This window comes from Marichromatium sp. PS1 (assembly GCF_041155115.1).
In the GTDB taxonomy this organism is placed as follows: domain Bacteria; phylum Pseudomonadota; class Gammaproteobacteria; order Chromatiales; family Chromatiaceae; genus Marichromatium; species Marichromatium gracile.
In genome coordinates this window covers 226,071-281,941 of the sequence record NZ_BAAFHB010000001.1, presented here as the reverse complement: position 1 = coordinate 281,941, position 55,871 = coordinate 226,071, and the positions used below count along the sequence as shown (strand labels likewise).

Below are 55,871 nucleotides of genomic sequence, written 5' to 3'. Positions count from 1 at the left end.
CGCGCTCAAGGAGGGCGAGCCGCCGCTGCTGCTCGAGACGCCCTCGGCCCCACCCGGAGGTCTGCCCGCATGAAGCTCACCCTGATCACCCCGACCCCGCCCGACATCAGCGCCTTCGACGTGCGCGCGCTCTCGGCCCATGTCCGCGCCTGCGGTCACCAGTGCCGGTTGATCTTCCTGCCCGGCAGCATCGGCCGGTTGCGCGCCGATCGCGAGGTGATCTATCACTATCCGCCCGAGGTGCTCGACGATCTCGCGACGCTGAGCGCCGACGCCGACCTGATCGGGCTGTCGTTCATGACCCAGTACTTCGACCGCGCGCTGCAGGTCACCGAGCACCTGCGCCGGGTCCACGACGCCCCGCTGGTGTGGGGCGGGGTGCACCCCTCGAGTCGCCCCGACGAGGCGCTCGAGCACGCCGACATGGTGGTGATCGGCGAGGGCGAGCACACCCTGGTCGAGCTGCTCGAGTGTCTGGCGCGCGGCGCCGATCACCGCCGGGTGCGCGGGCTCTGGGTGCGCGAGGGCGAGCAGCGTCACCGCAACCCGCAGCGCCCGCTGATCGACGATCTCGACAGTCTGCCGCCGTTCGACTTCTCCAACGACGATCACTATGTGCTCGATCCGCGCGCCGGGCGCCTCCGGCCGCTCACCGACGCGCTGCTGCGCGAGATCCTGCCGCTGTTGCCGGGGCCGGGCGGTACCCTCAGACGCGCCTTTCGCACCATGACCGACCGCGGCTGTCCGCACCGCTGTACCTATTGCAGCGTCTCGGCGATCAAGGCGCGCTGCGCCGAGGACGGGGTGCCCTATCTGCGCTTTCGCGGTGTCGAGCGGGTGATCGCGGAGCTGGTGGCGGTGCGCGAGCGCTTCCCCTTCGTCGAGGCCTTCCAGTTCTTCGACGACACCTTCTTCGCCCGTCCCCGCGCTCAGATCGAGGACTTCGCCGCGCGCTATCGCGAGCGCGTCGGTCTGCCCTTCTACGTCCAGGCCAGCCCCTCGACGCTCAACGAGCGCAAGCTGCTGGCACTGCTCGATGCCGGGCTGGTCTATGTCGAGTTCGGCATCCAGAGCGGCAGCGAGCGGATCAAGCGTCTCTACGACCGCACCGAGTCCAACGAGCGGGTGGTGGCCGCCGCCGAGCTGCTGCACCGTCACCGCGACCGCCTGCTGCCGCCGGACTATCACGTCATCACCGACAACCCCTGGGAGACCGAAGCCGACGCCATGGACACGGTGCGGCTGCTCTACCGGCTGCCCAAGCCGTTCGGGCTGGCGGTCTCGAACCTGGTGTTCTACCCCCACACCCCGCTCTACGACCGCGCCGTCGCCGAGGGGCTGCTCACCGACACCGGCCCGGCACTCTATCGCAAGCCGTTCTTCGCCCCCCGTCGCACCTACCCCAACTTCCTGCTGCACCTGTTCACCTTCCAGCACGTGCCGCGCTGGGTCTATCGGGTGCTGATCAGCGAGCGCGCGGTGCGGCTGTTCTCGCGCCCGGCGCTGCTCGCGCCGCTGGGCCTGGTCACCCGGGTCGGCGAGGGGCTGCGGCTGCTCGCCAAAGGGGGCGGGGCGCTGGCGCGCGGCGACTGGTGGCGCATCGCGCGCTATCTGCAGCGGTTGCGCCCGGTCGACCCCGGGGTGACCGGACGCCGGCACTGAGGCGCGCGCCGGCGGAGCCGGCCGTGCGCCAGGGCCGGACGGCGTCGCGGCCATCGTCGTGACGCATCCCCGGTCGCGCCGCGCCAGGAGGGCGGGGCGTGACCACGACCCGGCAACCGAGGAGGAGCCCGCGGATGCGCATCGCGTTGATCTCGCCCTTCCCTGACATCACCGTGTTCGGTCTGCGCACCATGTCGGCCTATCTGCGCGAGCGCGGCCACTGGACGCGGATGATCTTCCTGCCCGACCCGGCCTGCGACGAGGACTACGGCGAGGAGCGCTATCGCCCCGAGACCCTGCGTCAGCTGGTGGCACTGTGTCGCGACGTCGATCTGGTCGGCATCACCCTGATGACCAACTACTTCGCCGCCGCGCGCCAGATCACCCACGCGATCCATGCCGCGACCTCGGTGCCGGTGGTCTGGGGCGGGGTGCACGCCACCATCTGTCCCGACGAGTGCATCGTCCACGCCGACATCGTCTGTGTCGGCGACGGCGAGGAGGCGCTGCTCGATCTCGCCGACGCGCTCGGTCGCGGCGCGGCCATCGACGCCCTCGCCAACCTCTGGGTGCGGGCGGGGGACGGGGCGATCAGTCGCAACCCGCCGCGACCGCTGCTGCGCGACCTCGATCGCTATCCGGCGCCCGACTACAGCCTCGCCGACCACCACTTCATGGTCGCCGACGGCACCATCACCCCCTTCACCCGCGAGCTCACCGAGCGCCATCTGCGTACCGGCACCGTCTCCAACCTGCTCGGCAAGATGGGCTACCAGACCATGACCGGGCGCGGCTGTCCGCACAAGTGCTCCTACTGCGCCAACGACGCGCTCAAGAACCTCTACGACAAGCGTGGTTATCTGCGCTGGCGCAGCGTCGAGCACGTCATCGACGAGCTCGAGCAGGTCAAGCGCCGCTTCCCGGACATCGGCTTCGTATGGATCTCGGACGATGCCTTCTTCTCGCGCCCGAGCGCCTCGCTGGCGGCCTTCTGCGCCGCCTACAAGGAGCGCATCGGGCTGCCCTTCTCCTGTCTGGCCAGCCCGCTGACGGTGACCGAGGAGAAGATGGCGTTGCTGGTCGACGCCGGTCTGGTCTACGTGCAGATGGGCATCGAGAGCGGCAGCGCGCGGATGCAGGCGCTCTACAACCGCGCCCGCATGGACAACCGCCGGGTGCTGCGCGCGGCGCGGATCATCAACCGCTATCGCGCGCGGATGTTCCCGCCGAGCTACGACTTCCTGCTCGACGTGCCCTACGAGCGCACCGAGGACACCCTCGAGAGCCTGCGTCTGATCGCCCGCCTGCCCAAGCCCTACCGTCTCCAGCCCTTCTCGCTGGTGCTCTATCCGGGCACCGAGCTGCATCGCATGGGGGTGCGCGACGGTCATGTGCGCGATGCCCATCGCGACGTCTATGCCAAGAGCTACAACATGCGCGCCGGCAGCTATCCCAACCTGCTGTTCGCGCTCGCCCAGGGCGGGCGCATGCCGGGGCCGCTGCTGCGACTGCTCGCCAGCCGGCCGCTCGGGCGGGTGCTCGGCGCCGCGCCGCTGCGCCCGGGCTTCGCCTGGCTCTATCGCGCGCTGCGCGCGCTCAAGGCGCGGTTGCGTCCGGCCGGGGGGCGCGCGGCATGAGGGTGTTGCTGATCCAGGCCTTTCTCGGCGGCAACGAGCCGCTGGTCTTCCCCATCGGGCTCGGCAGCCTGGCGGCGAACCTCGTCGGCCACCAGGTGCGGGTGCTCGACACCAACCTGGTCGAGTCGCCGCGCGCCGCGCTCGCCGAGGCGCTGGCCGAGTTCGCGCCCGAGGCGATCGGCATCTCGCTGCGCAACATCGACTCGACCAACAAGCGCGAGGTGGTCTTCTACTACCCGTTGCTCGGCGAGCTGCTGGAGGTGATCGAGCGGCATGCTCGCGCGCCGGTGATCATCGGCGGCTCGGGCTTCTCGATGTTCGCGCGCGAGATCATGGAGGCCGAGCCGCGCCTCGACCTCGGCGTGCACCTCGAGGGCGAGGAGACGTTGCAACTGCTGCTCGAGCGTCTCGATCGTCCCGAGACCGTACCCTCGGTGTTCTATCGGCGCGACGGCGCGCTGCACTTCTCCGGGCCGCTGCAGGGACCGGTCGATCTCGACGCCATCGCGTTGCCCGAGCGCGGCGCGCTGCGGGTCGGCGACTATCGCGCGGGCTTCGTCGACGCCATCGGGGTGGAGACCAAGCGCGGCTGCCCGCTGAGCTGTGTCTACTGCATCTACGGCTATCTCAACGGCAAGCGGATGCGGCTGCGCGACCCGCGGCTGATCGTCGACGAGATCGAGGCCCTGGTGCGCGATCACGGGGTGGAGCGCTTCACCTTCGTCGACTCGGTGTTCAACCTGCCGCGCGCCCATGCCGAGCGCATCTGTCGCGAGCTGATCGCGCGCGGGGTGCGGGCGCGCTGGTCGGCGTGGATCAACGAGCGTCACGCCGATGCCGCGTTCATGGCGCTGGCGGTGCGCGCCGGTTGCGTCCACGCCATCTTCTCGCCCGACGCCATCGCCGATCCGACGCTGCGCCGTCTCGGCAAGGACATGCGTCGCGCCGACATCCTGCGCATCTACCGTCTGCTCTCGCGCCACCCCGGGCTGGAGGTGAGCTACAACTTCTTCCGCAACCCGCCCGGCCAGACCCTCGGCAACCTGCTCTCGATCCTGTTCTTCGTGCTCCGCGCCAGGCTGCGTCTGGGGCGTCGGGTGCACTTCGAGTTCAGCGTGCTGCGCATCGAGCCGCACACCGGGCTGCACCGCATCGCCCTGGAGGAGGGGGTGGTCGATCCCGACGACCCGCTGCTCTATCCGCGCTACTACACCAACCCGCGCACCCGTCATCTCGACCGTGCCTTCGACGCCCTGCTCTGGCTCAAGGGGCGCATCGGTCGGCTGCGCGCGCGTCGCGCCGCCGCGGCCAGCAGTCCCACCGAGGAGGGCGCATGAGCACCGGTCCCTACAAGATCGTCAACGCCCGCAAGCGGCGTCTGACCCGGCTCGCCGACCTGATCGGCGCGACCCTGAGCCTGCCCTGGCGGCAATGGCGCCGGGCGCGCCCGCTCGACCCCGCCGAGGTGCGCGAGATCCTGCTGATCCGCACCCTCTATCTCGGCGACGTGATGATGACGGTGCCGATGCTGCGCCCGCTGCGCGAGCGCTTCCCCGGCGCGCGCATCACCCTGCTCACCGCCGCCGGCGCGGCGCCGTTGCTCGAGGGCAACCCCGACCTCGACGCGCTGATCACCTACGACCCCTTCTGGTTCAGCGATCGCAGCGGTCCGCTCGACTATCTGCGCTGGCGCTGGCGGATGCGCCGCCGGCGCTTCGATCTGGTGATCGAGGCGCGCGCCGACATCCGCGAGATCCTGATGCTGGTGCGCCCGCTGCGGGCGACCCACAAGGTCAGCTACGGCGTCGGTGGCGGCGCCTGGATGCTCACCCGGGTGGTGCCCTATCCGGGGGTGCGACACAAGGTGGAGTATCACCTCGATCTCTGTCGCGCACTCGGCTGTCGGGTCGAGGGCGTGCACTGGGACGTCCACCACAGCGCCGCCGAGCGCGCGGCGCTCGCGCGGCTGCTCGCCGAGCAGGGCCTCGCCGCGCCCTTCGTCGCCGTCCACCCGGGCTCGCGCCTGGCCCTCAAGCGCTGGCCGGCGGCGCGCTATGCCGCGCTGGTCGAGCGCGTCGCACGTCGGCTGGGACTCGCGGTGGTGGTGCTCGGCGCCCCCGGCGAGCGCGCCCTGGTGGCCGAGGTGGTCGGCGCCGGCGGGCCCCGGGTGCACGATCTCAGCGGCCGGCTCGGGCTGCGGGCGATGGCCGCGCTGCTGCGCGAGGCGCGGGTGCTGGTGTGCAACGACAGCGCGCCGATGCACCTGGCTGCGGCCGTCGGCACCCCGGCGCTGGCGCTGTTCGGGCCCTCGTCGAGCGTCGAGACCGGTCCCTACGGCCTCGGACACCGGGTGGTCGAGGTCGCGGGGCTGTGGTGTCGCGCCGAGTGCGACGAGCACGGCTGTCGTCATCCCGAGCGACAGTGGTGCATGCGCCAACTCGGGGTCGATCAGGTGTTCGCGGTGCTCTGCGAGATGCTCGGCGCCGAGGCCGCGGCGGGGGCGAACTGGTCCCAGAACTGCCACAGCCCGGGATCGCTGTCGATCCAGTGACGCAGCCGCGCGACGAAGGCCTGCTGCAATTGCTCCGGGGTCTCGGCCCCGGGCGGCGGCGACTCGATCACCGCGCGGTAGCGACGGGCGCCGTCGCGGGCCAGGAAGAGGAAGCGCATCGGCGCGCCGGCGCTTTGTGCCAGGCGGAAGGGGCCGAGCGGCAGCTCCAGGGTGTGACCGCAGCAGGCGTGGGGCAGGTGATGGCCGTAGCGCTCGGCGGTGCCGGTGCCGTCGCCGGCCATCATCAGCACCCGCCCGGCGGCGAGGCTGCGGTAGAGCTGACGCTGGAAGCGCGTGACATAGATCATCTCGGCCGGGAAGGCCTCCTCGAGGCGCAGCCGGTGGTGGAGCTGGACGCGGCGACCGATGAAGGAGAGCCCCCGCGCCGAGCGCAGCCCGAGCTGGGTCATCGGGTAGCCGAGACGACCGAGCGCGACCAGCGGCAGCTGCGAGGGGCCGAGATGGGCGTGCACCAGCACGCAGCCGCGACCCTCGGCGAGCGCGGCGTCGAGCCGGTCGCGCCCGGCGATCTCGATCACCCGCGACAGCGCCCGCCCGCGCAGCCGGTGGTAGTGGAAGATCGACAGCCGGTCGACATAGTGGTTGATCAGATAGGTGCGGCTCCAGGCGGCGATCCGCGCCGCGTCGGCGGCGGGATAGGCACGACCGAAGAGCGCGCGCAGTTGCGCGCGACGCGTGCCGGAGAGCGCCAGGTGCAAGCGCCCCATGGCGGCGAACAGCCGCAGGTTGAGCGCGATCGGCGCGCGCGCGCAGAACCAGCGCAGCGGGTACCAGATCAGCAGCCGCAGCAGGTCGCGCGCCGGGTGCTCGTGCACGATCATCGCGCGCCCCCCCGGCGCTGGCGGTAGAGCCCGGGGTCGGCGACCGCGGCCATCGCCTCGCGGTCGAGCGGGCGGTCGAGGAAGTCGGCCACGCGCGCCGCCTCGGCGGCGGGCTCGGCGATGGCGCGCGCATAGTCGACGTCGAGCACCTGGATGTGACGCTGCACGGCGAGCCAGCCCTCGAGCGCGGCGAGCTGGCGGCGGTAGAGCGTCTCCAGGGTGGCGTCGTCGATCTTGTCGGGATCGGTGCCGCGACGCACCAGCATGGCGCGCTGCGAGGCCAGCACCTCGCCGAGGTCGCGGCGCATGAACAGCACCCGATAGCGGTGTCCCGGGGGCAGGGCGTCGAGCAGCGGCGCGACCACCTTGATCGCCTTGCCGCGGGCCGCGCGCAGCCAGCCCGGATCCTCCTGGCGCAGCCGTTTCACCCGTTCGTGCTCGAAATAGCCGCGCGGGTTGTCGGCGTCGGCCGCGCGCGCGGCGTCGCTGAACACCTCCACCCCGCCGGCGGCGAGCATGGCGGTCATCATCGAGGTGCCCGAGCGGGGCAGGCCGGAGACGACGATGATCTCCTGGCGGCGGCGCAGACGGTCGAACAGCGGTAGCGGCATCTCGGGGGTCCGTGGCGGTGTGGGTTGAGGTCAGTTGCGCGGCGGGCGCAGCAGGCCCTGGTCGCGATACCAGGCGACGGTGCGGGCGATGCCCGCGGCGAGCGAGTGGGGCGGGCGGTAGCCGAGCTCGGCGCGGGCCTTGCCGATGTCGACATAGAGCCGGCTCTCGGCGGTCCACTCGACGGTCTTGCGCGAGAACGGCGGGCGTCCGGTCTGGGGGATGAGGAAGGGGTAGAAGGGCAGCACCTTGCCCAGCCCCTCGAAGCCGAGCCCGATGGCGCGCGCCAGCGGGATCGGGAGGCGCGGGGTCCACACCCGTACCCCCAGCTCGGCGGCGATGGCGTGGACGATCTCCTCGAGCGAGTAGGAGCGCGCGTCGGAGATGAAATAGACCTCGCCCGGACGGCCGTGCTCGGCGGCCAGGCGCAGCCCGGCGACCTGGTTGCCGACATAGCAGAACTCGGTGAGCACCTCGCGCGGGCCGATCAGCGGGTAGACGCCCTTCTCGATCACCCGGAAGAGCCGCCCGAGCAGGATCGGCTCGCGCTCGCCATAGGTCATCGGCGGGCGCACCACCACGGTCTCCAGAGTGCCGTCGGCGGCGGCCTCGCGCACCAGCCGCTCGGCCTCGAGCTTGCTCCGGCCATAGATGTTGCGCGGGTGCTGGGGGCTGTCCTCGGTGAGCGGGCGCCCGTCGCGCGAGGTGCCCACCGCCTCGATGGTGCCGGTGAACACGAAACGGCGCGCGCCGGCGCGGCGCGCGGCCTCGAGCAGCAGCCGGGTGCCCTCGACGTTGACCGCCCGGTAGCGGGCGTCGGGGACCCGGGCGTCGTGTCTGGAGATGGCGGCGAGGTGATAGACCTGCCCGACCCCGGCGAGCGCCGCCTCCAGGCTCGTCGCGTCGAGGAGGTCGCCGTGACGGATCTCGGCGCCGCAGGCGCTCAACGCCGCGCAGTCCTCGCCGGGACGCACCAGGGCGCGCACCGCGATCCCGTCGGCGCGCAGCGACTCGACCAGATGCCCGCCGATGAAGCCCGCCGCGCCGGTCACCAATGCCACTCGTGTCATCGCGTCAGCCTCCTCGGGTCGTCACCGGCGCCGTGCGCGCATCAGTTACGCGACGAACGTTAATGAGCCGCGCCGGCGGCGTCAACGCTGTGATGACCCCGGCGCCCTGGCTGCGCCCGGACGGCACGGCTGTGGCATGATCGCCCCCCTCGATGGGCGCCCGCCGGTGGTGCGCCCGGTCGCCGACGACACAGGACACCGATACCCATGCACAGCCCCCAGACCCTCGATCCCTCACTGATCCGCGAACAGGCGCGCGCGGCGCTCGCCGAGGACCTCGGCAGTGGCGACGTCACCGCCGCGCTGCTGCCCGCCGATCAGCAGGCGCGCGCCGAGCTGATCACCCGCGAGTCGGCGGTGCTCTGCGGCCGGGACTGGTTCGAGGCGGTGTTCCACGCCCTCGACCCGGCGATCCGCATCGACTGGGAGGCGGCCGACGGCGAGCGCGTCGCGCCGGGGCAGCGGCTGTGCGTGATCACCGGTCCGGTGCGCGCGCTGCTCACCGGCGAGCGCACGGCGATGAACCTGCTGCAGACCCTCTCGGGCACCGCCACCCGCACCCGCCGCTTCGCCGACGCCGTCGCCGGGCTGCCGGTGGCGGTGCTCGACACCCGCAAGACCCTGCCGGGGCTGCGCCTGCAGCAGAAGTACGCGGTGCGCTGCGGTGGCGGCACCAACCACCGCATGGGGCTGCACGACGCCATCCTCCTCAAGGAGAACCACATCCTCGCCGCCGGCTCGATCGCCGCGGCGGTGGCCGCGGCGCGGGCGCTGGAGACCGGGCTGGAGATCATCGTCGAGGTCGAGTCGCTCGCCGAGCTCGAGCAGGCGCTGGCCGCCGGTGCGCCGACGGTGCTGCTCGACAACTTCGGCAACGACCAGCTGCGCGAGGCGGTGGCGCTGAGCGCCGGGCGGGCGCGCCTGGAGGCCTCCGGTGGGGTGAACCTCGAGACCATCCGCGGCATCGCCGAGACCGGGGTCGACCGCATCTCGGTCGGCGCGCTCACCAAGGACGTGACCGCGGTCGATCTGTCGATGCGTCTGGAGGTCGGCTGAGCCTCGCTCAGCGCGGCGTGCCGGGGGCGCCGAGGTGCTGCTCGAGCACCTGCAGCCGCTCGCGCAGGCGCTCGTTCTCCTCGAGCAGGTCGAGCGCCAGCGCGGTACCGGCGAGGTTGAGGTCGAGGTCGTGGCGCAGCCGCACGGCGCGGCGCGCACGGCGCACCGCGACCCCGTCGAAGCGCCACTCGGCGGGGAGGCTGCCGCAGGGGTTGAGCAGCCCCTCGGCGACCATGCACTCGATCAGGTGGTGCTCGGCGTCGCAGAGCACGCACAGCTCGACCAGCGACAGGCTCAGGCCCTCGTCGAGCACGATGCCCTCGAAGATCCGCTCCAGCTGCTGCATCGGCGATGTCCTCCCTCATTGAGCCGCGCGCTATACCCCGAGGTCGGCGCGCGGGTTGAAGTCTAGCTGCTCGGCGAGCTTGCGGTAGGCGCGCCGTGCCGCCTCGGTGGTTGCCGGCGGCGCCTGGATCTCGAGTGTCACCAGGGTGTCGCCGGGCGGATCGCCGGGCAGCCCGCGCCCCTTGAGCCGCAGCCGCTGCCCGGACTGCGAGCCCGGCGGGATCTTCAGGCTGACGGTGCCGCCGAGGGTGGGCACGCTCACCGCGGCGCCGAGCGCCGCCTCCCAGGGCGCCAGGGGCAGGCGCAGGTGGATGTCGCGTCCGTCCGGGGTGAAGTGCGGGTGGGGCTTCAGCTCGACCTCGAGATAGAGGTCGCCGGCCGGGCCGCCGCCGAGCCCGGCGCCGCCCTGGCCGGCGAGCCGGATCTGTCGCCCCTGGGTGACCCCGGCGGGGATGCGGACCTTGAGGGTGCGGGCGTTGCCCGAGGACTCGACCCGTACCTGGCGGGTGACGCCGCGATAGGCCTCGTCGAGATCGAGGGCGATGCGCACCGTCTGGTCCTGGCCGCGGCGTCGCGGCGGCTCGGCGCCGCCGAAGGCGCGCCCGAAGATGCTGGAGAAGAAGTCGCTGAAGTCGCCGACGTCATCGGCGTCGAAGCGATAGTTGCCGCGGCGCCCGCCGCCGGGCGGCGGGCGGAAGTCCTGACCGGCGCGCCAGCCGCTGCCGAGCGCGTCGTAGGCGGCGCGCTTCTCGGGGTCGTGCAGCACCTCGTTGGCCTCGTTGATCTCCTTGAAGCGGGCCTCGGCGTCGGACTCCTTGCTGACGTCCGGGTGGTACTTGCGTGCGAGCTTGCGATAGGCCCGCTTGATCTCGTCCTGGGAGGCGTCGCGCGCCACCCCGAGGGTCTTGTAGTAATCCTTGTATTGCATCGTCTGCTCTCGCGGAATGGACGGGCCCGATCATGCACCGCGCCGTGATGGCGCGTGCATCTGTGGCGGCGGGCCGATCGTCGTCTGATCGCTGGATAGTCGTTGCGGCGGGGCGATTGTCAAGCGTGGCGGTGAGGGTGCGTCTGGCTCAGTCCGTCTCGGCCGGGGTGTGGGCCGGGACGGTGCGCTCGCGTGCCCAGGCGCGCAGTGCCGCGATCCGCTCCTCCATCACCACCGCCAGCGGCTGGGTGGCGGCCAGCTCGGCGAGCAGCGCCTCGGTGTCGGGGCGGCGCTCGGCGCCGTCCTCGGCATAGCAGGCGGCGACCACCGCCTGCTCGATCCCGGCGCCGGTGAAGCCCTCGCTGGCCGCGGCGAGGGTGTCGAGATCGAGTGCGGTCGGGTCGATGCCGCGGCGCGCGAGATGGATGGTGAAGACCTCGCGACGCACCCCGGCATCGGGCAGGTCGACGAAGAACAGCTCGTCGATGCGGCCCTTGCGCAGCAGCTCGGGCGGCAGACGCGAGACGTCGTTGGCGGTGGCCACCAGGAAGACCCGGGCGCGGCGCTCGGCCATCCAGGTGAGCAGGGTGCCGAGCACGCGTCGGCCAACGCCGTCGTCGCCCGAGCCGCTGGCCAGCCCCTTCTCGATCTCGTCGATCCACAGCACGCAGGGCGCCATCACCTCGGCGGTGCGCAGCGCCTGGCGCAGGTTCTTCTCGGTCTCGCCGATGTACTTGTCGTAGAGGGTGGCGAAGTCGAGACGCAGCAGTGCCACCCCGAAGCGCCCAGCGACGGCCTTGGCCGCGAGGCTCTTGCCGCCGCCCTGGACCCCGAGCAGGAGGATGCCGCGCGGGCGGTCGCGACGCTCGTCGGCGTCGAGGAAGGGCGCGCGGCGGCGATCGAGCCAGGCCTTGAGGTTGTCGAGCCCGGCGATGTCGGCGAAGGTGCGGGTGTCGTACTCGAAGGAGACCACGCCGTCGGGGCTGAGCAGGGCGTACTTGGCGCGGCGCAGGGCGGCGACGTCGTCGCGGGTGATGGCGCCGTCGTCGCGCACCGCGTTGCGGATCAGCCGCCGGGCATCGGACTCGGTGAGACCGAGCAGGTTGTTGGCCAGCTGCTCGACGGCCTCGCGGTTGGCGCGCAGCGCGCGCCCGGGCGCGGCCTCCTGCCAGGCGCGGGCCTCCTCGCGGATCAGCTCCATGATGCGCTTGCGCTCGGGCAGGCGCAGCTGGAAGCGCACGCTCAGATGACGCAGCTCGGCGGGCAGTTCGAGCCCGTGGCTGACCAGCACCAGGGTGCGTGCGCAGGTGGCATGGGTCTGGGCGATCTCCTTGAGCAGACGGACGTGGATCGGGTCGTCGAGATAGGGGTGGAAGTCGAGCAGCAGATAGAGCCCGGGCTGGTCGAGCGCGTGGATGTGGCGCAGCGCCTGGCGCGGCTCGGCGAGGTTGCGCTGTGGTTCGGCGTCGAACTCGAGCCGGCGCAGCCCCTCGGTCACCGTCCAGCGGAAGGCGGGCTGGCCGAGACGGATCGCCAGCCCGGCGAACAGCTCGACCACGCGCGGCTCCTCGACCGATTCGATGATCAGGATCGGGGTGTCGGCGCGCAGCAGCAGCTCGAGATCGTGCAGATCCGGCATGGGGAGGTTGGTGGTGTCGGTGACGGGCATGATCGGGGACCGCTCGGTGGCGTCTCGTCGACGTCTCCGGCAAATTTACCAGCATCATCGTCGACAACCCAGTGACAGCGCGGGGCGAGGCTGCGAAGATGCGGAGACGCGCCGCGTCGACCTGTCTCCCCGCCCCCGTCCCAGGTCCGCAGCCCGCTCCGCCCGCTGAGCGGGCCGGGGCGTCGTCCCGTGGTGGACGACGGCGGGGCACGCGGCCCCATCACAGCCATCAGCACCGGCCTGGCAGGGCCTCCAGGCGTAGCGAGAGAAGAGCCATGAGCGACAAAGACCACTTGATCATCTTCGACACCACCCTGCGCGACGGCGAGCAGAGCCCCGGGGCCTCGATGACGCGCGACGAGAAGGTGCGCATCGCCAAGGCCCTGGAACGACTGCGCGTGGACGTCATCGAGGCCGGGTTCCCGATCGCCAGCCCGGGCGACTTCGAGGCGGTCGCGGCGGTCGCCGAGCAGATCAAGGACAGCCGTGTCTGTGGTCTGGCGCGGGCGCTCGACAAGGACATCGATCGCGCCGGTGAGGCGCTGGCCAAGGCCAACGCCGGACGTATCCACACCTTCATCGCCACCTCGCCGATCCACATGGAGAAGAAGCTGCGGATGCAGCCCGAGCAGGTGATCGAGCAGGCGGTGGCGGCGGTGCGGCGGGCGCGGCGCTACACCGACGACGTCGAGTTCTCCGCCGAGGACGCCGGGCGCTCGGAGATCGACTTTCTCTGTCGCATCACCGAGGCGGTGATCGAGGCCGGGGCGACCACGGTGAACATCCCCGACACCGTCGGCTACAACATCCCCGACCAGTTCGGCGCGGTGATCGCGGCGCTGCGCGAGCGCGTGCCCAACGCCGATCGCGCGGTGCTCTCGGTGCACTGTCACAACGACCTCGGGCTGGCGGTGGCCAACTCCCTGGCGGCGGTGCGCAACGGCGCGCGCCAGGTCGAGTGCACCATCAACGGGCTCGGCGAGCGCGCCGGCAACGCCGCGCTCGAGGAGATCGCGATGGCGGTGCGCACCCGTCAGGACCTCTTCGACTGCGACACCCGGCTCGACACCACCCAGATCGTCACCTGCTCGCGCCTGGTCTCGGGCATCACCGGCTTCACCGTCCAGCCCAACAAGGCGGTGGTCGGCGCCAACGCCTTCGCCCACGAGTCGGGCATCCACCAGGACGGCGTGCTGAAGAACCGCGAGACCTACGAGATCATGCGCGCCCAGGACGTCGGCTGGAGCGAGAACCGCATGGTGCTGGGCAAGCACTCGGGGCGCAGCGCCTTCCGCAGCCGGCTCCACGACCTCGGCATCGAGTTCGCCTCCGAGGAGGAACTCAACGCCGCCTTCGCCCGCTTCAAGGACCTCGCCGACAAGAAGCACGAGATCTTCGACGAGGACCTCCAGGCGCTGGTCACCGACGCCAACCTCGATGCCGCCAACGAGCGCGTCAAGCTGGTCTCGCTGCGGGTGTGCTCGGAGACCGGCGAGACCCCGAACGCCGAGTTGGTGCTCGCCATCGACGGTGCCGAGCGCAGCGCGGCGGCGAGCGGCAGCGGTCCGGTCGACGCCGCCTTCCGCGCCATCGAGTCGGTGGTCGAGAGCGGCGCCGAACTCAAGCTCTACTCGGTCAACGCCATCACCAGCGGTACCGACGCCCAGGGCGAGGTGACGGTGCGGCTGGAGAAGGGCGGGCGCGTGGTCAACGGGCAGGGCGCCGACATCGATATCGTCATCGCTTCGGCCAAGGCCTATGTCAACGCCTGCAACAAGGTGCTGCACGGCAGCCACCGCGCCCACCCCCAGGGCGCGGACGTCTGAGTCGGGATGGACGAGCAACGTCGTCTGAGCTATCTGGCGCGGATGGGGGTGCATGCCTGGCAGCCGCGCACGGACGAGCGCGATGGCGCCGCGGCGGCGCCGCTCGAGATGCCGCCGGCGGTCCCGCCGCAGGCGCCGCCCGCGACCCTCGAGCCGGCACGGCCCCGACCCGCGCCGCGTGCCCCCGAGCCGCCGCCGGTACCGATGCCGCCGCCCTGCGCACCGTCCTCGTCCGAGCCGGCGCCCTTCACCGAGCGCACGGTGGCGCCGCGCGCGCCCGCGCCCGAGCCCGAGCCGCCGGCCGATGATCTGTTCGCGCCCGCCGCATCCGCCGCGGTCCCGGCGGTCGCCACGATGGATTGGGAGCAGCTGGCGCGCGCGGTGCACGGCTGTCGTGGCTGTGCGCTGCACGAGACCCGACAGCACAGCGTCTTCGGCAGCGGCGCGCGCAATGCGCGGCTGATGCTGATCGGCGAGGCCCCGGGCGCCGACGAGGATCGTCAGGGCGAGCCGTTCGTCGGACGGGCGGGGCAACTGCTCACGCGCATGCTCGAGGCGATCGGGCTGGCGCGCGAGGAGGTCTTCATCGCCAATGTGCTCAAGTGTCGCCCGCCCGGCAATCGTGACCCGCACCCCGAGGAGATGGCCCGCTGCGAGGGCTATCTGCAACGTCAGATCGCGCTCATCGAGCCGACACTGATCCTCTCGCTGGGGCGGATCTCGGCCCAACACCTGCTCAATACCGATGTCAGCGTGGGTCGGCTGCGGGGGCGCTGGTTCGAGGTCGGCGATGCGCGCATTCCGCTGCGGGTGACTTATCATCCTGCCTATCTGCTGCGCTCGCCGGCGCAGAAGGCCAAGTCCTGGGAAGATCTCAGCGCGGTCGCGCGGCGGTTGCGGGAGACTGAGAGGAAATAATTTCCATATTTAATTATTTTCTAATATAATCCATTCCGTCGTCGCCGCTTGCGGCGACCGGGTTTGCCATCAGATCGAATTCCAACGACCGGAGAGATCAATGAAAAAGCTTGCTACCGCCGCTGCAGTCGCTGCCCTCCTGGGTGCCTCCGCTTCCGCTTCTGCCTGGTGGGGGCCGGGCGGTGGTTACGGCCCGGGCTATGGTTCCGGCTTCGGCGACATGTTCAACGACATGTTCGGTGACGGCTGGGGCGACTTCAACATGAACATGAGCGGCGGTGGTCGCGGTTATGGTCGCGGTCGCGGCTATGGTCGTGGTTACGGCTATGGCTACGACAACCCCTACTACGGCGGCTACCCCTACTACGGTTACGGCGCGCCCTACTACGGCGGCCCCTATGCAGCGCCCTACGGCGCACCTTACGGTGCCCCCTATGGCGCTCCCATGCCGGCTCAGCCCGCGCAGCCGGCTCAGCCCGCCTCGAAGTAAGCAGGGTCAAGCCTGATCGCCCCCTTGGCGGGGCGAACGACAGGACGCCGGGCGCAAGCCCGGCGTCCTGTTTTGCGTTCTGGGGGACGTGAGGCGCTGGCTAGCCGAGCAGCGCCAGGCTGGTGTCGGCGAGCAGCAGGCCGATGCCGGTGGCCACCAGCACGTCGCTCGGGTAGTGCAGCCCGAGGATCACCCGCGAGCCGGCCACCAGCAGGGTGAAGGGCACCAGGATCCAGGCGAGTTGGGGGAAGTAGTGGATCGCCACCATGGTGAAGACCACCGCGTGCAGGGTGTGCCCCGAGGGGAAGCTGTAGCGGTCGAGTGGCGGCACCAGTGCGACGATGTCGCTGGCATGGTTGCAGGGACGCTCGCGGCGGGTGAAACGCTTGAGCGACTTGTAGAGCGCCAGTGCCACCCCGCCGGTGAGCAGCATGTGCAGACTGGTCTGCAGCCCGTAGGCGCCGTGGGTCAGTGGCAGCAGTGCGATCAGGCTGTACCAGAAGATACCGTCGCCGAGCCGGCTGATCAGGGCGAAGCTGCGCTGGATCCACTGCCGCCGGCTCGGGCGGCTGCAGGCTCGGCAGAGCGTCGTCTCCAGGTCGTTCAGGTGTTGTAGCCACATCTGCATGACAAGTCTCCGCTGCGACGCTGTCGATGGATGACTTCGATCAGTCGCTCCTCGAGCCCCTCGAGGACGCGTTCCCAACTCATGCCCTCGGCGTCGTGACGGGCCGCCTCGCCGATCCGGCGCAGTCGCGCGCGATCGCTCGCCGCCTCGCGGGCGGCCCGGAGGTAGTCGTCGCGCTCGCCTAACGGCACTGTAACGCCGTTTCGCCAGGGGTCAATGTATGTGTGTGCGGCGGCATCGTCGTAGGCGATCACCGCCAGGCCGCTGGCCATCGCCTCGGTGACCACGTTGCCGAAGGTCTCGGTCTCGCTGGGGAACAGGAACAGGTCGCCCGAGGCATAGTGCGCCGAGAGCGCCTGGCCGGTCTTTGCCCCGGTGCAGACATAGTCGGGGGCGCTGCGGCGCAGCGGTGCCAGCTCCGGCCCGTCGCCGACGAGCACGAAGCGCGCGCTCGGGTGCTCGGTGCGGATCGCCTCGAAGGCGGCGCAGGCCAGCTCGAGGTTCTTCTCCGCGGCGATCCGTCCGACATAGAGCACCGCCAGGTCGTCCGTCTCGCAGCCCCAGGCGCGGCGCAGCGCCGGGTCGCGCCAGCGCGGCGAGAAGCGCTCGATGTCGACCCCACGCCCGAACACATGGACATTGGTGAAACCGGAGACGGTGAGCGTCTCGCGCAGCGCCTCGGTGGGCACCAGGGTAGCCTGAGAGCGGTTGTGGAAGCGGCGCAGCGTGGCGACGATCGGGCGGGTGAGCATGCCCAGTCCATAGTGCTGGCTGTATTGGTGGAACTGGGTGTGGAAGCCGGTGACCGTCGCCACCCCGAGTGAGCGCGCCGCGGCGAGCGCGGCGTGCCCGAGAGGTCCCTGGGTGGCGATATAGACCAGGTCCGGGCGGGTGCGGCGCCACAATCGGCGCAGCCGCCAGTAGACCGGCAGACCGAAGCGCAGTCCGCGATAGCCGGGGATCGGCAGTCCGGGGACCACGATCTCGATCGGGGTTGCGCCCGACTCGTCGCGTTGGCGCGGACGCACCACCCTGACCCGGTGACCGCGCGCCATCAGCCCCTCGGCGAGGTGACGCATGGTGTGCGCCACGCCGTTGATCTCCGGGGGGTAGGTCTCGGTGACGATGGCGACACTCAACACGGTGGGTCGGGGGGCGGTGGTGTTCATGGCTCAGGCGGCTTCGGGCTGCAGGTCCAGTGATCGGGCAATGGCCGTGCGGGTCTGCTCGGCCAGTTCATGACGTCTTGCGCTCGGCGCCGGCGCCAGTGGCGCCAGACACTCGATCCTGACCTGCAGCGCCGGGTGACGCACGATGCGCAGCAGGCTGAGGACCAGGTTGTCGTCGTCGGTGTAGGCGGCGGCGCGCTCGGGGGCCGGGTGGTCGGCGTGCTGGTAGCGGATGGCCACCGGCTGAACCCGGGTGCCGGGGATCTGGGCGAGCGCGAACAGCCGTGGGTGGAAACGGCGCAGTCCCTGGCCGTCGCTGGTGGTGCCTTCGGGGAAGATCACCACCGCGCGACCGCCGCGCAGGTCATCGGCGATGCCCTGCATCACCTGTTCGGTCTGGTGGGCGCCGCGGACGATGAAATGGGTGCCGGCGAGGCGCGCCAGCCAGCCGATCAGCGGCCAGCGCCGCACCTCGGACTTCGACAGGAAGCCCATCTCGCCCTGGGCGCCGAGCACCGGCACGTCGAGCCAGGAGACGTGATTGGCGACCACCAGCGCGCCCGGTGCGACCCGGCCGCTGACCTCCAGGGTGAGGCCGAGCACCCGGCACAGCCGCCGATTCCACCAGCGCACCGCGCGCGCGGTCCAGGCCGGTGGATGGCCGAGGCGATCGAGTAGATGGATCCAAAGACCGATCATGGTTCCGGTGATCAGGTGCTCGATCAGGCGCAGCAGGCGCCAGCCGGTCGTCAGCACGCCGGCCCGCTCAGGATTGCGCGGCGCGTTCGAGGAAGTGTCTGGAGTAGCTTGGGTTGAGTTCATCGACATTGAGCAGCATCAGTACGTCCGCGACGCCGAAGTCGGGGTCGCGACAGGGTTCGCCGCATGCCTTGGCGCCGAGCCTGACATAGGCGCGCAGCAGCGCCGGCAGCGGGGCGTCGAGGTTGTCGTCCGAGGCGTGTTCGGTGTGCAGCGGCGCGCGCGGGGTGACCCGCAGCGTCTCCGGCGCCAGCGCCTGGCGGCGCAGCCGGTTCATGATCGCCGCCGCCTGCAGATCGTGCTCGCCGAGCGGCACGCTGGCGCAGCCGAACAGATAGTCCACCCCATGGAGATGGATGAAGCCGGCCAGTCCCGACCACAACACCGCGATCGCCGGACCCTGGCGATAGGCCGGGTCGATGCAGGTGCGCCCGATCTCGAGCTTGCGCCCGGGCAGCGCCAACACCGGGTCGAGCCGGAACTCGCCCTCGGAGTAGAAGCGTCCGAGCCGGGCCGCCTGGTTGTCGAGCAACAGTCGGGTGCAGCCGATGATGCGTCCGGTGCGCCCCTCGCGGACCAGCAGATGCTGGCAATAGGCATCGAAGGCATCCTCGTCGAGCCCTGGGGTGAGGCTGTCGAGCGTCGCTCCCATCTCGCCGGCGAACACCCGATGACGCAGGGCCAGGGCCTCGCGGATTTCTGGTGTGGACGAGGCCAGTTCGACGTAGAGACGTTCGGTGCGCTTGACGACCGACGCAGACGCGGATGCGACCATTGCAGACCCTCTGCTGTTTCCCTGATTGACTGAGAGGGTGATGGTAGGTCGCGACTGTTGCGGGGCGGTGTGGGTGAGATGACGCCAGCATGAAGACCGCCGGACGACTTTGGTGGGTCAGTCGCGCAGCGAGATCACCGGCCAGCCGCGGGCCTCGGCGGTGGCGCGCAGTTGCGGGTCGGGATCGACCGCGACCGGGTGCTCGACCTGCTCGAGCAGCGGCAGGTCGTTGTGCGAGTCGCTGTAGAAGTGGCTGCCGGCGAGGTCGCGATCGTGCTCGGCGAGCCAGGCGGTGAGTCGCTCGACCTTGCCCTCGCGGAAGGTCGGGGTGCCCTCGACCTCGCCGGTATAGCGCCCGTCGCGCTCGGCCGGCAGGGTGGCGAGCAGGTGCGGGATGTCGAAGCGCGCGGCGATCGGCGCGGTGATGAAGGCGTTGGTGGCGGTGATGATCATCGGGGTGTCGCCGGCGTTGCGGTGACGCGCGATCAGCGCATGCGCCTGCTCGAGCATGATCGGGGCGATGCAGGTGTCGAGAAAGTCGGCGCGCAGCGCCTCGAGGCGTTCGCGCGGCAGCTCGCTCAGTGGCCGCAGGGTGAAGCGCAGGAAGGCGTCGATGTCGAGCGTGCCGTTGCGGTAGTCGTGGTAGAAACGGGTATTCTCACGGGCGTAATGCTCGCCGTCGACGATGCCCTGGGAGACCAGGTACTCGCCCCAGAGGTGATCGGAGTCCCCGGCGAGCAGGGTGTTGTCGAGATCGAAGATCGCTAGTGGCATCGGGCGGTGAATCCTGATGGCTGTTGGTGTGGATGGGTTGGGCGGGCGGCGGGAGAGGGGACGCCCCTTGGGCGCGAGCCCGCCGCTCGATGGTCCGGGATTCCCCGGATGCTTGCAAGCACGCACCGCGCCAGTGCCGGGAGGCGGTGCGCGGTATACGGGAAAGCCCTTGGTTTGCAGACGCTTACTCGGGTCTTCGCTTGCCGCTATCAACGGGGTATGGAAGAATGCGAAGGCGCGATCCAGTGGGACAGAGTGACGTGATCGATCACGACGGCTTCAGACCGAACGTAGGCATCATCCTGAGCAATCGGGAGCGCCGTCTATTCTGGGGCCGGCGGATCGGACAGAACGCCTGGCAGTTCCCGCAGGGCGGCATCCGCTCCGACGAGACCCCCGAGCAGGCGATGTTCCGCGAACTCCAGGAGGAGGTCGGGCTCGACCACGACCAGGTCACCATCCTCGGCAGCACCCGCGGCTGGCTGCGCTATCACCTCCCCAAGCGCTATATCCGCCGTCATTGCGGCCCGACCTGCATCGGTCAGAAGCAGGTGTGGTTCATGCTCCGCGTCGACTGCGACGAGGGCGCCTTCCGCCTCGATCACTCCGACAAGCCCGAGTTCGACGCCTGGCGCTGGGTCCGTTACTGGCAGCCGCTCACCGAGGTCGTCTACTTCAAGCGCCACGTCTATCTGCAGGCGCTCGAGGAGCTTGCCCCCGCGCTCTACCCCGAGGGCGCGCCGACCCGCGAGCTGCGTCAGCGACCGCGCCAGTCGGCCGGCGGCGCGCTGCTGCGTCAGCGGCGCCGCTGAGTCGGCGCGGCATGGCCGGAGGTCTCTGCAACCCCGGCCGACGGGTCTGCCGACCCGGATTCATCCATCCATCTCTCTAGAGTCCAGCTCCCTCTATGCTCGAAGCCCTGCGCCGTATCGTCCAGGAAGTCAACAACGCCCGGGATCTCGAACAGGCGCTGGGGATCATCGTACAGCGGGTCAAGCTGGCCGTCGGGGCCGACGTCTGCTCGGTCTATCTCAACGATTTCGACAAACGCCACCACGTGCTCCAGGCCAGCGACGGGCTGCGCGCCGCGGCGGTCGGTCGGGTGCGCCTGGAGATGGGCCGCGGGCTGATCGGTCTGGTCAGCGAGCGCGCCGAGCCGATCAACCTCGACGACGCCTTCAACCACCCGCGCTATCAGTGCATCACCGATACCGGCGAGACCAGCTATCACGGCTTCCTCGGCGCCCCGATCATCCAGAACCGCAAGGTGCTCGGGGTGCTGGTGCTGCGCCAGCGCGACAAGCGTCACTTCGACGACGCCGAGGTCACCTTCGTCGTCACCCTGGCCTCGCAGCTCGCCGGCGCCATCACCTTCGCCCGCACCAGCGGCGAACTGGCGCGGTTGCAGGACGACGGCATCCCGCAGCGCTTCCTGCCCGGGCTGGCCGCCTCGCCGGGGGTCGGGCTGGGGCAGGCGGTGGTGGTCTATCCACCGGCCGATCTCGACGCCGTGCCCGATCGCGTCCCCGAGGGCGTCGAGGGTGAGATCGACCACTTCCGCGAGGCGCTCGATCAGGTTGCGGCCGATCTCGACCGCTTCGCCAGCCACACCCACAGTCATCTCGGCGCCGAGGATATGGCGCTGTTCGATGCCTGGCGGCTGATGCTCGAGAGCGACACCCTGGTCGACGGCACCATTGGGCGCATCCGCGCCGGCAACTGGGCGCCGGGCGCGCTGCGCGAGACCATCGCCGAGCACACCCGGGTGTTCGACGCCATGGATGACGCCTATCTGCGCGAGCGCGCCTCGGACATCCGCGATCTCGGGCGCTGTATCCTCATGCACCTGCAGAACCGCACCGTCGACCCCTTGCGTTATGCCGAGCAGACCATCCTCGTCGGCGAGGAGATCAGCGCGCTGCAGATCGCCGAGGTGCCGCGCGAGCGCCTCGCCGGCATCGTCTCGACCAAGGGTTCGGGCTCGTCCCACGTCGGCATCCTCGCCCGCAGCATGGGCATCCCGGCGGCGATGGGGGTCTCCGACCTGCCGGTGAGCCGGGTCGAGGGGCGCGAGATGATCGTCGACGGCTATCGCGGTCGCGTCTATGTCTCGCCGACACCGGCGGTGCGCACCGAATACCTGCGTCTGGCCGAGGACGACGTCGCCCTCACCAATGAACTCAAGGCGCTCTGCCACCTCCCTGCCGAGACCACCGACGGTTATCAGGTGCCGCTCTATCTCAACACCGGTCTGGTCTCCGAGAGCCGTCCGCTGGGCATCGAGGAGTCGGCCGGGGTCGGGCTCTACCGCACCGAGCTGCCCTTCCTGGTGCGCGACAGCTTCCCCGGCGAGGCGGCGCAGATGGCCAACTACCGTCAGGTGCTGGAGCTGTTCGCGCCGCGCCCGGTGACCATCCGCACCCTCGACATCGGCGGCGACAAGCCGCTGCCCTATTTCCCGATGCAGGAGAGCAACCCCTTCCTCGGCTGGCGCGGGGTACGCATCACCCTCGATCACCCCGAGATCTTCCTCGCCCAGGTGCGCGCCATCCTGCGCGCCGCCGTGGGGCTCGACAACCTGCAGCTGCTGCTGCCGATGATCAGCACCATCACCGAGCTGGAGGATGCGCTGCAGCTCATCCATCGCGCCCACGACGAGCTGCGCGAGGAGGGCTACCAGGTGCACATGCCGCCGGTGGGGGTGATGATCGAGGTGCCGGCGGCGGTCTATCTGATCGATTCGCTGGCGCGCCGGGTCGACTTCCTCTCGGTCGGCACCAACGACCTCACCCAGTATCTGCTCGCGGTCGATCGCAACAACCCGCACGTGGCCGAGCTGTATGACGAATTCCACCCGGCGGTGCTGCGCGCGCTGATGCAGATCGTCTCCGGCGCGCGGGTGCACGGGCGCGAGGTCAGCGTCTGTGGCGAGATGGCCGGCGACCCGCTGGCGATCTTCCTGCTGCTCGGCATGGGCGTGCACAGCCTGAGCATGGGCGCGGGCAGCCTGTTGCGGGTCAAGCGGGTGATCCGCAGCATCAGTCGCGCCCGCGCGCGCGAGGTGCTGCAGATGACGCTGCAGTGCGAGGACGGCGCCTCGGTGCGCCGACTGCTGCTCGAAGAACTCGAATCCATGGGGCTCGGCGCACTGGTGCGTCCGGGTCGGTAGCACGCATCCAAGGGGGAGATCAGATCATGGGGCTGTTGAGTGCCATCACCGGCAATGCCGCCAGTCGCGATGCCGAGGCCGTCGGCGAGGAGCTGGCGCCGATCCTCGCCGACGGGGAGCGGGTCGAGCTGGCCTTCCAGCTGGTGCGCGACCAGTTCGTCTTCACCGACGCGCGGTTGATCCTGATCGACAAGCAGGGACTGACCGGGCGCAAGGTCGAGTATCAGTCGATCCCCTATCGCTCGATCACCCGCTTCGCGGTCGAGACCGCCGGCCACTTCGACCTCGACGCCGAGTTCAAGCTGTGGATCGGCAGCGACCCCACGCCGCTGGTGCGCGAGATCCGCGGCGGCGAGAACGTCGCCGCCATTCAGCGCGCGCTGGCGACCATGGTGCTCGGCGGGTGAGCGGCGCGGGCAACCTGCTCGAGGACCTGCGGGTTCCTGCCGAGGGCGAGCGTTTCGAGACCCTGTTCGCCCGTCCCGGGGCGCGTATCGAGCGTATCGTCAGCAGCGCCACCCCGGAGCCGGTCGACTACGATCAGCCGCATGACGAGTGGGTCTGCCTGCTCCAGGGCGAGGCCGTGCTGTGGATCGACGGCGAACGGGTGCGGCTGCGCGCCGGCGACTACCGACTGATCCCCGCCCAGACCCCGCACCGGGTCGAGTCCACCTCGACCGAGCCGGCCTGTGTGTGGTTGGCGGTTCACGTCGGGACATCCTGAAAAGTCTGCCCCGGCCTGGTGCCGGGGCAGCGCTGGCTCGGTCTGTCTCGACGAGCCTGTCACCAGGCTTACGGGGAGGCCGGGCAGCCCTTGGTGGCGAACTTCTTGTCGCCGCTGAACGCGCAGGTCCAGTCCCCGGCGGCGTCACGACTCCAGACGATGGTCTTGCCGATGATCTTGGGGTTGCCGGTCAGGGTGCAGGTGATGTTGCCGACCCCTGTGTCGGCGATGGCCGCCGTGACCGTGCAGCTCGAGGTGGTGGCCTTGAGACCGAGGTCGGTGACATCGCCAAAGTCAGGGGTGCGCCCCTCGTTGACCATCAGCTCCATCTCGGTCTTGCCGGGGGTGATCTCCGCAAGCCCGGCTGCGACCTGGGACTTGGCGACATAGTCCTGATAGGCGGGCATGGCAATCGCTGCCAAGACGCCGATGATCGCCACGACGATCATCAGTTCGATGAGCGTGAATCCCGACTGCTGTCTTTTCATTCTTGCTCTCCATTCTGTGGGTTGAGTTCGCTCTGCGATGCGTGCTCGACAAGCCTTGGCATCTGCTCCATGCAAGACAACTTTCGGGCCAGTTCCAATGATGCCTTAAGCGATTGATTGCGTGTATTCGCTGCTCGGCCTGTCGTCGCCGTTGGGTGAGACGATGTCACGATGTCCGGGTGCGGGGTGAGACAGTCGATCGAGCGTCACCGTTCGCGAGCGGGAAGCGCGAATGGCTTGGTCGGCGGGGTTTTTAAGCCTTGTGGTCGCTGTGAATTTTCATTCGAATGATTGGATTTTGTTTCTATGGTTGTCTAGAGGGCTGTTCCTGGTTGTTGTGATTTTTCATGAGGAGTCGTTTGAATTGCTCTTCATCTGTTATTTGGCGCTATGTATTGATGGCTTTTTTGCTGGTTGTCTGCCATTGTCGCTGGCGGATTTTGAGGTTTTTCGGGATCGTGCCTGTCACTGCTCAAAGGTGTGACATCTGGTGATGTCGCTATTGCGAAGTGTGACTCTGATGGTGAGTTGGCGCCCCTCTGTGTCGGCGATTTAAACTGGTCGTCTTGTTTATTGAATTGAGGTTTTGGAGGGGCTGTGCCGTCGGTATGTCTGGATACCGCGAGCGCCATTACCGGACTGACCAAGCGCACCCTGTGGCGCTATATCCAGGACGGACGCTTGCATGCGATTCGCGGTAGTGCCCTGACTGATAGGGTTTTGAGTCGCTCGATGTTTTTGGTTCGCCCGCAATAAATCACACGCACATCGTGGCGTTGTAGTGATGAATGAAGTTCCAGAGTGCGCCCAGATGGTTTTCCTGGTTCTTCGAGAACGCGAGCGACTTTCTCACCAAGCGGGAGATACGCTGCCGGAGTGTACCGTTGAACCGTTCGATGTGGTTGGTTTCCCCTTGTGACTTCGCACTGGGATAATGTCGGTGTGCCGGGATGATCCGCGCATAGGCGCTCCAGAAATCTGTGTAGACGGGAGCGGAAGTCTGATATTGCGCTGGGATGGAATCCCACAGAGCCTGTGCGGAGCGCTCCGTACGATCGCCAACATGGACTCCGACGATACGCCGGGTCAGGCGATCCATGGCGACCCAGATCCATTGTTTGTTCAGGCGTTTTCCGACAAAGGACCACAGCTCGTCGCACTCCAGGATCACTCCGTAGGGTGTGGTGTTTTTTTTAGCGCGACCTGACGAGGGACCTTCTTGTACTTCTCGTTCACGTAGTTCTGCAGCCAAGCCTCGGAGACCTTCACCGCACGGGCAATTCCGGCCAGGGAGATTTTTTCCAGCAGCAACCGATCGATCAGTTCTCGGGTTTCCTGAGAAACCGGTCCCTTGGCAGGATGGAGAACGAACTGACGACCGCAATCTTGACACTTGTACAACTGCTTGTTCAGCCGGTTGAATCCATTTTTGGTCACATGGTTGGAGTGACACTGCGGGCATGTCAGATACATCTTCTTCACCCTTAAAGCAAGAGATTTTGATCTTATCGAAACCTATCGGTCAGGGCACTACCCGATTCGCGAGGGCCGGGGTCGACGCACCTCGGTGCCGCTGGCCGAGGTGGTGGCCCTGACCGACCGCGTGCTCGATGCCGAGGCCCAGGCGCTGGTGCTGGCCGCCGATCGCGGGGATGCCGAGGCGCAGTGCGACCTGGCGCTGCGGCTGCTCGAACTCGAGCGTCTGGGGAGCGCGCGCGACTGGTTCGCCCGCTCGGCGCGTGCCGGATATGCCGATGCGATGTGCTGGCTGGCGCGGGATCTGCTGGTCGGGCGTTGCGGCGAGCGCGATGACGCCGGCGGGGTGCTGTGGCTGAGTCAGGCCGCAGCCTGTGGTTCGCCGCTGGCCGAGGCACTGTTGATCGAGCTGCACGGTGCGGTCTGTCGCAAGGCGCGCGCCGCGGCCGATCTCGAGACCCTGGAGACGCGTCTCGATGCCGTCGAGCGCGAGGTGCTGTTGCGGGTCTTGAACGAGACCGGCGGCGCGGCGGCCGCAGACGCGGACGGCGAGGGCGACATCGACCGTGTCGCGACCGCACCGATCGAGGAGGTCTGAGCGGTCTCGCTCAGTCGACGGGCGGCAGCCCTTTGTCGGGGTTGAGGATGCCGGCGGGGTCGAAGACCTGCTTGATCTCGCGCATCAGCGCGAGCGCCACCGGGTCGAGCTCGCGGTCGACGAAATCGCGCTTCTCCAGCCCCACCCCGTGCTCGCCCGAGAGGGTGCCGTCGAGCCCGATGACCAGCGCGAAGACCGCGTCCAGACAGGTTGCGGCGCGGGCGACCTCGTCGGGGTCGTCGGGATCGATCAGCAGGTTGACGTGGATGTTGCCGTTGCCGGCATGACCGAAGTTGACGATGGTGATGGCGTGCTCGCGCCCGAGCCGGTCGAGCCCGTCGATGAACGCGCCCATGCGCGAGACCGGCACCACCACGTCCTCGTTGATCTTCTTCGGCGCGACATGACGCAGCGCCGGCGACAGCGCCTTGCGGGTCTTCCACAGCGCGGCGACCTCGGCGGCGCCGTTGGCCCGGCGCAGCTCGATCGGCCCGCCCGCGCGCGCCGCCTCGGCCACCGCCGCGAGCGCGGCCTCGATCCCGGCCTCGGGGCCGTCGACCTCGATCATCAGCAGCGCGCCGGCGCCCGCCGGCAGTTCGAGTCCGGCGTAGCGGCTGACCATCTCCAGGGCGCGCGCGTCCATGAACTCCAGCGCGCAGGGCGTGATCGGCTGCGCCATGATCGCCGAGACCGCCGCCGCGGCGCCGTGGATGTCGCCGTAGGTGACGCGCAGGGTGCGCTTGGTTTCGGGCAGCGGGGTGAGACGCAGCGTCGCCTCGGTGATCAGCCCCAGGGTGCCCTCGGAGCCGATCAGCAGCCGGGTGAGGTCGTAGCCGACCACGCCCTTGGTGGTCTTGACCCCGGTGCGCAGCACCCGACCGCGACCGTCGACGGCGCGCAGTCCCAGGGTGTTGTCGCGCGGGGTGCCGTACTTGACCGCGCGCGGTCCGGCGGAGTTGTAGGCGAGGTTGCCGCCGATGGTGCAGGTGGCGGCGCTGGAGGGGTCCGGCGGCCAGAAGAAGCCGGACGCGGCGAGCGCCTGCTGCAGCGCGCCGTTGGTCACCCCGGGCTGGACCACCGCGAGGCGGTTGTCGGGGTCGATCTGCAGGATCTGGTCCATGCGCTCGAACGACAGCACCACGCCGCCGTGATCGGGCACCGTGGCCCCGGAGGTGCCGGTGCCGCGCCCGCGCGCGGTCAGCACCGTGCCGGTGTCGTGACAGAGCCGGGCGAGTGCGGCGACCTGGTCCTCGTCGGTGGCGAACACCACCGCCTGGGGCAGGGCGTGGCGGCGGCTGTTGTCGTAGCCGTAGGGCCAGCAGTCGGCCGGGGCGGTGAGCAGGTTGCCGGGACCGGCGATCGCGGCGAGCCGTTCGCGCAGCGCGCGCGGCAGTTCAGTTGCCGGTGGGACGGTATTCAAAGAGCTTCACCACGCGCTTGACCCCGCGCACATAGCGCGCCTTCTCGGTCGCGGCATCGGCCTCGGCGGGGCTGACCAGCCCCATCAGATAGACCACGCCGTCCTCGCTGATCACCTTTACCCGGGTGGCGTCGAAGTCCTTGAGGTCGACCTTGGTCAGCGCCAGCTTGACCCGCGAGGTCAGGTAGGCGTCCTCGGACTTGCGCGCCAGGCTCACCCGCGGGCCGATGGTGATCTCGTCGACCACCCGCTGCACCTTGGCCAGACGACGGACCTTGTCGGCCGCGCGCTGGGCGAGTTCGGCGCGCTCGGCCTGACCGGTGAGCAGCACCGTGTAGTTGTAGCTGGTGACCGAGATGCGGGCGTGGTCCTGCAGCTCCCGGTCCTGCTGGATGGCGCTGATCGCGTTCATCTCGATCTGCTGGTCGTCGATGACCACGTAATAGGGCCGGCGGTCGTAGAGCGCGGCGGCGCCGACGGTGATGCCGCCGACCACCAGGGCGCCGCAGCCGCCGATCAGGCTGCTGGCGAGAACGAGCGCTAGGGTTGCCGCGCGCCTCGTGCGCGCGCGCTCAGGCGTCGAGCGAGAAGGCATGTTTCACCCACTGGATCTGGTCCTGGCCGCTGATGGCGACCACATCGAAGCGGCAGCATAGCATGGTCGGATGACGCTGCAGGTAGTGCGCGGCCGCCGCCGCCAGACGGCGTTGCTTGCGCGCGTCGACGGTCGCCGCCGGGCTGCCGTAGCGCTCGCTGCGGCGATAGCGCACCTCGACGAAGACCAGGGTGTCGCCGTCGCGCATCACCAGGTCGATCTCACCGTAGCGGCAGCGATGGTTGCGCGCCTCGGTGGTGAGTCCGCGAGCGCGCAGATAGCGCTCGGCGAGCCGCTCCTTGGCCGCGCCGAGTCTGCCCGGGAGCAGCGCCATCGGGGACTCAGCGCGCCGCGCGCAGGGCCTCGACCTCGACCGGGCGCGGCCCGTCGACGGTGAAGCGCGCGAGGCTGAGACGACGGCGGATCTGTCCCGAGGCGTCGACCGAGAGCCCGCCGGTCTGGCCGGGATAGAGGCTGCCGGGATGACGGGCGAGGTCCTCCATGCGCGGTGCCAGGCGGTAGGCGTCGATGCCCATGGCATAGAGCCTGGCGAGCGGGTCCGGGGTGTTGTCGAGCCCGGCCATCATCCGGTAGCGCGACAGCGGTCCCTGGCCGCCGACGCCGAGCATCCAGGGGATGTCGACGAAATAGAGCCCGACCAGGTCGCGGTCGCGCACCCGCTCGAAGCCGCCGGAGTAGACGTGCGAGGTGGCGATCACCGGCAACCGTCCGGCGCTGGCCTTGGTGATGAGCGGGTTGACCAGCCGCGCCAGATCCGGGGTGGCGATCAGGAACACCAGATCGGCGGCGGTGTTTTGGGTCAGCTCGGTGACCTGTCGGGCATAGCCGGCGTCGCTGGCGTCGACGGTGCGCTCGGCGACGAGGATGCCGCCGAGTCCCTGCCACTGATGGCTGAAGGCGCGCGCCAGACGCTCGCCCCAGCGTCCCTCGGGGCGTAGCACCAGGGCGCGTCTGAGACCGGCACCGCGCGCCTTGTGCGCGACCTCGGCGGCCTCGTCGTCGGGCGAGAGCGAGAACTGGTAGAGGCCGCTGGCATGGCCCTCGCGATGGGTGGTCTCGTTGAGCGCGAGGGTCGGCACGCTCAGCCGACCGCCGCGCGAGAGCGCGTCGACGCTCGCCTTCTGCAGCGGACCGATGACATAGTCGGCGCCGCCCTTGGCGGCGCGGGCATGGAGCCTGCGCACCGCGCCGGGATCTGTGCTGTTGACGAAGCGCAGCGCCGGTCGGCGTCCGCTGGCATCGGCCGCGCGCGCCGCCTCGATGCCGTCGCGCACCGCCGTGGCCGCCCCGGCGAAGCGACCGCCGCGCGGCAGCAGCACGGTCAGCACGTCGTCCTTGGCATAGCCGCTGGCGAGCTGGCTGACGTAGGCGGTGGCCAGCTCGGGCAGTGCCGGGTGCTTGGGGTGCGCGGCGCGCCAGGCGCGGTACTCGCGGGCGAGCGCGGAGGCGTCGTTGCCCCAGCGCTCGCTCAGGCGCAGCACCTCGACCCAACCGCGCATCCGGCCCTTGCCCTCGCGGGCGAGGGTGTCGAGCCGATCGGGGGCGGCTTGTGACAGGGTCGAGAGCAGCGAGACCTGGTTGACCAGCCGTGCCTGCGGTCGGTCGAGCAGGGTGTCGATCATGTCGAGCGCCCGTGCCGCGGCGATCGGGTGATCGAGCAGCCGCTCGGCCGAGGCCTGGATGCCGTAGTACTGCAGCTGCAGCGCCTCGGGCAGGGCACGGTGACGGACCCGTTCGAGCCGGGCGACGGCCTCGCGCGGTCGGCCCTCGAGCAGCTCCAGGTCGGCCTCGGTGAGCAGCAACAGCTCGCGCTGGGCGGCGCTCAGCTCGCTCTGGCGGATGGCTGCGAGCGCCTTGCGCGCGGCGCCGGTGTCGCCGGCGGCGAGGAGGATGCGCGCGGCCTTGAGACGCAGCTGGGCGCGGGCCGGCGGCTCGGACTCGGCGGCCAGCGCCAGATAGCGTTCGGCGGCCTGCGCCGAGCGCCCCGAGGCGGCCAGCGCCTTGGCCTGGCCGAGCTCGGTGGCGCTGACCTCGGAGAGCGTCTGCCCCTCTTCCCAGATCGGATCGACTGCACAGGCGGTGAGCAACAGTGGCAAGATCAGGAGGGTCAGGAAGCCAGGGGTGGACAGCAGGGAGGGGTGGGCGCGATTCTTGTTCTTTTGCATGATTCCGTTGCGCTCGGTGGCCGGCGGAGGTGGGGGGATATGGAACGAGGTCGCGGAGTACTATACGTGGTGGCGACGCCGATCGGCAATCTTGCCGACATCTCGAAGCGTGCGCGTAACACCTTGAATGCGGTCGATTTGATCGCCGCTGAGGATACCCGGGAGAGCGGGCGGCTGCTCGCTCATCTGGGGATCTCGGCACGCCTGGTGTCCTGTCACGAGCACAACGCCGAGGGCTGCTGCGCGCGGGTGCTCGAGGCCCTCGGCGAGGGCCGCGACGTCGCACTGGTCTCGGATGCAGGTACCCCATTGGTGAGCGATCCGGGTTACGAGCTGGTGAACGCGGCACGCGCGGCCGACTTCACGGTGGTGCCGGTGCCGGGTCCGAGCGCACTGATCTGCGCGCTCTCGGCTGCCGGGCTGCCGAGCGATCGATTCCTCTTCCTCGGTTTCCCGCCGCGCGGTCAGTCGCAGCGCCTGGAGCTGTTCGAGTCGCTCCTCGCCGAGCCCGGCACCCTGATCCTCTACGAGAGCGGCAAACGCGCGGTGGCGACGCTGCGTGACCTGGCCGCGGTGCTCGGCGAGCGCCGGGCGGTGGTCGCACGCGAGCTGACCAAGCGCTTCGAGACCTTCCTCTCGGCCACCCCGGCGGCCTTGGCCGAGCGCCTGGAGGCCGATGCCGAGCAGCGTCTCGGCGAGCTGGTGATCCTGGTCGAGGGCCAGCGCGGCGAGGCCGCCCCGGATCGCGCCGAGCAGGAGCGGGTACTGCGCATCCTCGCCGAGGCCCTGCCGCTGCGCCGCGCCGCCGCACTCGCCGCGCAGATCACCGGCGCCAAGACCAACGCCCTGTACCGTCTCGGCGTTGAACTGGAGCTGGGCGGGAAGGGGTAGGGGGCGGCTTTCAGCCTCCAGCCTCCAGCCGCCAGCCAACAGCCAACAGCCAACAGCCAACAGCCAACAGCCAACAGCCAACAGCCAACAGCCAACAGCCAACAGCCAACAGCCAACAGCCAACAGCGGATTGTCTTCGGCCCCCGATGGTGAGGGCAGGCGCCCACTGGGGGCTGGTGACTGAGAGCTGGGGGCTGGCGGCTGATCGCTCGATCCCGCGCGACCTAAGGCATGGTTCTCGGGTATACTGCTTGCTTGGGAGTCGGCCAGACAGTCGCTTCCGTCCTGGTGACGGGGGAGGAAAGTCCGGGCTCCATAGGGCAGGGTGCCAGGTAACGCCTGGGGGGCGAGAGTCCACGGAAAGTGCCGCAGAAAAGATACCGCCGATCCCGTCCTCGGACGGGAGGTAAGGGTGAAATGGTGCGGTAAGAGCGCACCGCGCTGGTGGCAACATCAGTGGCAGGGTAAACCCCACCCGGAGCAAGACCAAATAGGGGAACTCGCGGCTTCGACCGCAGCGCGCGGCCCGCGCGTGTTCCCGGGTAGGTCGCTAGAGGCGTGCGGCGACGCGCGTCCCAGATGAATGACTGTCCACGACAGAACCCGGCTTATCGGCCGACTCCCTTCCTTCCATCGATCTACGTCTCCGTCCCCATTCAGTGCTCGCGCTCGACCTGGTCGAAAGGTAAAGCGTGATCTGAAGTTTATTCTCCAGCCTTTTGATATCAAAACCTTTCACCGGGTCTTCGGCGCTGGTCGAGCTTGCCGGCGTAAGTTGCTGACTGTCCAAGAATAAACTCCACCGTTTCCTTGACTGGCCCCAGACCCCTCTCTAACATGGGAGCCAAGTGGGGGGGAGTGGGGAATCAGGGAGCAGGAACCAGGCGGTTCGCCGCGGGGGCGCTCGGTGTTTCGGGGGGTCAGTCTCGTCAATCTCGATGCCAAGGGGCGTCTCGCGGTACCGGCCCGGTACCGTGAACGGCTGCGTGCTGCCTGTGATTCCCATCTGGTCGTGACGGTCGATCGTGACCGCTGTCTGTTGCTCTATCCGGAGCCCGAGTGGGAGACGATCGAGCACAAACTCGCCGCACTCCCCGCCTTCGATGCCACGGCACGCGCCATCCAGCGCCTCTATATCGGGAATGCACAAGACGTGGAAATGGATGCTCAGGGTCGAATCCTGTTGCCCCAGCATTTGCGTGATTTCGCCACGCTCGACAAACGGGTCGCCTTCGTCGGTCAGGGGGCCAAGTTCGAGCTGTGGGACGAGCACGCCTGGAACGCGCGTACCGCTGCGGCACTGAATGACACCGCGATCGACGAGCTGGCCGCCGCGGCCGGACTCGGGTCCTTCACCCTGTGAGCCCTCACATGCCCCTTGCACGCCCTGTCCCCGTGGACTCCCAGACCATTCATCGCTCGGTGCTGCTCGAGGAGGCGGTCAACGCGCTGGTGACCGAACCGGGCGGGCGCTATGTCGACGCCACCTTCGGGCGTGGCGGGCACAGTCGCGCCGTGCTCGCGCGCCTGGCTCCGACGGGTCGGCTGATCGGGCTCGACCGCGATCCCGAGGCGATCGCCGCCGCGCGCGCGCTCGACGACCCACGCTTTCGCATCCTCCACAGCGCCTTTGGCGGGATCGGTGCGGCGCTTGCCGAGGCCGGCGAGAGCGAACCGCTCAACGGCATCCTGCTCGATCTCGGCGTCTCCTCGCCGCAGCTCGATACCGCCGAGCGCGGCTTCAGCTTCAGCGCCGACGGGCCGCTCGACATGCGCATGGACCCGAGCCGGGGCGAGTCGGCCGCGGACTGGCTGATGCGTGCCGAACAGCAGGAGATCGCGCGCGTATTGCGCGAGTTCGGCGAGGAACGCTTCGCCAAGCGGATCGCGCGTGCGATCTGCGAGCGTCGCGCCGAGGCCCCGCTGCGCACCACCGCCGAGCTTGCCGCGCTGGTCGATCGCGCCCAGCCGGGGCGGCGCGAGCCGGGCAAGCACCCGGCCACCCGCACCTTTCAGGCGCTGCGCATCCAGGTCAACGACGAGCTCGGCGAGATCGAGCGCTGTCTCGACCAGGTCTGCGAGCTGCTCGCCCCCGGCGGGCGGCTGGTGGTGATCAGCTTCCACTCGCTGGAGGACCGCATCGTCAAGCACTTCATGCGTCGCGAGTCGCGCGGCGCGGTGTTGCCCAAGGGCGTGCCGGTGACCGGCGCCCCGGCCCCGGGGCGGCTGCGCCTGCTCGGCAAGGCGCAGCGTCCCTCGGCGATCGAGTCCGGGTCCAACCCGCGCGCGCGCAGCGCGATCATGCGGGTGGCCGAGCGGAGCCCAGCCGATGGCGCGAGCTGAGTTCTGGGTCGCCGCGGTGCTGGGGCTCATGGTGGTGGTCTCGGCCATCGCCGTGGTCCATACCAAGTATCTGACCCGGGTGCACTTCGCCCAGCTCCAGGACCTGCGCGCCCAGCGCGACGCCATCGACGTCGAGTGGAACCGGCTGCGACTCGAGGAGGCGGCGCTCTCCACCCATTCGCGGATCGAGCGGATCGTGCGCGAGCAGCTCGGCATGTTCTCGCCGCGCCCCGGCGACGTGCTGTTGCTCGAGGAGACCGGCCATGGCCAACCCTAGCCGTCGCCCCCGCCGCCCGCTCGAACCCGTCAAGCCCCGTCGTCCCGACATCGGGTTGCGCCGTCGGCTGTTGCTGATGGCACTGGTGGGGGCCTTCGTGCTGCTCGGCGCCGGGGTCTTCTATCGTCAGGTGGTCGAGACCGATTTCCTCCAGACCGAGGGCGAGCGGCGCTATCTGCGAGTGGCCGAGATCGCCGCGCGCCGCGGCATGATCAGCGACCGCAACGGCGAGCCGCTGGCCGTCAGCACCCCGGTCGAGACGGTGTGGGCCGATCCGCGCAAGCTCGTCGAGCGGCTCGACGTGCTCCCCGAGCTGGCGGCGTCGCTAGACCTTGATCCGCAGGCATTGCGTGAGCGGGTGCTGGCCAAATCCGATCGCGGTTTCATCTATCTCAAGCGTCGGGTCGACTTCGACGAGGCGCGTGCGGTGCGCGAGCTGATCGCACGCGAGCGTCTCGGCGGTGTCGACTTCGAGACCGAGTACCGGCGTTTCTATCCGGGCGCCGAGGTGTTCGGGCACGTCATCGGCTTCACCGACATCGAGGACCGCGGCCAGGAGGGCATCGAGTTCGCCTATGACGCCCAGCTCCAGTCCGAGCCGGGGCTGCGGCGGGTGATCCGCGACGGGCGCAAGCGCATCGTCCAGGAGGTCGAGCAGCTGCGTCCGCCGCGTCAGGGTACCGATCTGGTGCTGAGTCTCGATCGGCGGCTGCAGTTCCTCGCCTATCGCGAGCTGCTGGCGGCGGTGCGCGAGCACAAGGCCGTCGGCGGCACCCTGGTGGCGCTCGACGTCGACACCGGTGAGGTGCTGGCGATGGTCAATCAGCCCGGCTACAACCCCAATGCGTTGCGCGACGGTGGCAGCGAGCGCCGCCGCAACCGCTGTGTCACCGATGTGATCGAGCCCGGCTCCACGGTCAAGCCGCTGGTGGTGGCCGCGGCGCTCGAGCGCGGGCTGATCACCCCCACCACCGAGATCGACACCGAGCCGGGCTACTTCCGGGTCGGGCGCAACCTGGTGCGCGACGTCCACGACTACGGTCTGCTCGATGTCACCGGGGTGATCGCCAAGTCGAGCAACGTCGGCGTGGTCAAGATCGCGCAGATGATGGAGTACGCCGACCTCTGGAACCTCTACGACCATCTCGGCTTCGGTCGTGTCACTGGGGTCGGCTTCCCCGGCGAGAGCCCCGGCAACCTGCGCCACTACTCCGACTGGCGGGTCTTCGAGCACGCCACGCTCGCCTTCGGCTACGGCCTGTCGGTGACCACGCTGCAGCTGGCCCAGGCCTATGCCGCACTCGCCGCCGACGGCATCAAGCGCCCGGTCACCCTGCTCAGACGCGAGCCCGGGGCGGCGGTGCCGGGGACCCGGGTGCTCAGTGCCGAGACCGCGCGCATGGTGCGCGCGATGATGGAACAGGTGGTGTCCGAGAAGGGGACCGCCCGGCGCGCGGCGATCGCCGGCTATCGCGTGGCGGGCAAGACCGGGACGGCGAAGAAGGCCGGTCCCAACGGCTATGCGGGTCGGCGCTATCAGGCGGTGTTCGCCGGTTTCGCCCCGGTGGACCGACCAAGACTGGTGATGGTGGTGATGATCGATGAACCGGGCGGCAAGTCCTACTACGGTGGGGTCGTCGCCGCCCCGGTGTTCCAGAAGGTGATGGAGGGTGCGCTGCGGCTGTTCAACGTGCCGCCGGATAATCCGCCTCCATCGATGTTGCTGAGTGGACGAGGAGGGCTGGGGCTGTGATCGCGCTCTCCTCGACGGCCTGCGCCTGGCGCCTGGGTGATCTCATCGACGGCTTTGCCGAGGCCGGTGATGCCGCCGATCGCCCGGTGTGCTCGATCGCCCTCGACAGCCGGTTGCTGTCGCAGGGCGGGCTCTTCCTCGCCTGCCAGGGTGGCAGCCTGCACGGGCTGGCCTTCGCCCAGGAGGCCAAGCATCGTGGTGCGACGGCGATCCTCGCCGAGGTCTCGGCCGACTGGCCGGTCGATGCCATCCTCGATCTCGGCGCCTGTCTCGGCTTGCCGGTGATCCCGGTCGAGGGGCTCGCGGCGCGCGCCAGCGCGCTGGCCGCGCGTTTCTACGGTGCGCCCAGCGAGCGTCTCGAACTGTTCGGCGTCACCGGCACCAACGGCAAGACCAGCGTCAGCCACTTCCTCGCCCAGGCGCTCGCTCCGGAGCTCGACTGTGCGGTGATCGGCACCCTCGGCAACGGCTTCCCGGGGGCGCTGCGCTCGCCGACCCACACCACCCCGGATGCGATCTCGCTGCAGGCGCTGCTCGAGTCGCTGCGCGCCCAGGGCGCGCGTGCGGTGGCGATGGAGGTCTCCTCGCACGCGCTCGCTCAGGGGCGCACCAGCGCCGCGCGTTTCAGCCATGCCGTCTTCACCAACCTCAGTCGCGACCATCTCGACTATCACGGCGACATGACCGCCTATGGCGAGGCCAAGCGCCGGCTCTTCCTCAGCCCGGGGCTGCAGTGGGCGGTGCTCAATCTCGACGATCCGTTCAGCGCACGTCTGCTCGAGACCCTGGCCCCGCAGGTCCAGGTCGCCGGTTACGGCACCGACCCCGAGGGTCCGACCCCGTCGCGCTGTGCGCTGCGGCTGCGCGCCCTGGCCATCGAGCCGCGTCCGCACAGCCTCTATCTGCATGTCGAGTCGCGCACCACCCGACGCACCGAGCGCGCCGAGCTCGAGGTTGGGCTGATCGGTCGCTTCAACGCCGCCAACCTCCTTGCGGTGCTGGCGGTGATGTGCTCGCGCGGGCTGCCGCTGGAGCGCGCGGTGCGCGAGCTGGCGCGCATCCGCGGGGTGCCGGGGCGGATGGAGTGCTTCGGCGGCGGGGATGCGCCGCTGGTGGTGGTCGACTACGCCCATACCCCGGACGCGCTCGAGAAGGCGTTGGTCAACGTCCGCGAACACATCAGTGGTCGGCTGATCACGGTGTTCGGTTGCGGCGGCGATCGCGATCGCGGCAAGCGCCCGCTGATGGGGTCGATCGCCGAGAGTCTCAGCGACGGCCTGATCCTCACCGACGACAATCCGCGCACCGAGTCGCCCGAGGCCATCGTCGCCGACATCCTCGAGGGCGTTGGCGAGCGCGAGCGGGTGCGCGTCGAGCACCAGCGAGGGTTGGCGATCCGGCTGGCGATCGCGCTCGCCGGTCGCGGCGACGCGGTGCTGGTCGCGGGCAAGGGACACGAGACCTATCAGGACATGGGTGACTTGAAGAGACGATTCAGCGATCGCGCACAGGCCGTCGAGGCGTTGCGCGAGTGGCGGGAGGGACATCACTGATGTGGACGCTAGGCGAGGCCGTGGCCAAGGCCGGGGGCCGACTCCAGGGCGCTGACTGCCGTTTCGACGGGGTTGGGACCGATAGCCGGGTCGACTGCAGCGGCCAGCTGTTCGTGGCCCTGCGCGGGCCGCGCTTCGACGGTCATGAACACGTCGAGGCGGCGCGTCGCGCCGGCGCGGTGGCGGCGCTGGTCGATCATCCGGTGGCGGTCGATCTGCCGCAGTGGGTGGTCGACGACACCCGCCTCGGGCTGGGCCGGCTGGCGCATGCCTGGCGGGCGCGGTTGCGCGCCCGGGTGGTGGCGATCACCGGCAGCAACGGCAAGACCACCGCCAAGGAGATGGTCGCGGCGATCCTCGGCCAGGCCGGGCGGGTGCACGCCACCCGCGGCAACCTCAACAACGACATCGGCATGCCGCTGACCCTGCTCGGGGCGCGCGACGAGGATTTCCTGGTGCTCGAGATGGGCGCCAATCACCCCGGCGAGATCGGTTACATGACCGATCTCGCTCGCCCCGACGTGGCGCTGATCACCAATGCCGGTCGCGCCCATCTCGAGGGTTTCGGCTCGCTCGAGGGGGTCGCCCGCGCCAAGGGCGAGATCGCCCGCGGGCTGCTCCCGCACGGCATCCTGGTGGTGCCCGAGGACTCGCCCTACACCGGGTTGTGGCGTGAGCTGGCGTTTGCCCAGCGGGTCTCGACCTTCGCCATCGACGACGGACCGCGTACCGCGGCGACGGTGCGCCCGGCGCTTCGCGCCGAGCGTCCCGAGATCACCGCCGAATGGGACGCGCGGGGGTTCCGCACCCGCTTCGTCGCGCACTACGGTGGCGAGAGGCATGCACTCGCGCTGCCGCTCGCCGGCGAGCACAACGTGCGCAATGCCCTGGCGGCGATCGCCGTGGCGCTCGCCCTCGGGGTCGAGGGCGAGGCGATCCGCGACGGGCTGGCCGCGCTGCGCCCGGTCCCCGGCCGACTCTGCCCGCGGCTGTGCGGGGCGGGGCGGTTGCATCTGATCGACGACACCTACAACGCCAACCCCGACTCGATCGCCGCGGCGATCGCGGTGCTGAGGGCCTTTGCCGGACGGCGCTGGCTGGTGCTCGGGGATCTCGGCGAGCTCGGTCCCGAGGCCGAGTCGCTGCACCGCGAGATCGGCGAGCAGGCGCGCGCCGCCGGCATCGAGCGCCTCGCCGCGGTGGGCCCGCTGAGCGCCGCGGCGGTCGACGGCTTCGGCGCCGGGGGCGAGCACTTCGCCGATCAGGCGGCGCTGATCGCCGCGTTGCGCGCCGAGTTGGGGGAGGATGACCGGGTCTTGATCAAGGGTTCGCGCACCGCGCGAATGGAATGCATCGTAGAGGCGCTCTGCGCCGCTGGAGGAGACGAGTTTGCTGCTGTATCTGACTGACTGGCTCGCCGGGCTCGATAGCGGGTTCAGCGTATTCCGCTATCTCACCCTGCGCGCCATCCTCGGGGTGTTGACCGCGCTGGCGATCGCTTTGCTGGTGGGGCGGCCGATGATCCGTCGGCTGCGCGCCTACAAGATCGGCCAGACGGTGCGCGACGACGGCCCGCAGAGCCATCTGTCGAAGTCCGGCACCCCGACCATGGGCGGCGCGCTGATCCTGGTGGCGGTGGCCATCAGCACCCTGCTGTGGGCCGATCTCGGCAACCACTACGTCTGGATCGTGCTGCTCACCACCCTGGCCTTCGGCGCCATCGGCCTGGTCGACGACTACAAGAAGCTGGTGCAGCGCGATCCGCGCGGGCTGCCGGCGCGCTGGAAGTATCTGTGGCAGACGGTGTTCGGCTTCATCGCCGCCGTCGCCCTCTATGTCAGCGCCGCCACCCCGGCCGAGACCGCGTTGCTGATCCCCTATCTCAAGAACGTCTCGATCCAGCTCGGTCCCTGGTTCATCCTGCTGACCTATTTCGTCATCGTCGGCTCGAGCAACGCGGTCAACCTCACCGACGGGCTCGACGGGCTGGCGATCATGCCGACGGTGCTGGTGGCCGGGGCGCTGGGTCTCTTCGTCTACGCCAGTGGTCATGCCGAGATCGCCGACTATCTGCTGATCCCCTATGTCGCCGACGTCGGCGAGCTGGTGATCTTCTGCGCCGCGCTGGTCGGCGCCGGGCTCGGTTTCCTCTGGTTCAACGCCTATCCGGCCCAGGTGTTCATGGGGGATGTCGGCGCGCTCGCGCTCGGCGCCGCGCTCGGCACCGTGGCGGTGGCGGTGCGTCAGGAGCTGGTGCTGTTCGTGATGGGCGGGGTGTTCGTGGTCGAGACCATCTCGGTGATGCTCCAGGTGATGTCGTTCAAGCTCACCGGCAAGCGCATCTTCCGCATGGCGCCGCTGCACCATCACTTCGAGCTGCAGGGCTGGCCCGAGCCGCGGGTGATCGTGCGCTTCTGGATCGTCACCGTGGTGCTGGTGCTGATCGGACTGGCGAGCCTGAAGATCCGTTGACATGACTGAGCGACTCACCCAGCCCCCAGCCCCCAAGACCCTGGTCGTCGGCCTCGGCAAGACCGGGCTGTCCTGCGCGCGCTACCTGCATGCCCAGGGCGTGCCGACGGCGGTGACCGACTCGCGCGCCCAGCCCCCCGGGCTCGATGCGCTGCGCGAGTCGCTGCCGGAGCTGGCGGTGTTCGTCGGCGGTTTCGAGCGCGAGGTGTTCGAGGCCGCCGAGCAGCTGGTGGTCAGCCCCGGGGTGGCGCTCGCCGAGCCGCTGATCGCCGCGGCGATCGCCCGCGGGGTCGAGGTGGTCGGCGACATCGAACTGTTCGCCCGCGCCGCGCGCGCGCCGATCTGCGCCATCACCGGCTCCAACGGCAAGAGCACGGTGACCTCGCTGGTCGGGCTGATGGCGCGGCTGGCCGGGCGGCGCGCGGCGGCCGGCGGCAACCTCGGCGAGCCGGCGCTGGAGCTGCTCGATGCGCGCGCCGAGCTCTATGTGCTCGAACTCTCGAGCTTCCAGCTCGAGACCACCCACAGCCTTGGCGCCGAGGTCGCGGTGGTGCTCAACCTCTCGCCCGATCACATGGACCGCTACCCGGATCTCGCCGGCTATGCCGCGGCCAAGGCGCGGATCTACCGCGGCGCGCGGGTGGCGGTGGTCAACCGCGACGACCCCGAGGTGATGGCGATGGTCGCCGCCGAGCCGGCGCGCGCGCTGATCGGCTTCACCCTCGGCGAGCCCGGTGCGGACGACTACGGGGTGCGCCGTCATCGCGGCGAGGACTGGATCTGTCGCGGCGACACGCCACTGCTCGAGTGCGCGCGCCTCGCCCTGGCCGGACGCCACAACCTCGCCAACGCGCTCGCCGCGCTGGCGCTCGCCGAGGCCTGCGGGCTGCCGCGCGAGGCCTGCTGCAAGGCGCTGACCAACTTCCCCGGGCTGGCGCACCGCTGCGAACTGGTGCGCGAGCGTGACGGGGTGCGCTGGTACGACGATTCCAAGGGCACCAACCCGGGCGCCACCGTGGCCGCGCTCGACGGGCTGGTCGGCGCGGGTGACCCCGCTCGGGTGGTGCTGATCGCCGGCGGCGACGGCAAGGGTGCGGACTTCACGCCGCTGCGCCCGGCGGTGGCGCGCGCCGCGCGCGCGGCGGTGCTGCTCGGGCGCGACGCGCCGCTGATCGAGACGGTGCTCGCCGGTGTGGTGCCGGTGTGCCATGCCGCCGACATGGCCGAGGCGGTGCGACTGGCCGCCGAGCTGGCGCAGCCGGGGGATCGGGTGCTGCTCTCGCCGGCCTGTGCGAGCTTCGACATGTTCGAGGGCTATGCCCATCGTGGCCGGGTCTTCGCCGCGGCGGTGCGGGGGTTGTCGCAATGAGCGTCGCCGCCCGTCCAGTGCGCAACCCGCGTCGTCGCCGCGAGCGGCTGCCCGCATTCGACCACGCGTTGCTGATCTGCGTGCTCGCGCTGCTCGGCTTCGGTCTGGTGATGGTCGCCTCGGCGTCGATGTCGATCGCCGAGAGCTGCTGCGGCACGCCCTTCTATTACGTGATCCGTCACACCATCGCGCTCGTGCTCGGGCTGATCGGCGGGGTCGCCGCCTATCGCCTGCCGCTGCTGTGGTGGGAGCGCTACGGGGTCTGGCTGTTCCTGTTCGGCATGGCCTCGCTGATGTTGGTCCTGTTGCCGGGGATCGGCTACTCGGTCAATGGTGCGACGCGCTGGATCCCGCTCGGTCCCTTCAATCTCCAGCCCTCCGAGTTCATGAAACTGTTCGCGGTGGTCTATGTCGCCGGCTATCTGGTGCGTCACGCCGATGCCGTGGCCAACCGGATCTCGGGCTTCATCCATCCGATGATCCTGGTCGGGGTGGCCGGCGCGATGATCCTGATGCAGCCCGACTTCGGCACCACCGCGGTGATGCTCGCCACGGTGATGGGGATGCTCTTCCTCGGCGGGGTGAGCGTGCTGCCCTTCGTGCTGCTGATCGCGGTGGTCGGTGCCGGGCTGATCACCCTGGTGCTCGTCTCCCCCTATCGGATGCAGCGCGTCACCTCCTTCCTCGATCCTTTCGATGACCCCTTCAACAGCGGCTACCAGCTCAGCCAGGCGTTGATCGCCTTCGGTCGCGGCGAGTGGCTGGGGGTCGGCCTCGGCAACGGCATCCAGAAGCAGTTCTTCCTGCCCGAGGCGCACACCGACTTCCTCGCCTCGGTGATCGGCGAGGAGTTCGGTCTGCTCGGCACCCTGCTGCTGGTGGCCGCCTTTGCCTTCGTCACCTGGCGCGCCTTCGCCATCGGCGCCCGCGCCCAGGCGCTGGGCAAGGCCTTTGCCGCTCATGCCGCGCAGGGCATCGGGTTGTGGATCGGGATGCAGGCATTCGTCAACATCGGGGTCAATGTGGGGCTGCTCCCGACCAAGGGGCTGACCCTGCCGTTTCTCAGTTACGGCAGCAACAGCCTGATCGTCGCCTGTATGGCGGTGGGGCTGCTGCTGCGCATCGATGCCACGGTGCGTCAGACGCAGTCCGAGGCGGGACCAAGACGGGGGTTGAAATGGGTCCGTGCATAGGCGTCATGGCCGGCGGTACCGGTGGGCACGTGTTTCCCGCGCTGGCGGTGGCCGAGCGGCTGCGCGCCGAGGGCGCGCGGGTGTTCTGGATCGGTACCCGGCGCGGCATGGAGTCGCGGCTGGTGCCCGAGCACGGCTTCGAGATCGAGTGGCTCGGCATCGAGGGGGTGCGTGGCAAGGGCTGGCGCTCCCGCGTGCTCGCCCCCTGGCGGCTGGCGCGCGCCTCGTGGCAGGCCGCGCGCATCCTGCGCCGGCGGCGCCCGGCGCTGGTGCTCGGCATGGGCGGCTTCGTCTCGGGTCCCGGCGGGGTGATGGCGCGCGTGCTCGGCATCCCGTTGGTGGTACAGGAGCAGAACCGGGTGCCGGGGCTGACCAACCAGTGGTTGTCGCGGATCGCGCGCCGGGTCTTCGAGGGCTTCCCGGGGAGCTTCGCCCCCGGTCGCGCCGAGGTCAGTGGCAATCCGGTGCGCGCCGAGATCGCCGCGCTGCCGACCCCGGCCGCGCGCTGGCGCGAGCGTGACGGCGCGGCGCGGCTGCTGGTGCTCGGCGGTTCGCTCGGGGCGCTCGCGCTCAATCGCACGCTGGCCCCGGCGCTCGCCCGGCTCGCCCCCGAGACGCGTCCGCTGGTCCGCCATCAGGCCGGCACGCGCACCCTGGAGGAGGCGCGCGCGGCCTATCGCGAGGCCGGTGTCGAGGCCGAGGTGGTGCCCTTCATTGACGACATGGCCGCGGCCTATGCTTGGGCCGACCTGGTGGTCTGTCGCGCCGGCGCGCTGACCGTCTCGGAGCTCGCCGCCGCCGGCGTGGGCGCGGTGCTGGTCCCCTATCCGCACGCCGTCGACGACCACCAGCGGGCCAATGCCGGTTATCTGGTCGAGGCCGGCGCGGCGCGGCTGCTGCCGCAGACCGAGCTCACCGCCGAACGCCTCGGCGAGCTGCTCGCCGAGCTGCTCGGCGATCGCGCCGCGCTGCTGGCGATGGCCGAGGCCGCGCGCGGGCGCGCCCGACCGGAGGCGGCGGCGCGGATCGCCGCCCAGTGTCTCGAGGAGATCGGTCGATGAACGCACATCTGCAACATACCGCCGCTAACATGGGGCGGGTCCGGCGTCTGCACTTCATCGGTATCGGTGGGGCGGGGATGAGCGGGATCGCCGAGCTGATGGCCAACCTCGGCTACGAGGTCAGCGGCTCGGACCTGCGCGAGAGCGAGGTCACCCGCCGGCTCGCCGGGCTCGGCGTCGAGATCCATGTCGGCCATCGCGCCGAGCAGGTCGTCGACGTCGACGCGGTGGTGGTCTCGACGGCGATCGATGAGGACAACCCCGAGATCCGCGCCGCCCGTGCCGCGCGCATCCCGATCGTGCGCCGTGCCGAGATGCTCGCCGAGCTGATGCGCTTCTACTACGGCGTGGCGGTGGCCGGGACCCACGGCAAGACCACCACCACCAGTCTGGTGGCGAGCATCCTCGCCGAGGGCGGGCTCGACCCGACCTTCGTCATCGGCGGGCGGCTCAACAGCGCCGGGGCCAACGCCAAGCTCGGCACCACCAAGTATCTGGTGGCCGAGGCCGACGAGAGTGACGCATCCTTCCTGTATCTGCAGCCGATGGTGTCGATCGTCACCAATATCGACGCCGATCACATGCACACCTACGGTAACGACTTCTCGCGGCTGCGCAGCACCTTCGTCGAGTTCCTCCATCACCTGCCCTTCTACGGGTTGGCGGTGCTCTGTATCGACGACCCGGTGGTACGCGAGCTGGTCTCGACCATCCCCCGGCCGGTGCGGACCTATGGCACCCACCCCGAGGCCGATGTGCGCGCCAGCGCGCTGCGCCAGTGCGGCATGCGCACCAGTTTCCGCGTCGAGAGCGACGCGCTCGACGGACCGCTCGAGCTGACCCTCAACCTGCCGGGTCGACACAATGTGCTCAACGCCCTGGCGGCGATCACCGTGGCGCTCGAGCTCGGCGTCGAGGAGCCGGCGATCGCGCGCGCGCTGTCACGCTTCGAGGGGGTGGGGCGGCGCTTCGTCTCCCACGAGCTGCGCGACGCCTGGGGGCGCGACCTGCTGGTGGTCGACGACTATGGCCATCACCCGCGCGAACTCGCCGCGACCCTGGAGGCGGCGCGTGCGGGCTGGCCGGGGCGGCGGCTGGTGCTGGTGTTCCAGCCGCATCGCTATTCACGGACCCAGGAGCAGTTCGATGATTTCGTTGCGGTGCTCTCGGGGGTCGATGCCCTGGTGCTCTGCGAGGTCTATCCGGCCGGCGAGCAGCCGATCCCCGGTGCCGACGGGCGTGCACTGAGCCGCGCCATCCGTACCCGGGGCGAGTGCGATCCGGTGTTCGTCGAGGGCCCCGAGGCCGTGCCCGAGCTGCTGCCCAACCTGCTCGAGGACGGCGATATCGTGCTGGTGGCCGGGGCCGGCGACATCGGTCGGCTGGCCGCGCGACTGCCGCAGCTGCTGGAGCAGGGCCGATGAGCGAGACGACGACACCCTGGCGCGGCACCCTGCTCGAACACGAGCCGCTGGCCCGCTACACCAGCTGGCGGGTCGGCGGTCCGGCGCGAAGGCTCTACCGTCCCGCCGATCTCGACGACCTCGCCGTCTTCCTCGCCGCGCTCGACCCCGACGAGCCGCTGCTGTGGCTGGGGCTGGGGAGCAACGTGTTGATCGACGATGCCGGGTTCCCCGGCACCGTGATCCACACCCTGGGCTGTCTCGACGGGCTCGAGCGTCACGGCGAGCACGGCCTGCGGGTCGGCGCCGGGGTGGCCTGCGCCAAGCTCGCCCGCGTCGCCGCGCGCGCCGACCTGGTCGGGATCGAGTTCCTCGCCGGTATCCCCGGCACCCTCGGCGGCGCCCTGGCGATGAACGCCGGGGCCTGGGGCGGCGAGACCTGGCCGTGGGTGGCGCGCGTGCGCACCATCGATCGCCGGGGGCGGGTCCGCGAGCGCCCGGCGAGCGACTTCACCCCGGGCTATCGCGAGGTGCGCGGGCCGGCGGGCGAGTGGTTCGTCGGCGCCGATCTGGCGCTCGAACCCGGCGACGGCGCCGCGGCGATGGCGCGGATTCGCGCCCTGCTCGATCGGCGCGCCGCCACCCAGCCGATCGGTCAGCCGAGCTGCGGCTCGGTGTTCCGCAATCCGCCGGGGGACCATGCCGCGCGACTGATCGAGGCCAACGGGCTCAAGGGGCGACGACTCGGCGGGGCCCAGGTCTCGGAGCGTCACGCCAACTTCATCATCAACACGGGCGATGCCACCGCCCGGGACATCGCCGAGCTGATCGCGCTGGTGCAGACCACGGTCGAACGCGCCAGCGGGGTCCGGCTGATGCCCGAGGTGCGGCGGGTCGTCGGGGGGGAGTCATGACCAGGCATCGGGTTCAGGACGCGGCCGAGTTCGGCCGGGTCGCGGTGTTGCTCGGTGGCGAGGCGGCCGAGCGCGAGATCTCGCTGAGGAGCGGGCGTGCGGTGCTCGAGGCGCTGCGCCGTCAGGGCGTCGACGCCGAGCCGCTCGACCCCGGCGCCGACGTGCTCGAGCGCTTGCGGGTCGGGGGCTTCGCGCGCGCCTTCGTGGTGCTCCACGGACGTGGCGGCGAGGACGGCCAGATCCAGGGCGCGCTCGAGCGCATCGGCATGCCCTACACCGGCTCCGGGGTGCTCGGTTCGGCGCTGGGCATGGACAAGCATCGCTGCAAGCTGCTGTGGTCGGGGGGCGGTCTGCCCACCGCAGACGCCGTGCTGCTGCGCGACGAGGACGACCTGCCGGCGGCTGCGGCGCTCGGTTTCCCGTTGATGGTCAAGCCGGTGCACGAGGGCTCGAGCATCGGCATGGCCAAGGTCGAGGACGTCGCCGGGCTCGCCGCCGCCTGGCGTGCGGCGAGTGCCTTCGACGCCCTGGTGCTCGCCGAGCGCTGGATCGCCGGGGCGGAGTACACCTGTGCCATCCTCGGCGAGGAGGCGCTGCCGCTGATCCGGCTGGAGACGCCCAACGTCTTCTACGACTACGAGGCCAAGTACAGCGCCGACACCACCCGCTATTTCTGCCCCTGCGGACTGGAGCCGGCGCGCGAGCACGCGCTGCAGTCGCTCGCGCTCGACGCCTTCGAACAGGCCGGGGCGAGCGGTTGGGGGCGGGTCGACCTGATGCTCGACGCCGCAGGAGACCCCTTCCTGCTGGAGATCAATACGGTGCCGGGGATGACCGATCACAGCCTGGTGCCGATGGCGGCGCGGGCGGCGGGGATGGACTTCGATCGGCTGGTGTGGCGCATCCTGGAGACGAGTTTCGACCGTGGCTGAACGACGCCGTCGCGGGGCTACCAGGAAGCGTCCGCTGTCGCAGCGGCTGGGGCGCTCGCGCTGGCGCACGCTGCTCGGGGTGTTGTTGCTGCTGGCGATGCCGGTCGGCGGCTGGCTGTTCCTGCGCTGGGAGCCCTTTCTGCTGCCGGTGCGGGTGGTCGAGGTCGAGGGCGAGCTGCACCATCACTCCTCGGCGCTGCTCAGCCAGACCCTGACCGAGCGGCTCGACGGCGGCATCCTGACCGCCAACCTGGTCGAGCTCAAGCGCGCGGCCGAGTCGCTGGCCTGGGTCGGTCACGCCAGTCTGCGTCGGGTGTGGCCCGATCGGTTGCTGGTGCTGGTCGAGGAGCATCGACCGATCGCGCGCTGGAACGACGACGGTCTGGTGACCGCCGAGGGGGTGGTGTTCCGGCCGCGTGCCGCGACCCTGCCGGCGGGGTTGCCGGTGCTCGTGGGTGAGGAGGCGCGTGCCGCCGAGCTGGCGAGTCGCTATCAGGATTGGCGCGACCGGCTGATGCTGGTCGGTCATCTGATCCAGACCCTGGCGGTCGATCCGCGCGGCGACTGGCGCGTCGAGCTGGTCATGGGCACCGAGCTGCGGCTCGGTTCCGAGCAGGTCGAGGAGCGGCTCGCCCGTTTCATCGCCAACGCCCCGCAGCTCGAGGCGGTTGGACAACTGTTGGTCGTGGATCTGCGCTACAGCAACGGGTTCGCCGTGCGCTGGGCGGACGAGAGACAGGCGCAGGTCCGCGCGAACTCGGGTCGCCCGGAGTGGCCCGACAATCGAGGATAGAACCGGATGTCGCGACGTAACGACAAGAATCTTTTGGTGGGCCTGGACATCGGGACCTCCAAGGTCGCCGCCCTGATCGGCGAGCTCAAGGATGATGACCAGATCGAGATCATCGGTATCGGCGCCCATCCCTCGCGCGGACTCAAGCGCGGGGTGGTGGTCGATATCGAGTCGACGGTGCAGTCGATCCAGCGTGCGGTGGAGGAGGCCGAGCTGATGGCCGGCTGCGAGATCCACTCGGTGCACGCCGGGATCGCCGGCAGCCATGTGCGCAGCTTCAACTCCGACGGTGTCGCCAAGGTCAACGAGGGCGAGGTCACCCAGGCCGATGTCGATCAGGTGATCGACTCGGCGCGCGCGGTGGCGATCCCGGCCGATCAGAAGACCCTGCACATCCTGCCGCAGGAGTTCATCATCGACGAGCAGGGCGGGGTGCGCGAGCCGATCGGCATGTGCGGGGTGCGGCTCGAGGCCAAGGTGCATATCGTCACCGGCGCGGCGAGCGCGGCGCAGAATCTCACCCGATGCATCCGCCGCTGCGGACTCGATGTCGACGATCTGGTGCTCTCGCAGCTGAGCTCGAGCTACTCGGTGCTCGGCGAGGACGAGAAGGAGCTCGGCGTCTGTCTGGTCGACATCGGTGCCGGCACGACCGATATGGCGGTGTTCACCAATGGCGCCATCCGTCACACCTCGGTGATCCCGATCGCCGGCGACCAGGTCACCAACGACATCGCCGTGGCGCTGCGCACGCCCACCCAGTACGCCGAGCAGATCAAGGTCGAGCATGCCTGCGCGCTTGCCCAGCTCGCCACCGACAGCGAGGCGATCGAGGTGCCGAGCATCGGCGATCGGCCGCCGCGCCGGCTCTCGCGGCAGATGCTCGCCGAGGTCGCCGAGCCGCGTTACGAGGAGCTGCTGACCCTGCTGAAGAACGAGCTGCGGCGCAGCGGGCTGGAAGAGGTGGTCGCCGGCGGCGTGGTGCTCACCGGCGGCGGGGCCAAGATGGAGGGCCTGGTCGAGCTGGCCGAGTCGGTGTTCGACATGCCGGTGCGTCTCGGTGTGCCGCAGCACGTCGTCGGCATGCCCGAGGTGGTCGACAACCCGGCCTATGCGACCGGGGTGGGGCTGCTGATGTATGCGCGCCAGCACCGCTTCGCCCGTGCCCCCGAGATGGCCGAGGGGCCGGGGTTGCAGGGGATGTGGTCGCGCATGCGCGGCTGGTTCCAGGGCACGTTCTAGAGGGACGATGCCGCCGCTTCGGTCGCTCCGGGGCGCTGGTGTCGGCAGGGCGGTGTCGCGAGCGGCACCGTAGTCGGGATGGACCGCGGCCTGCGGTCTCAGGGCCCGGTGTCCGGAGGACGCCGGGGATGTCGGGGGGCGGTGCCGCCTGGAGCGCGGCACCGACGAGGTTTCAGGTTTTTGCGCACTGCAACAAGAGAGGAGATTTCACATGTTCGAACTGATGGACACCCATAGCCAGAACGCGGTCATCAAGGTCATCGGCGTCGGCGGTGGCGGCGGCAACGCGGTCAACCACATGGTCGCCTCGACCATCGAGGGGGTCGACTTCATCTGCGCCAACACCGACGCCCAGGCGCTGAAGAATTCCAACGTCAAGACCATCCTGCAGCTCGGCGCGGGCATCACCAAGGGGCTGGGTGCGGGCGCCGACCCCGAGGTCGGGCGCAACGCCGCGATGGAGGACCGTGATCGCATCCAGGACGCGCTCGAGGGCGCCGACATGGTCTTCATCACCGCCGGCATGGGCGGCGGTACCGGTACCGGCGCCGCGCCGGTGGTCGCCCAGGTGGCCAAGGAGCTGGGCATCCTCACCGTCGCCGTGGTCACCAAGCCCTTCCCCTTCGAGGGCGGCAAGCGCAGTCGCGTGGCCGAGGCGGGCATCGCCGAGCTGGCGACCAATGTCGATTCGCTGATCACCATCCCCAACGAGAAGCTGCTGGCGGTGCTCGGTAAGGAGATGAGCCTGCTCGATGCCTTCCGTGCAGCCAACGACGTGCTGTTCAACGCCACCCAGGGCATCGCCGAGCTGATCACCCGTCCAGGGCTGATCAACGTCGACTTCGCCGACGTCAAGACGGTGATGTCGGAGATGGGCGTGGCGATGATGGGTACCGGCGCGGCCCAGGGCGAGAACCGCGCCCGCGAGGCGGCCGAGGCGGCGATCCGCAGCCCGCTGCTGGAGGACATCGATCTCGCCGGCGCTCGCGGCATCCTGGTCAACATCACCGCCGGGATGAGCCTCACCATCGGCGAGTTCGACGAGGTCGGCAGCACGGTGCGCGAGTTCGCCGACGATGACGCCACCGTGGTGGTCGGGACCGTGGTCGACCCCGAGCTCGAGGACGAGCTGCGGGTGACCGTGGTCGCTACCGGACTCGGCGGCAATCGCGCCAAGGCCCGCCGCCCCGGGCTGCAGGAGCCGGCGATGCGTCTGGTCAGCGGTGACGGCGGTGAGGGTGCGCCCGACTATCGCGAGCTCGATCGCCGTCCGGCGGTTGCGCGCAAGGCGGGTGCCCAGGCGGCCTCGGAGTCGGTCGGGGAGAGCGACCTGGACTATCTCGACATCCCCGCGTTCCTGCGTCGTCAGGCCGATTGATCAGGGGTTTCCCTGTATCTGAAAGGCGTTTTAAAACAGGGGGGTCGTGTCTTGTCGCGTGCGAAACTTGATAAATCTTCGGGAAAACCCTAAGCTATCCGAAACCGCACCCGTCGTGATGACGCGCGTGCACATGAATCGAGCACAGGACGAACGGCGCGGGATCGGTTGAACCGGTCCCGCGCGGTACTCGAACGGCAACCGGCAGGGATCGCCGTCGGCCGCCGTGGATAGCGAGGGGTAACCCGGGCGATGATCAAGCAACGCACCTTGAAGACCGTGATCCAGACCACCGGCGTGGGACTCCACACCGGTGAGAAGGTCGCGCTCACCCTGCGTCCGGCCGCCCCGGATACCGGTATCGTGTTCCGGCGGGTGGATCTCGACACCCCGGTCGAGATCCAGGCCACGCCCTTCAATGTCGGCGACACCCGGCTCTCCACCACCCTGGTGCGCGGCGACGTGCGGGTCTCCACCGTCGAGCATCTGCTCGCCGCCTTCGCCGGCTTCGGCATCGACAACGCCTATGTCGACCTCGGTGCCGCCGAGGTACCGATCATGGACGGCAGCGCCGCGCCCTTCGTCTTCCTCATCCAGTCGGCCGGTGTCGAGGAGCAGCCCAGGGCCAAGCGCTTCATCCGCATCAAGCGCCCGGTCGAGGTGCGTGACGGTGACAAGTTCGCCCGCTTCACGCCTTATCACGGCTTCCGGGTCGATTTCTCCATCGATTTCGATCATCCGGCCTTCCACGCCCGGGTCAATCGCGCCAGTATCGACCTCTCGACCCACTCCTTCGTGCGCGAGGTCAGCCGCGCCCGGACCTTCGGTTTCCTCAAGGAGATCGAGGCGCTGCGTCAGCAGAATCTCGCCCTCGGCGGCAGTCTCGACAACGCCGTGGTGGTCGACGAGTACCGGGTGCTCAACGAGGAAGGCCTGCGCTACGACGACGAGTTCGTGCGTCACAAGATGCTCGACGCCATCGGTGACCTGTACCTGCTCGGCCACTCGCTGGTCGGCGCCTTCTGCGGTCACAAGTCCGGACACGCACTCAACAACATGCTGGTCCGCGCCCTGGTTGCCGACACCGCCGCCTGGGAGGAGGTCAGCTTCGAGGACGGTGAGTGCGCTCCCATCGGTTATGGTCAGCCGGTGGCCGCGATCTGAGTCGCCGGGTCGGGGCGGGGCGACGATGATGACCGTGCCCCGCCCAAGCCAATCCACTGCAGCAACGACCGATCGATGCCGAGGCATCGATCGGTCGTTTGCGTGCGCCCGTGCCCCTGCGCTCAGTCGCTCGAGGTGTCGTCCTCGGCATGATGCTCGGCGAGCCGTCTGAGCGTGGCGGCGAGCTCGGGGTCGTCGAGGTGTTCGGCGGCGGTGCGCAGGTGTTCGACGGTTGCCGCTGAGAGTCGACGCGGAGTACCGACCTGGGCCTTGGGAGCGTGCTGGCGTTGAGGTTGCGGCGGCCGGGTCTGGATGCGCACCGCGGTGAGGTCGCGCGCGGCCAGCGCGGCGCCGAGATCGCGGGCGAGAAAGCGCGCGCGGGTGGCCCACGCCGGCGAGTCGAGTACCAGCACCAGGGTGGTGTCCTCGAGGTGGGCGTCGATGCAGTGACGCTGCAACCCACCGGGGACGCGTTGACGAGCGGCCTCGAGCAGCTCGAGCTCACGCTGTCGCCGGGCGAGCCGGTCGCGCACCATGGGGTTGTTCCAGAGCAGGTCGTGGATCGTCTTGGGCCGGTCGGGCATCACTGCGGGCTGTCGCTGTGTCGAGGATGAGGCGTGCACTGGTGCCCGATGATATCCATGAGGCGTAGGTATTCAATCATCGGGCGTTTCCGGTCGATCGCCAATGGGGCCGTTTCGGCAAAGCCATGATCAAATCACGTCGCCATAGTATAAACTCGCGCCCTCTGGCGTGAGCCCAACCGTAGAGAGAAGCGATGCATCATCTCGATCGAAGCAAGGCCCTGCGCGGCCAGGTGATCCTGCTGGCCCTCGGGGCCTGCGCCCTCGGTGGCGGCGGGATCGGATTCCTGACCGGTCAGTCCCTCACCCGCATCGAGCCGCCCGCTCCACCGCCCGCCTCCGCATCCACCCTCTCGATCCCCGCCACCCCCTCCACCGATGAAATCAACGCGCTCGCCGCCCGTCTCGGTGAGATGCAGGCCGAACTGCTGCGACTCAATGCGCTCGGCGCGCGGCTGGTGCAGATGTCCGGGCTCGACGCCGAGGAGTTCGACTTCGATCGACCGCCGCCGCAGGGTGGACCCGCCGAGGGACCGGTGCGCGACTACACCATCAAGGAGCTGGTCAGCGAACTCGGCAGCGTCGCCAGCCTCATCGATGATCGCCAGCGCAAGCTCGGGGTGATCGAGGGCGTGGTGATGGAGCAGGGGCTCAAGGCGCAGGCGTTGCCGACCAACTGGCCGGTCGCCTCCGGTTACATCACCTCCAACTTCGGCTATCGCATCCATCCGACACGCAAGGTGCGGTTGTTCCACAGCGGTGTCGACTTCGCCAGTCCGCGCGGCACCCCGATCGCTGCGGCTGCCGATGGCGTGGTCGAGTTCAGCGGCCGGCGCAATGGCTACGGTTGGGTGGTCGATATCCGTCACATGGACGGGCTGATCACCCGCTACGCCCATAACAGCAAGAACCTGGTCGAGGTCGGGCAGATGGTGCGCCGGGGCCAGAAGATCGCCACCGTCGGCTCGTCGGGCGTCGCCACCGGTCCGCACGTGCACTTCGAGGTGCTCAAGGACGGCGAGCCGGTCGACCCCATGGCCTATCTCGGCAAGACGCCCAAGCGCACCCTGGCCGACGCCGGTGCCGATCAGTCGGGCGGCTGAGCGTCGTCTGCAGCTTCACCGGGGCGTGTCACGCGTCCCTCGTCATGCCGTGCGCCCTGCGGGGGCCTCGTTCGCTCCGCCCCCGGCGGTCCCGCAAGGGTCAAGTAAATCCGGTACAATTTCCCGATTTTCCCAGGACAGGTTTCAGTCAATTCGATGGTCACTCAACTGCTCAAGAAGGTCTTCGGCAGCCGCAACGATCGCCTGGTCAAGTCGCTGCTGAAATCGGTCGCGAAGATCAATGCACTCGAACCCGAACTCGAGCGGTTGTCGGACGAGGCGCTCGCGGCCAAGACGCCCGAGTTTCGCCAGCGGCTGGCCGGCGGCGAAGCCCTCGAGGCGCTGCTCCCCGAGGCCTTCGCGGTGGTGCGCGAGGCCGGACGACGGGTGCTCGGCATGCGTCACTTCGACGTCCAGATGGTCGGCGCCATGGTGCTCAACGACGGCAAGATCGCCGAGATGCGCACCGGTGAGGGCAAGACCCTGGTCGCGACCCTCGCCGCCTATCTCAATGCGCTGCCCGGCAAGGGCGTGCACGTGGTGACCGTCAACGACTATCTGGCGCGTCGCGACGCGGCCTGGATGGGACGTCTCTATCACTTCCTCGGGCTCTCGGTCGGCGTCATCAACTCCTCCGGCGGCATGGGGCCGGACGCCGCCTCCTACCGCTTCGATCCCGACTACGTGCCCAGCGGGGACGCCGGCTACCGTCACCTGCGCCCGGTCACCCGGCGCGAGACCTATGCCGCCGACATCACCTACGGCACCAACAACGAATACGGCTTCGACTACCTGCGCGACAACATGGCCTTCTCGGCCGAGCAGCGGGTGCAGCGCGATCCCTTCTACGCCATCGTCGACGAGGTCGACTCGATCCTCATCGACGAGGCGCGCACGCCGCTGATCATCTCCGGTCCCTCGGACGGCAACACCGAGCTCTACAACCAGGTCAACGCGCTGATCCCGCGGCTGACCCGTCAGGAGCCGACCACCAACGAGGACGGTCAGCCCGATTTCGGTCCCGGTGATTACTCGGTCGACGAGAAGATGCGCCAGGTCTATCTCAGCGAGGAGGGCCACGAGCGCGTCGAGCAGATGCTGCTCGAGGCCGGACTGCTCGAGGCCGGCGCGAGCCTCTACGACCCCGGCAACATCGCGCTGATGCACCATGTCTACGCGGCGCTGCGTGCGCACGCCCTGTTCCAGAAGAACGTCGACTATATCGTGCGTGACGGTCAGGTGATCATCGTCGACGAGTTCACCGGCCGTACCATGCCGGGGCGGCGCTGGTCGGAGGGGCTGCATCAGGCGGTCGAGGCGAAGGAGGGCGTGGACATCCAGCCCGAAAACCAGACGATGGCCTCGATCACCTTCCAGAACCTGTTCCGGCTCTACCCCAAGCTCTCGGGCATGACCGGCACCGCCGACACCGAGGCCTACGAGTTCCAGCAGATCTATGGCCTCGAGGTGGTGGTGATCCCCACCAACCAGCCGATGATCCGCGACGACCGTGGCGACCTGGTCTATCTCACCCAGGACGAGAAGTATCAGGCGATCATCGAGGACGTGCGTGACTGCGTTGCGCGCGGTCAGCCGGTGCTGGTCGGCACCGCCTCGATCGAGACCTCCGAGCTGGTCGACCGGCTGCTCACCAAGGAGGGGCTCGGCCACGAGGTGCTCAACGCCAAGCAGCACGAGCGCGAGGCCGGCATCATCGCCCAGGCCGGTCGCCCCGGCGCGGTGACCATCGCCACCAACATGGCCGGTCGAGGGACCGACATCGTCCTCGGCGGCAACCTCGAGGCCGAACTCGAGGCCGCCGGCCCCGATGCCGACGTCGAGGCGCTGCGCGCCGACTGGGAGCAGCGTCACGCGGCGGTGCGCGAGGCCGGCGGTCTGCACGTGATCGGCACCGAGCGTCACGAGTCGCGGCGCATCGACAACCAGCTGCGCGGCCGCTCCGGGCGTCAGGGCGATCCGGGCTCGACCCGCTTCTATCTCTCGCTCGAAGACAATCTGATGCGCATCTTCGCCTCCGAGCGGGTCGGCGCGCTGATGAAGCGTCTCGGCATGCAGAAGGGCGAGGCGATCGAGCACCCCTGGGTGACCCGCGCGATCGAGAACGCCCAGCGCAAGGTCGAGGGACGCAACTTCGACATCCGCAAGCAGCTGCTCGAGTACGACGACGTCGCCAACGATCAGCGCAAGGTGATCTATCGCCAGCGTCGCGAGCTGATGGACGTCAACGACGTCAGCGCGACCGTCGCCGCGATGCGCGCCGACGTCCTCACCGAGGTGATCAACGGCTACATCCCGCCGGAGAGCTTCGAGGAGCAGTGGGACCTGCCCGGTCTCGAGGAGGCCCTGGCCGAGCACTTCGGCGGTGATTGGCCGCTGCGCCGTTGGCTCGAGGAGGACGACTCGCTCCATGAGGAGACGCTGCGCGCGCGCATCGCCCAGACCCTGGAGGCGCGCAACGGCGAGAAGGAGCAGCTCATCGGCGCCGACAACATGCGCCAGCTCGAGAAGGCGGTGATGCTGCAGACGCTCGACGCGCAGTGGAAGGACCACCTCGCCGCGATGGACTATCTGCGCCAGGGCATCCATCTGCGCGGCTATGCGCAGAAGAACCCCAAGCAGGAGTACAAGCGCGAGGCCTTCGAGATGTTCTCGGCGATGCTCGAGGCGATCAAGCAGGAGGTGATCGGCACCCTCGCCAAGCTGCAGATCCAGACCGCCGCCGACCTGCCCGAGCGCCAGTCCGCGCCGAGCGCCGACTTCGAGTTCAAGCACGAGACCTTCACCGGACTCGACACCGACCAGGCCGAGCCCAAGCCCGAGGCCGACCCGGCGGCACGCGCCGCGCAACCCGAGGGCGATGCGCCCTATGTCCGCGACGGTCGCAAGATCGGGCGCAACGAGCCCTGTCCCTGTGGCTCGGGCAAGAAATACAAGCAGTGTCACGGCAAGGCGAACTGAGACCATGACCAGCACCGACACGATCGACTTCCTGCCGGTTTCCGGCATCCGTCTCGGCGCCTGTGCCGCCGGTATCCGCTACCAGGGGCGTGACGACCTGGTG

Annotated in this window: 53 protein-coding genes and 1 other RNA gene (2 of these 54 cut by a window edge); 36 read left to right on the top strand and 18 right to left on the bottom strand. The window is 69.6% G+C overall.

Annotation, left to right across the window (positions count from 1 at the left end; genetic code table 11):
• The 5 genes from ACAM26_RS01290 to ACAM26_RS01270 form a co-directional block, all read left to right on the top strand.
• Positions 1-73: part of a lysophospholipid acyltransferase family protein coding region (locus ACAM26_RS01290; RefSeq protein WP_369612974.1), annotated on the top strand (this coding region is incomplete at its 5' end). The annotated region extends 814 nt beyond the left edge of the window; the window shows 73 of its 887 annotated nt.
• Positions 70-1,662, top strand: coding sequence for a radical SAM protein (locus tag ACAM26_RS01285; protein ID WP_132228560.1), 1,593 nt, complete (start codon positions 70-72; stop codon positions 1,660-1,662). The genes ACAM26_RS01290 and ACAM26_RS01285, both read left to right, overlap by 4 nt.
• A gap of 134 nt (positions 1,663-1,796) precedes the next feature.
• Positions 1,797-3,299 (top strand): radical SAM protein, encoded by a 1,503-nt coding sequence (locus ACAM26_RS01280; protein ID WP_123143279.1) that lies wholly within the window; start codon positions 1,797-1,799, stop codon positions 3,297-3,299.
• Complete coding sequence (locus tag ACAM26_RS01275) at positions 3,296-4,636, top strand: radical SAM protein (protein ID WP_234524381.1); 1,341 nt, start codon at positions 3,296-3,298, stop codon at positions 4,634-4,636. Before ACAM26_RS01280 ends, ACAM26_RS01275 begins: the two co-directional genes overlap by 4 nt.
• Positions 4,633-5,850, top strand: a complete 1,218-nt coding sequence (locus tag ACAM26_RS01270; RefSeq protein WP_123143281.1) for a glycosyltransferase family 9 protein — start codon at positions 4,633-4,635, stop codon at positions 5,848-5,850. The genes ACAM26_RS01275 and ACAM26_RS01270 overlap by 4 nt, the downstream gene beginning before the upstream one ends.
• Here the strand turns inward: ACAM26_RS01270 and ACAM26_RS01265 are convergent.
• Genes ACAM26_RS01265 through ACAM26_RS01255 form a run of 3 tightly spaced genes read right to left on the bottom strand, consistent with a single transcriptional unit; the run spans position 5,748 to position 8,371 of the window.
• Positions 5,748-6,692 carry a hypothetical protein gene (locus ACAM26_RS01265; RefSeq protein ID WP_369612973.1) on the bottom strand — a complete coding sequence of 315 codons (945 nt, stop codon included), beginning with the start codon at positions 6,690-6,692 and terminating at the stop codon, positions 5,748-5,750. The genes ACAM26_RS01270 and ACAM26_RS01265 overlap by 103 nt on opposite strands.
• Positions 6,689-7,303 carry a sulfotransferase gene (locus ACAM26_RS01260; RefSeq protein WP_369612972.1) on the bottom strand — a complete coding sequence of 205 codons (615 nt, stop codon included), beginning with the start codon at positions 7,301-7,303 and terminating at the stop codon, positions 6,689-6,691. The genes ACAM26_RS01265 and ACAM26_RS01260 overlap by 4 nt, the downstream gene beginning before the upstream one ends.
• 30 nt (positions 7,304-7,333) lie before the next feature.
• Positions 7,334-8,371 (bottom strand): NAD-dependent epimerase/dehydratase family protein, encoded by a 1,038-nt coding sequence (locus tag ACAM26_RS01255; RefSeq protein WP_369612971.1) that lies wholly within the window; start codon positions 8,369-8,371, stop codon positions 7,334-7,336.
• A 207-nt stretch (positions 8,372-8,578) separates the two neighbouring features.
• Here ACAM26_RS01255 and nadC point away from each other — a divergent pair, with 207 nt between their 5' ends.
• Positions 8,579-9,427, top strand: a complete 849-nt coding sequence (nadC, locus tag ACAM26_RS01250) for a carboxylating nicotinate-nucleotide diphosphorylase (protein WP_369612970.1) — start codon at positions 8,579-8,581, stop codon at positions 9,425-9,427.
• A gap of 7 nt (positions 9,428-9,434) precedes the next feature.
• On the opposite strand, the gene ACAM26_RS01245 is transcribed toward nadC, so the two are convergent.
• From ACAM26_RS01245 to ACAM26_RS01235, 3 genes are all read right to left on the bottom strand, one after another.
• Complete coding sequence (locus tag ACAM26_RS01245) at positions 9,435-9,773, bottom strand: chaperone modulator CbpM (RefSeq protein ID WP_005225086.1); 339 nt, start codon at positions 9,771-9,773, stop codon at positions 9,435-9,437.
• A gap of 30 nt (positions 9,774-9,803) precedes the next feature.
• Entirely contained in the window at positions 9,804-10,700 is an 897-nt protein-coding gene (locus ACAM26_RS01240) for a DnaJ C-terminal domain-containing protein (RefSeq protein ID WP_123143286.1), read from the bottom strand.
• A gap of 148 nt (positions 10,701-10,848) precedes the next feature.
• Complete coding sequence (locus ACAM26_RS01235) at positions 10,849-12,369, bottom strand: AAA family ATPase (protein ID WP_369612969.1); 1,521 nt, start codon at positions 12,367-12,369, stop codon at positions 10,849-10,851.
• Between the two features lie 275 nt (positions 12,370-12,644).
• Here ACAM26_RS01235 and ACAM26_RS01230 point away from each other — a divergent pair, with 275 nt between their 5' ends.
• The 3 genes from ACAM26_RS01230 to ACAM26_RS01220 all read left to right on the top strand — a co-directional run bounded on the left by ACAM26_RS01230 (position 12,645) and on the right by ACAM26_RS01220 (position 15,603).
• Complete coding sequence (locus ACAM26_RS01230) at positions 12,645-14,195, top strand: 2-isopropylmalate synthase (RefSeq protein WP_369612968.1); 1,551 nt, start codon at positions 12,645-12,647, stop codon at positions 14,193-14,195.
• A 6-nt stretch (positions 14,196-14,201) separates the two neighbouring features.
• On the top strand, positions 14,202-15,113 hold the full coding sequence (locus ACAM26_RS01225; protein WP_369612967.1) for a uracil-DNA glycosylase family protein: 912 nt from the start codon (positions 14,202-14,204) through the stop codon (positions 15,111-15,113).
• A gap of 100 nt (positions 15,114-15,213) precedes the next feature.
• The gene (locus tag ACAM26_RS01220) at positions 15,214-15,603 is read left to right on the top strand and encodes a sulfur globule family protein (RefSeq protein ID WP_062277246.1); all 390 of its coding nucleotides are present in this window, start codon (positions 15,214-15,216) and stop codon (positions 15,601-15,603) included.
• Between the two features lie 100 nt (positions 15,604-15,703).
• Here the strand turns inward: ACAM26_RS01220 and ACAM26_RS01215 are convergent, their stop codons facing one another.
• The 5 genes from ACAM26_RS01215 to ACAM26_RS01195 all read right to left on the bottom strand — a co-directional run bounded on the left by ACAM26_RS01215 (position 15,704) and on the right by ACAM26_RS01195 (position 19,708).
• Positions 15,704-16,231: a phosphatase PAP2 family protein gene (locus tag ACAM26_RS01215; protein ID WP_123140039.1), complete on the bottom strand. Its 528-nt coding sequence runs from the start codon at positions 16,229-16,231 to the stop codon at positions 15,704-15,706.
• Complete coding sequence (locus ACAM26_RS01210) at positions 16,207-17,400, bottom strand: glycosyltransferase family 1 protein (protein ID WP_123142003.1); 1,194 nt, start codon at positions 17,398-17,400, stop codon at positions 16,207-16,209. The genes ACAM26_RS01215 and ACAM26_RS01210 overlap by 25 nt, the downstream gene beginning before the upstream one ends.
• Before the next feature lie 3 nt (positions 17,401-17,403).
• The gene (locus ACAM26_RS01205; protein ID WP_223806016.1) at positions 17,404-18,156 is read right to left on the bottom strand and encodes a 1-acyl-sn-glycerol-3-phosphate acyltransferase; all 753 of its coding nucleotides are present in this window, start codon (positions 18,154-18,156) and stop codon (positions 17,404-17,406) included.
• A gap of 10 nt (positions 18,157-18,166) precedes the next feature.
• Positions 18,167-18,934, bottom strand: coding sequence for a GNAT family N-acetyltransferase (locus ACAM26_RS01200; RefSeq protein WP_123142004.1), 768 nt, complete (start codon positions 18,932-18,934; stop codon positions 18,167-18,169).
• Between the two features lie 117 nt (positions 18,935-19,051).
• On the bottom strand, positions 19,052-19,708 hold the full coding sequence (locus tag ACAM26_RS01195; protein ID WP_123140035.1) for an HAD family phosphatase: 657 nt from the start codon (positions 19,706-19,708) through the stop codon (positions 19,052-19,054).
• Between the two features lie 260 nt (positions 19,709-19,968).
• Between ACAM26_RS01195 and ACAM26_RS01190 the strand changes: the two genes are divergently transcribed.
• The 4 genes from ACAM26_RS01190 (at position 19,969) to ACAM26_RS01175 (ending at position 23,601) form a co-directional block, all read left to right on the top strand.
• On the top strand, positions 19,969-20,520 hold the full coding sequence (locus tag ACAM26_RS01190; protein WP_123140034.1) for an RNA pyrophosphohydrolase: 552 nt from the start codon (positions 19,969-19,971) through the stop codon (positions 20,518-20,520).
• A gap of 95 nt (positions 20,521-20,615) precedes the next feature.
• Positions 20,616-22,877, top strand: a complete 2,262-nt coding sequence (ptsP, locus tag ACAM26_RS01185; protein ID WP_369612966.1) for a phosphoenolpyruvate--protein phosphotransferase — start codon at positions 20,616-20,618, stop codon at positions 22,875-22,877.
• A gap of 26 nt (positions 22,878-22,903) precedes the next feature.
• Positions 22,904-23,284: a PH domain-containing protein gene (locus ACAM26_RS01180; RefSeq protein ID WP_123140032.1), complete on the top strand. Its 381-nt coding sequence runs from the start codon at positions 22,904-22,906 to the stop codon at positions 23,282-23,284.
• Positions 23,281-23,601 carry a cupin domain-containing protein gene (locus ACAM26_RS01175; protein ID WP_369612965.1) on the top strand — a complete coding sequence of 107 codons (321 nt, stop codon included), beginning with the start codon at positions 23,281-23,283 and terminating at the stop codon, positions 23,599-23,601. The genes ACAM26_RS01180 and ACAM26_RS01175 overlap by 4 nt, the downstream gene beginning before the upstream one ends.
• 68 nt (positions 23,602-23,669) lie before the next feature.
• Here the strand turns inward: ACAM26_RS01175 and ACAM26_RS01170 are convergent, their stop codons facing one another.
• Together ACAM26_RS01170 and ACAM26_RS01165 are read right to left on the bottom strand one after the other, a co-directional pair.
• On the bottom strand, positions 23,670-24,089 hold the full coding sequence (locus ACAM26_RS01170; RefSeq protein ID WP_123142007.1) for a pilin: 420 nt from the start codon (positions 24,087-24,089) through the stop codon (positions 23,670-23,672).
• 757 nt (positions 24,090-24,846) lie between these two features.
• Positions 24,847-25,556 (bottom strand): IS1 family transposase gene (locus ACAM26_RS01165; protein WP_369612977.1). Its coding sequence is split into 2 segments (ribosomal slippage): positions 24,847-25,275 and positions 25,278-25,556, totalling 708 coding nucleotides; the frame shifts between segments, so codons are not numbered across the junction.
• A gap of 100 nt (positions 25,557-25,656) precedes the next feature.
• Between ACAM26_RS01165 and ACAM26_RS01160 the strand changes: the two genes are divergently transcribed.
• Positions 25,657-26,163, top strand: coding sequence for a hypothetical protein (locus ACAM26_RS01160; RefSeq protein WP_369612964.1), 507 nt, complete (start codon positions 25,657-25,659; stop codon positions 26,161-26,163).
• A gap of 10 nt (positions 26,164-26,173) precedes the next feature.
• Here the strand turns inward: ACAM26_RS01160 and ACAM26_RS01155 are convergent, their stop codons facing one another.
• Genes ACAM26_RS01155 through ACAM26_RS01140 form a run of 4 tightly spaced genes read right to left on the bottom strand, consistent with a single transcriptional unit; the run spans position 26,174 to position 30,364 of the window.
• Complete coding sequence (locus ACAM26_RS01155; protein WP_369612963.1) at positions 26,174-27,583, bottom strand: FAD-binding oxidoreductase; 1,410 nt, start codon at positions 27,581-27,583, stop codon at positions 26,174-26,176.
• Complete coding sequence (locus ACAM26_RS01150; RefSeq protein WP_369612962.1) at positions 27,558-28,178, bottom strand: BON domain-containing protein; 621 nt, start codon at positions 28,176-28,178, stop codon at positions 27,558-27,560. Before ACAM26_RS01150 ends, ACAM26_RS01155 begins: the two co-directional genes overlap by 26 nt.
• On the bottom strand, positions 28,156-28,512 hold the full coding sequence (locus ACAM26_RS01145; RefSeq protein ID WP_123140027.1) for a YraN family protein: 357 nt from the start codon (positions 28,510-28,512) through the stop codon (positions 28,156-28,158). Before ACAM26_RS01145 ends, ACAM26_RS01150 begins: the two co-directional genes overlap by 23 nt.
• Before the next feature lie 7 nt (positions 28,513-28,519).
• On the bottom strand, positions 28,520-30,364 hold the full coding sequence (locus tag ACAM26_RS01140) for a penicillin-binding protein activator (protein WP_369612961.1): 1,845 nt from the start codon (positions 30,362-30,364) through the stop codon (positions 28,520-28,522).
• 39 nt (positions 30,365-30,403) lie between these two features.
• Here ACAM26_RS01140 and rsmI point away from each other — a divergent pair, with 39 nt between their 5' ends.
• The 19 genes from rsmI (at position 30,404) to lpxC (ending at position 51,102) form a co-directional block, all read left to right on the top strand.
• Positions 30,404-31,255: a 16S rRNA (cytidine(1402)-2'-O)-methyltransferase gene (gene rsmI / locus ACAM26_RS01135; protein ID WP_369612960.1), complete on the top strand. Its 852-nt coding sequence runs from the start codon at positions 30,404-30,406 to the stop codon at positions 31,253-31,255.
• A 258-nt stretch (positions 31,256-31,513) separates the two neighbouring features.
• Positions 31,514-31,882: RNase P RNA component class A (gene rnpB / locus ACAM26_RS01130), an RNA gene on the top strand.
• 280 nt (positions 31,883-32,162) lie between these two features.
• Positions 32,163-32,618 (top strand): division/cell wall cluster transcriptional repressor MraZ, encoded by a 456-nt coding sequence (mraZ, locus tag ACAM26_RS01125; RefSeq protein ID WP_062277283.1) that lies wholly within the window; start codon positions 32,163-32,165, stop codon positions 32,616-32,618.
• Between the two features lie 32 nt (positions 32,619-32,650).
• Complete coding sequence (rsmH, locus tag ACAM26_RS01120) at positions 32,651-33,598, top strand: 16S rRNA (cytosine(1402)-N(4))-methyltransferase RsmH (protein ID WP_223806020.1); 948 nt, start codon at positions 32,651-32,653, stop codon at positions 33,596-33,598.
• Positions 33,585-33,875 (top strand): cell division protein FtsL, encoded by a 291-nt coding sequence (gene ftsL / locus ACAM26_RS01115; protein ID WP_123140023.1) that lies wholly within the window; start codon positions 33,585-33,587, stop codon positions 33,873-33,875. The genes rsmH and ftsL overlap by 14 nt, the downstream gene beginning before the upstream one ends.
• Positions 33,862-35,628 carry a penicillin-binding protein 2 gene (locus ACAM26_RS01110; protein WP_123140022.1) on the top strand — a complete coding sequence of 589 codons (1,767 nt, stop codon included), beginning with the start codon at positions 33,862-33,864 and terminating at the stop codon, positions 35,626-35,628. Before ftsL ends, ACAM26_RS01110 begins: the two co-directional genes overlap by 14 nt.
• Positions 35,625-37,181 (top strand): UDP-N-acetylmuramoyl-L-alanyl-D-glutamate--2,6-diaminopimelate ligase, encoded by a 1,557-nt coding sequence (locus ACAM26_RS01105; protein ID WP_190287898.1) that lies wholly within the window; start codon positions 35,625-35,627, stop codon positions 37,179-37,181. Before ACAM26_RS01110 ends, ACAM26_RS01105 begins: the two co-directional genes overlap by 4 nt.
• Positions 37,181-38,590 carry a UDP-N-acetylmuramoyl-tripeptide--D-alanyl-D-alanine ligase gene (gene murF, locus ACAM26_RS01100; RefSeq protein ID WP_123140021.1) on the top strand — a complete coding sequence of 470 codons (1,410 nt, stop codon included), beginning with the start codon at positions 37,181-37,183 and terminating at the stop codon, positions 38,588-38,590. Before ACAM26_RS01105 ends, murF begins: the two co-directional genes overlap by 1 nt.
• Positions 38,571-39,653 carry a phospho-N-acetylmuramoyl-pentapeptide-transferase gene (mraY, locus tag ACAM26_RS01095; RefSeq protein WP_123140020.1) on the top strand — a complete coding sequence of 361 codons (1,083 nt, stop codon included), beginning with the start codon at positions 38,571-38,573 and terminating at the stop codon, positions 39,651-39,653. The genes murF and mraY overlap by 20 nt, the downstream gene beginning before the upstream one ends.
• A gap of 1 nt (position 39,654) precedes the next feature.
• The gene (murD, locus tag ACAM26_RS01090) at positions 39,655-41,022 is read left to right on the top strand and encodes a UDP-N-acetylmuramoyl-L-alanine--D-glutamate ligase (protein ID WP_123140019.1); all 1,368 of its coding nucleotides are present in this window, start codon (positions 39,655-39,657) and stop codon (positions 41,020-41,022) included.
• Positions 41,019-42,215: a putative lipid II flippase FtsW gene (gene ftsW / locus ACAM26_RS01085; RefSeq protein WP_123140018.1), complete on the top strand. Its 1,197-nt coding sequence runs from the start codon at positions 41,019-41,021 to the stop codon at positions 42,213-42,215. Before murD ends, ftsW begins: the two co-directional genes overlap by 4 nt.
• Positions 42,200-43,276 (top strand): undecaprenyldiphospho-muramoylpentapeptide beta-N-acetylglucosaminyltransferase, encoded by a 1,077-nt coding sequence (gene murG / locus ACAM26_RS01080; RefSeq protein WP_369612959.1) that lies wholly within the window; start codon positions 42,200-42,202, stop codon positions 43,274-43,276. The genes ftsW and murG overlap by 16 nt, the downstream gene beginning before the upstream one ends.
• Positions 43,273-44,700, top strand: coding sequence for a UDP-N-acetylmuramate--L-alanine ligase (gene murC, locus ACAM26_RS01075; RefSeq protein ID WP_123140016.1), 1,428 nt, complete (start codon positions 43,273-43,275; stop codon positions 44,698-44,700). The genes murG and murC overlap by 4 nt, the downstream gene beginning before the upstream one ends.
• Positions 44,697-45,593: a UDP-N-acetylmuramate dehydrogenase gene (gene murB / locus ACAM26_RS01070; RefSeq protein ID WP_369612958.1), complete on the top strand. Its 897-nt coding sequence runs from the start codon at positions 44,697-44,699 to the stop codon at positions 45,591-45,593. The genes murC and murB overlap by 4 nt, the downstream gene beginning before the upstream one ends.
• A complete protein-coding gene (locus ACAM26_RS01065) occupies positions 45,590-46,525 on the top strand; it encodes a D-alanine--D-alanine ligase (protein ID WP_123140014.1) in 936 nt (311 codons plus the stop codon). Before murB ends, ACAM26_RS01065 begins: the two co-directional genes overlap by 4 nt.
• Positions 46,518-47,318, top strand: a complete 801-nt coding sequence (locus tag ACAM26_RS01060; protein ID WP_223806021.1) for a cell division protein FtsQ/DivIB — start codon at positions 46,518-46,520, stop codon at positions 47,316-47,318. Before ACAM26_RS01065 ends, ACAM26_RS01060 begins: the two co-directional genes overlap by 8 nt.
• A gap of 6 nt (positions 47,319-47,324) precedes the next feature.
• Positions 47,325-48,560: a cell division protein FtsA gene (gene ftsA / locus ACAM26_RS01055; protein WP_123140013.1), complete on the top strand. Its 1,236-nt coding sequence runs from the start codon at positions 47,325-47,327 to the stop codon at positions 48,558-48,560.
• Positions 48,561-48,771: 211 nt separating this feature from the next.
• Positions 48,772-49,938 (top strand): cell division protein FtsZ, encoded by a 1,167-nt coding sequence (ftsZ, locus tag ACAM26_RS01050; protein ID WP_123140012.1) that lies wholly within the window; start codon positions 48,772-48,774, stop codon positions 49,936-49,938.
• 252 nt (positions 49,939-50,190) lie between these two features.
• Positions 50,191-51,102: a UDP-3-O-acyl-N-acetylglucosamine deacetylase gene (lpxC, locus tag ACAM26_RS01045; protein ID WP_062277320.1), complete on the top strand. Its 912-nt coding sequence runs from the start codon at positions 50,191-50,193 to the stop codon at positions 51,100-51,102.
• A gap of 122 nt (positions 51,103-51,224) precedes the next feature.
• Here the strand turns inward: lpxC and ACAM26_RS01040 are convergent, their stop codons facing one another.
• Complete coding sequence (locus ACAM26_RS01040; protein ID WP_123140011.1) at positions 51,225-51,686, bottom strand: DciA family protein; 462 nt, start codon at positions 51,684-51,686, stop codon at positions 51,225-51,227.
• A gap of 194 nt (positions 51,687-51,880) precedes the next feature.
• Here ACAM26_RS01040 and ACAM26_RS01035 point away from each other — a divergent pair, with 194 nt between their 5' ends.
• The 3 genes from ACAM26_RS01035 to argJ form a co-directional block, all read left to right on the top strand.
• Positions 51,881-52,789, top strand: coding sequence for a M23 family metallopeptidase (locus ACAM26_RS01035; protein WP_369612957.1), 909 nt, complete (start codon positions 51,881-51,883; stop codon positions 52,787-52,789).
• 156 nt (positions 52,790-52,945) lie between these two features.
• Positions 52,946-55,768, top strand: coding sequence for a preprotein translocase subunit SecA (gene secA, locus ACAM26_RS01030; RefSeq protein WP_369612956.1), 2,823 nt, complete (start codon positions 52,946-52,948; stop codon positions 55,766-55,768).
• 4 nt (positions 55,769-55,772) lie between these two features.
• Positions 55,773-55,871: the 5' portion of a bifunctional glutamate N-acetyltransferase/amino-acid acetyltransferase ArgJ gene (argJ, locus tag ACAM26_RS01025; RefSeq protein WP_123140008.1), read on the top strand. It continues 1,116 nt past the right edge of the window; the window shows 99 of its 1,215 coding nt (coding positions 1-99); its start codon is at positions 55,773-55,775; its stop codon lies off the right edge, out of view.

Coding starts and splice junctions, on each gene's coding strand:
- ftsW (WP_123140018.1), top strand. CDS start 41,019: ATGAGCGTCGCCGCCCGTCCAGTGCGCAACCCGCGTCGTCGCCGCGAG.
- murF (WP_123140021.1), top strand. CDS start 37,181: ATGTGGACGCTAGGCGAGGCCGTGGCCAAGGCCGGGGGCCGACTCCAG.
- ACAM26_RS01180 (WP_123140032.1), top strand. CDS start 22,904: ATGGGGCTGTTGAGTGCCATCACCGGCAATGCCGCCAGTCGCGATGCC.
- ACAM26_RS01225 (WP_369612967.1), top strand. CDS start 14,202: ATGGACGAGCAACGTCGTCTGAGCTATCTGGCGCGGATGGGGGTGCAT.
- ACAM26_RS01285 (WP_132228560.1), top strand. CDS start 70: ATGAAGCTCACCCTGATCACCCCGACCCCGCCCGACATCAGCGCCTTC.
- ACAM26_RS01170 (WP_123142007.1), bottom strand. CDS start 24,089: ATGAAAAGACAGCAGTCGGGATTCACGCTCATCGAACTGATGATCGTC.
- ACAM26_RS01200 (WP_123142004.1), bottom strand. CDS start 18,934: ATGGTCGCATCCGCGTCTGCGTCGGTCGTCAAGCGCACCGAACGTCTC.
- ACAM26_RS01270 (WP_123143281.1), top strand. CDS start 4,633: ATGAGCACCGGTCCCTACAAGATCGTCAACGCCCGCAAGCGGCGTCTG.
- ACAM26_RS01280 (WP_123143279.1), top strand. CDS start 1,797: ATGCGCATCGCGTTGATCTCGCCCTTCCCTGACATCACCGTGTTCGGT.
- ACAM26_RS01260 (WP_369612972.1), bottom strand. CDS start 7,303: ATGCCGCTACCGCTGTTCGACCGTCTGCGCCGCCGCCAGGAGATCATC.
- ACAM26_RS01220 (WP_062277246.1), top strand. CDS start 15,214: ATGAAAAAGCTTGCTACCGCCGCTGCAGTCGCTGCCCTCCTGGGTGCC.
- murC (WP_123140016.1), top strand. CDS start 43,273: ATGAACGCACATCTGCAACATACCGCCGCTAACATGGGGCGGGTCCGG.
- ftsZ (WP_123140012.1), top strand. CDS start 48,772: ATGTTCGAACTGATGGACACCCATAGCCAGAACGCGGTCATCAAGGTC.
- ACAM26_RS01215 (WP_123140039.1), bottom strand. CDS start 16,231: ATGCAGATGTGGCTACAACACCTGAACGACCTGGAGACGACGCTCTGC.
- ACAM26_RS01040 (WP_123140011.1), bottom strand. CDS start 51,686: ATGCCCGACCGGCCCAAGACGATCCACGACCTGCTCTGGAACAACCCC.
- ACAM26_RS01195 (WP_123140035.1), bottom strand. CDS start 19,708: ATGCCACTAGCGATCTTCGATCTCGACAACACCCTGCTCGCCGGGGAC.
- ACAM26_RS01255 (WP_369612971.1), bottom strand. CDS start 8,371: ATGACACGAGTGGCATTGGTGACCGGCGCGGCGGGCTTCATCGGCGGG.
- murD (WP_123140019.1), top strand. CDS start 39,655: ATGACTGAGCGACTCACCCAGCCCCCAGCCCCCAAGACCCTGGTCGTC.
- ACAM26_RS01065 (WP_123140014.1), top strand. CDS start 45,590: ATGACCAGGCATCGGGTTCAGGACGCGGCCGAGTTCGGCCGGGTCGCG.
- lpxC (WP_062277320.1), top strand. CDS start 50,191: ATGATCAAGCAACGCACCTTGAAGACCGTGATCCAGACCACCGGCGTG.
- ACAM26_RS01240 (WP_123143286.1), bottom strand. CDS start 10,700: ATGCAATACAAGGATTACTACAAGACCCTCGGGGTGGCGCGCGACGCC.
- murB (WP_369612958.1), top strand. CDS start 44,697: ATGAGCGAGACGACGACACCCTGGCGCGGCACCCTGCTCGAACACGAG.
- ACAM26_RS01230 (WP_369612968.1), top strand. CDS start 12,645: ATGAGCGACAAAGACCACTTGATCATCTTCGACACCACCCTGCGCGAC.
- ftsA (WP_123140013.1), top strand. CDS start 47,325: ATGTCGCGACGTAACGACAAGAATCTTTTGGTGGGCCTGGACATCGGG.
- ACAM26_RS01035 (WP_369612957.1), top strand. CDS start 51,881: ATGCATCATCTCGATCGAAGCAAGGCCCTGCGCGGCCAGGTGATCCTG.
- ptsP (WP_369612966.1), top strand. CDS start 20,616: ATGCTCGAAGCCCTGCGCCGTATCGTCCAGGAAGTCAACAACGCCCGG.
- nadC (WP_369612970.1), top strand. CDS start 8,579: ATGCACAGCCCCCAGACCCTCGATCCCTCACTGATCCGCGAACAGGCG.
- ACAM26_RS01140 (WP_369612961.1), bottom strand. CDS start 30,364: ATGCAAAAGAACAAGAATCGCGCCCACCCCTCCCTGCTGTCCACCCCT.
- ACAM26_RS01110 (WP_123140022.1), top strand. CDS start 33,862: ATGGCCAACCCTAGCCGTCGCCCCCGCCGCCCGCTCGAACCCGTCAAG.
- rsmI (WP_369612960.1), top strand. CDS start 30,404: ATGGAACGAGGTCGCGGAGTACTATACGTGGTGGCGACGCCGATCGGC.
- ACAM26_RS01150 (WP_369612962.1), bottom strand. CDS start 28,178: ATGCCTTCTCGCTCGACGCCTGAGCGCGCGCGCACGAGGCGCGCGGCA.
- ACAM26_RS01235 (WP_369612969.1), bottom strand. CDS start 12,369: ATGCCCGTCACCGACACCACCAACCTCCCCATGCCGGATCTGCACGAT.
- murG (WP_369612959.1), top strand. CDS start 42,200: ATGGGTCCGTGCATAGGCGTCATGGCCGGCGGTACCGGTGGGCACGTG.
- ACAM26_RS01210 (WP_123142003.1), bottom strand. CDS start 17,400: ATGAACACCACCGCCCCCCGACCCACCGTGTTGAGTGTCGCCATCGTC.
- ACAM26_RS01145 (WP_123140027.1), bottom strand. CDS start 28,512: ATGGCGCTGCTCCCGGGCAGACTCGGCGCGGCCAAGGAGCGGCTCGCC.
- ACAM26_RS01245 (WP_005225086.1), bottom strand. CDS start 9,773: ATGCAGCAGCTGGAGCGGATCTTCGAGGGCATCGTGCTCGACGAGGGC.
- ftsL (WP_123140023.1), top strand. CDS start 33,585: ATGGCGCGAGCTGAGTTCTGGGTCGCCGCGGTGCTGGGGCTCATGGTG.
- ACAM26_RS01265 (WP_369612973.1), bottom strand. CDS start 6,692: ATGATCGTGCACGAGCACCCGGCGCGCGACCTGCTGCGGCTGCTGATC.
- ACAM26_RS01275 (WP_234524381.1), top strand. CDS start 3,296: ATGAGGGTGTTGCTGATCCAGGCCTTTCTCGGCGGCAACGAGCCGCTG.
- secA (WP_369612956.1), top strand. CDS start 52,946: ATGGTCACTCAACTGCTCAAGAAGGTCTTCGGCAGCCGCAACGATCGC.